This window comes from Bradyrhizobium lablabi, from assembly GCF_018129385.1.
Lineage (GTDB): Bacteria > Pseudomonadota > Alphaproteobacteria > Rhizobiales > Xanthobacteraceae > Bradyrhizobium > Bradyrhizobium lablabi_C.
The window spans coordinates 115,065-171,456 of record NZ_JAFCLN010000016.1 but is presented as its reverse complement, the minus strand read 5'-3'; the positions used below and the strand labels follow the sequence as shown (position 1 = coordinate 171,456).

General features: G+C 63.0%; 54 protein-coding genes (1 of these 54 running past the window's edge). 23 read left to right on the top strand and 31 right to left on the bottom strand.

The features are described 5' to 3' along the window. Positions 1–551: 551 nt before the first annotated feature. The 8 genes from JQ628_RS34775 to JQ628_RS25725 all read right to left on the bottom strand — a co-directional run bounded on the left by JQ628_RS34775 (position 552) and on the right by JQ628_RS25725 (position 11,952). The gene (locus tag JQ628_RS34775; protein WP_212226725.1) at positions 552–3,359 is read right to left on the bottom strand and encodes an SAV_2336 N-terminal domain-related protein; all 2,808 of its coding nucleotides are present in this window, start codon (positions 3,357–3,359) and stop codon (positions 552–554) included. Continuing rightward, positions 3,356–4,357, bottom strand: coding sequence for an AAA family ATPase (locus JQ628_RS25755; protein ID WP_212226723.1), 1,002 nt, complete (start codon positions 4,355–4,357; stop codon positions 3,356–3,358). The genes JQ628_RS34775 and JQ628_RS25755 overlap by 4 nt, the downstream gene beginning before the upstream one ends. A gap of 8 nt (positions 4,358–4,365) precedes the next feature. Beyond that, a complete protein-coding gene (locus tag JQ628_RS25750) occupies positions 4,366–6,480 on the bottom strand; it encodes an SIR2 family protein (protein WP_212226722.1) in 2,115 nt (704 codons plus the stop codon). Between the two features lie 146 nt (positions 6,481–6,626). Then, positions 6,627–7,973 (bottom strand): tetratricopeptide repeat protein, encoded by a 1,347-nt coding sequence (locus JQ628_RS25745; protein ID WP_212226721.1) that lies wholly within the window; start codon positions 7,971–7,973, stop codon positions 6,627–6,629. A gap of 137 nt (positions 7,974–8,110) precedes the next feature. Next, positions 8,111–8,500, bottom strand: a complete 390-nt coding sequence (gene cyoD / locus JQ628_RS25740) for a cytochrome o ubiquinol oxidase subunit IV (RefSeq protein ID WP_212226717.1) — start codon at positions 8,498–8,500, stop codon at positions 8,111–8,113. After that, positions 8,497–9,132, bottom strand: a complete 636-nt coding sequence (locus tag JQ628_RS25735; RefSeq protein ID WP_212226714.1) for a cytochrome (ubi)quinol oxidase subunit III — start codon at positions 9,130–9,132, stop codon at positions 8,497–8,499. Before JQ628_RS25735 ends, cyoD begins: the two co-directional genes overlap by 4 nt. Then, entirely contained in the window at positions 9,132–11,129 is a 1,998-nt protein-coding gene (cyoB, locus tag JQ628_RS25730) for a cytochrome o ubiquinol oxidase subunit I (protein ID WP_212226712.1), read from the bottom strand. Before cyoB ends, JQ628_RS25735 begins: the two co-directional genes overlap by 1 nt. After that, complete coding sequence (locus JQ628_RS25725) at positions 11,119–11,952, bottom strand: cytochrome ubiquinol oxidase subunit II (protein ID WP_212226711.1); 834 nt, start codon at positions 11,950–11,952, stop codon at positions 11,119–11,121. Before JQ628_RS25725 ends, cyoB begins: the two co-directional genes overlap by 11 nt. Before the next feature lie 401 nt (positions 11,953–12,353). On the opposite strand from JQ628_RS25725, the gene JQ628_RS25720 reads away from it, so the two are divergent. From JQ628_RS25720 to JQ628_RS25695, 6 genes are all read left to right on the top strand, one after another. Further along, positions 12,354–12,638: a hypothetical protein gene (locus JQ628_RS25720; RefSeq protein WP_249128391.1), complete on the top strand. Its 285-nt coding sequence runs from the start codon at positions 12,354–12,356 to the stop codon at positions 12,636–12,638. 398 nt (positions 12,639–13,036) lie between these two features. After that, positions 13,037–13,714: a hypothetical protein gene (locus JQ628_RS25715; RefSeq protein WP_212226709.1), complete on the top strand. Its 678-nt coding sequence runs from the start codon at positions 13,037–13,039 to the stop codon at positions 13,712–13,714. Positions 13,715–13,952: 238 nt separating this feature from the next. Beyond that, positions 13,953–14,855, top strand: a complete 903-nt coding sequence (locus JQ628_RS25710; protein WP_212226708.1) for a hypothetical protein — start codon at positions 13,953–13,955, stop codon at positions 14,853–14,855. A gap of 190 nt (positions 14,856–15,045) precedes the next feature. Further along, on the top strand, positions 15,046–16,023 hold the full coding sequence (locus tag JQ628_RS25705) for a Bug family tripartite tricarboxylate transporter substrate binding protein (RefSeq protein ID WP_212226707.1): 978 nt from the start codon (positions 15,046–15,048) through the stop codon (positions 16,021–16,023). Positions 16,024–16,261: 238 nt separating this feature from the next. Continuing rightward, entirely contained in the window at positions 16,262–17,431 is a 1,170-nt protein-coding gene (locus JQ628_RS25700) for an MFS transporter (protein ID WP_212226706.1), read from the top strand. A gap of 23 nt (positions 17,432–17,454) precedes the next feature. Further along, positions 17,455–17,865: a hypothetical protein gene (locus JQ628_RS25695; RefSeq protein WP_212226705.1), complete on the top strand. Its 411-nt coding sequence runs from the start codon at positions 17,455–17,457 to the stop codon at positions 17,863–17,865. Positions 17,866–17,917: 52 nt separating this feature from the next. Here JQ628_RS25695 and JQ628_RS25690 read toward each other — a convergent pair whose 3' ends face one another. The 6 genes from JQ628_RS25690 to JQ628_RS25665 form a co-directional block, all read right to left on the bottom strand. After that, positions 17,918–18,736, bottom strand: coding sequence for a DnaJ domain-containing protein (locus JQ628_RS25690; protein ID WP_212226703.1), 819 nt, complete (start codon positions 18,734–18,736; stop codon positions 17,918–17,920). Between the two features lie 232 nt (positions 18,737–18,968). After that, positions 18,969–19,463 carry a hypothetical protein gene (locus JQ628_RS25685; protein WP_212226701.1) on the bottom strand — a complete coding sequence of 165 codons (495 nt, stop codon included), beginning with the start codon at positions 19,461–19,463 and terminating at the stop codon, positions 18,969–18,971. Between the two features lie 181 nt (positions 19,464–19,644). Then, positions 19,645–20,049: a DUF4864 domain-containing protein gene (locus JQ628_RS25680; RefSeq protein WP_212226699.1), complete on the bottom strand. Its 405-nt coding sequence runs from the start codon at positions 20,047–20,049 to the stop codon at positions 19,645–19,647. Positions 20,050–20,150: 101 nt separating this feature from the next. Then, positions 20,151–21,683: a lysozyme inhibitor LprI family protein gene (locus JQ628_RS25675; protein WP_212226697.1), complete on the bottom strand. Its 1,533-nt coding sequence runs from the start codon at positions 21,681–21,683 to the stop codon at positions 20,151–20,153. A 79-nt stretch (positions 21,684–21,762) separates the two neighbouring features. After that, on the bottom strand, positions 21,763–22,623 hold the full coding sequence (locus JQ628_RS25670; protein WP_212226695.1) for a phytanoyl-CoA dioxygenase family protein: 861 nt from the start codon (positions 22,621–22,623) through the stop codon (positions 21,763–21,765). A gap of 77 nt (positions 22,624–22,700) precedes the next feature. Continuing rightward, positions 22,701–23,102, bottom strand: a complete 402-nt coding sequence (locus JQ628_RS25665; RefSeq protein ID WP_212226693.1) for a VOC family protein — start codon at positions 23,100–23,102, stop codon at positions 22,701–22,703. Between the two features lie 184 nt (positions 23,103–23,286). On the opposite strand from JQ628_RS25665, the gene JQ628_RS25660 reads away from it, so the two are divergent. Next, positions 23,287–24,972, top strand: a complete 1,686-nt coding sequence (locus tag JQ628_RS25660) for a flavin-containing monooxygenase (RefSeq protein WP_212226691.1) — start codon at positions 23,287–23,289, stop codon at positions 24,970–24,972. Here the strand turns inward: JQ628_RS25660 and JQ628_RS25655 are convergent, their stop codons facing one another. Genes JQ628_RS25655 through JQ628_RS25645 form a run of 3 tightly spaced genes read right to left on the bottom strand, consistent with a single transcriptional unit; the run spans position 24,973 to position 27,051 of the window. Next, on the bottom strand, positions 24,973–25,761 hold the full coding sequence (locus JQ628_RS25655) for a 2-keto-4-pentenoate hydratase (RefSeq protein WP_212226689.1): 789 nt from the start codon (positions 25,759–25,761) through the stop codon (positions 24,973–24,975). An 11-nt stretch (positions 25,762–25,772) separates the two neighbouring features. Beyond that, positions 25,773–26,552 carry a crotonase/enoyl-CoA hydratase family protein gene (locus tag JQ628_RS25650; protein WP_212226687.1) on the bottom strand — a complete coding sequence of 260 codons (780 nt, stop codon included), beginning with the start codon at positions 26,550–26,552 and terminating at the stop codon, positions 25,773–25,775. A gap of 10 nt (positions 26,553–26,562) precedes the next feature. Next, entirely contained in the window at positions 26,563–27,051 is a 489-nt protein-coding gene (locus JQ628_RS25645) for a tautomerase family protein (protein WP_212226685.1), read from the bottom strand. Positions 27,052–27,162: 111 nt separating this feature from the next. Here JQ628_RS25645 and JQ628_RS25640 point away from each other — a divergent pair, with 111 nt between their 5' ends. The 3 genes from JQ628_RS25640 to JQ628_RS25630 all read left to right on the top strand — a co-directional run bounded on the left by JQ628_RS25640 (position 27,163) and on the right by JQ628_RS25630 (position 28,489). Then, entirely contained in the window at positions 27,163–27,771 is a 609-nt protein-coding gene (locus tag JQ628_RS25640; protein WP_212226683.1) for a TetR/AcrR family transcriptional regulator, read from the top strand. 133 nt (positions 27,772–27,904) lie between these two features. Beyond that, positions 27,905–28,099 (top strand): hypothetical protein, encoded by a 195-nt coding sequence (locus JQ628_RS25635; RefSeq protein ID WP_212226682.1) that lies wholly within the window; start codon positions 27,905–27,907, stop codon positions 28,097–28,099. Positions 28,100–28,219: 120 nt separating this feature from the next. Continuing rightward, entirely contained in the window at positions 28,220–28,489 is a 270-nt protein-coding gene (locus JQ628_RS25630; RefSeq protein WP_212226680.1) for a hypothetical protein, read from the top strand. 132 nt (positions 28,490–28,621) lie between these two features. Here JQ628_RS25630 and JQ628_RS25625 read toward each other — a convergent pair whose 3' ends face one another. Further along, on the bottom strand, positions 28,622–30,211 hold the full coding sequence (locus JQ628_RS25625; RefSeq protein WP_212226678.1) for a gamma-glutamyltransferase: 1,590 nt from the start codon (positions 30,209–30,211) through the stop codon (positions 28,622–28,624). 22 nt (positions 30,212–30,233) lie between these two features. Continuing rightward, entirely contained in the window at positions 30,234–31,577 is a 1,344-nt protein-coding gene (locus tag JQ628_RS25620; RefSeq protein WP_212226676.1) for a cytochrome P450, read from the bottom strand. 165 nt (positions 31,578–31,742) lie between these two features. Here JQ628_RS25620 and JQ628_RS25615 point away from each other — a divergent pair, with 165 nt between their 5' ends. Next, complete coding sequence (locus JQ628_RS25615) at positions 31,743–32,516, top strand: enoyl-CoA hydratase-related protein (RefSeq protein ID WP_212226673.1); 774 nt, start codon at positions 31,743–31,745, stop codon at positions 32,514–32,516. Between the two features lie 157 nt (positions 32,517–32,673). Here JQ628_RS25615 and JQ628_RS25610 read toward each other — a convergent pair whose 3' ends face one another. Continuing rightward, positions 32,674–32,967, bottom strand: a complete 294-nt coding sequence (locus tag JQ628_RS25610) for an antibiotic biosynthesis monooxygenase (RefSeq protein ID WP_212226671.1) — start codon at positions 32,965–32,967, stop codon at positions 32,674–32,676. Positions 32,968–33,091: 124 nt separating this feature from the next. Continuing rightward, the gene (locus JQ628_RS25605) at positions 33,092–33,994 is read right to left on the bottom strand and encodes a LysR family transcriptional regulator (protein ID WP_212226669.1); all 903 of its coding nucleotides are present in this window, start codon (positions 33,992–33,994) and stop codon (positions 33,092–33,094) included. Between the two features lie 165 nt (positions 33,995–34,159). Between JQ628_RS25605 and JQ628_RS25600 the strand changes: the two genes are divergently transcribed. Next, positions 34,160–35,128, top strand: coding sequence for a Bug family tripartite tricarboxylate transporter substrate binding protein (locus tag JQ628_RS25600; protein WP_212226667.1), 969 nt, complete (start codon positions 34,160–34,162; stop codon positions 35,126–35,128). Positions 35,129–35,153: 25 nt separating this feature from the next. Here JQ628_RS25600 and JQ628_RS25595 read toward each other — a convergent pair whose 3' ends face one another. Next, a complete protein-coding gene (locus tag JQ628_RS25595; protein ID WP_249128389.1) occupies positions 35,154–35,594 on the bottom strand; it encodes a hypothetical protein in 441 nt (146 codons plus the stop codon). A 171-nt stretch (positions 35,595–35,765) separates the two neighbouring features. Between JQ628_RS25595 and JQ628_RS25590 the strand changes: the two genes are divergently transcribed. After that, the gene (locus tag JQ628_RS25590; protein WP_212226666.1) at positions 35,766–36,128 is read left to right on the top strand and encodes a hypothetical protein; all 363 of its coding nucleotides are present in this window, start codon (positions 35,766–35,768) and stop codon (positions 36,126–36,128) included. A gap of 56 nt (positions 36,129–36,184) precedes the next feature. On the opposite strand, the gene JQ628_RS25585 is transcribed toward JQ628_RS25590, so the two are convergent. Beyond that, positions 36,185–36,685 carry a MarR family winged helix-turn-helix transcriptional regulator gene (locus tag JQ628_RS25585; protein WP_212226662.1) on the bottom strand — a complete coding sequence of 167 codons (501 nt, stop codon included), beginning with the start codon at positions 36,683–36,685 and terminating at the stop codon, positions 36,185–36,187. 149 nt (positions 36,686–36,834) lie between these two features. Here JQ628_RS25585 and JQ628_RS25580 point away from each other — a divergent pair, with 149 nt between their 5' ends. After that, positions 36,835–37,074 carry a hypothetical protein gene (locus JQ628_RS25580; protein WP_212226660.1) on the top strand — a complete coding sequence of 80 codons (240 nt, stop codon included), beginning with the start codon at positions 36,835–36,837 and terminating at the stop codon, positions 37,072–37,074. Further along, on the top strand, positions 37,071–37,367 hold the full coding sequence (locus JQ628_RS25575; protein WP_212226658.1) for a hypothetical protein: 297 nt from the start codon (positions 37,071–37,073) through the stop codon (positions 37,365–37,367). Before JQ628_RS25580 ends, JQ628_RS25575 begins: the two co-directional genes overlap by 4 nt. Before the next feature lie 55 nt (positions 37,368–37,422). Here JQ628_RS25575 and JQ628_RS25570 read toward each other — a convergent pair whose 3' ends face one another. From JQ628_RS25570 to JQ628_RS25560, 3 genes are read right to left on the bottom strand one after another with little or no spacing between them, the layout of a single operon-like run. Further along, positions 37,423–38,397 carry a TRAP transporter substrate-binding protein gene (locus tag JQ628_RS25570; RefSeq protein ID WP_433996165.1) on the bottom strand — a complete coding sequence of 325 codons (975 nt, stop codon included), beginning with the start codon at positions 38,395–38,397 and terminating at the stop codon, positions 37,423–37,425. A gap of 56 nt (positions 38,398–38,453) precedes the next feature. Then, the gene (locus JQ628_RS25565) at positions 38,454–39,761 is read right to left on the bottom strand and encodes a TRAP transporter large permease (protein WP_212226656.1); all 1,308 of its coding nucleotides are present in this window, start codon (positions 39,759–39,761) and stop codon (positions 38,454–38,456) included. 1 nt (position 39,762) lies between these two features. After that, complete coding sequence (locus tag JQ628_RS25560) at positions 39,763–40,305, bottom strand: TRAP transporter small permease (protein WP_212226654.1); 543 nt, start codon at positions 40,303–40,305, stop codon at positions 39,763–39,765. 356 nt (positions 40,306–40,661) lie between these two features. On the opposite strand from JQ628_RS25560, the gene JQ628_RS25555 reads away from it, so the two are divergent. After that, the gene (locus tag JQ628_RS25555) at positions 40,662–41,573 is read left to right on the top strand and encodes a TIR domain-containing protein (RefSeq protein WP_212226653.1); all 912 of its coding nucleotides are present in this window, start codon (positions 40,662–40,664) and stop codon (positions 41,571–41,573) included. Between the two features lie 91 nt (positions 41,574–41,664). Next, a complete protein-coding gene (locus JQ628_RS25550; RefSeq protein WP_212226652.1) occupies positions 41,665–42,498 on the top strand; it encodes an N-acyl homoserine lactonase family protein in 834 nt (277 codons plus the stop codon). Positions 42,499–42,506: 8 nt separating this feature from the next. Here JQ628_RS25550 and JQ628_RS25545 read toward each other — a convergent pair whose 3' ends face one another. Continuing rightward, positions 42,507–43,481 (bottom strand): Bug family tripartite tricarboxylate transporter substrate binding protein, encoded by a 975-nt coding sequence (locus JQ628_RS25545; RefSeq protein ID WP_212226651.1) that lies wholly within the window; start codon positions 43,479–43,481, stop codon positions 42,507–42,509. Between the two features lie 478 nt (positions 43,482–43,959). Between JQ628_RS25545 and JQ628_RS25540 the strand changes: the two genes are divergently transcribed. Further along, the gene (locus JQ628_RS25540; protein ID WP_249128387.1) at positions 43,960–46,272 is read left to right on the top strand and encodes an MHYT domain-containing protein; all 2,313 of its coding nucleotides are present in this window, start codon (positions 43,960–43,962) and stop codon (positions 46,270–46,272) included. A 30-nt stretch (positions 46,273–46,302) separates the two neighbouring features. Here the strand turns inward: JQ628_RS25540 and JQ628_RS25535 are convergent, their stop codons facing one another. From JQ628_RS25535 to JQ628_RS25525, 3 genes are read right to left on the bottom strand one after another with little or no spacing between them, the layout of a single operon-like run. After that, positions 46,303–46,935, bottom strand: coding sequence for a hypothetical protein (locus tag JQ628_RS25535; RefSeq protein WP_212226649.1), 633 nt, complete (start codon positions 46,933–46,935; stop codon positions 46,303–46,305). Between the two features lie 3 nt (positions 46,936–46,938). Then, positions 46,939–49,110, bottom strand: coding sequence for a hydantoinase/oxoprolinase family protein (locus tag JQ628_RS25530; RefSeq protein WP_212226645.1), 2,172 nt, complete (start codon positions 49,108–49,110; stop codon positions 46,939–46,941). 16 nt (positions 49,111–49,126) lie between these two features. Further along, positions 49,127–50,425: a hypothetical protein gene (locus JQ628_RS25525; protein WP_212226644.1), complete on the bottom strand. Its 1,299-nt coding sequence runs from the start codon at positions 50,423–50,425 to the stop codon at positions 49,127–49,129. A 278-nt stretch (positions 50,426–50,703) separates the two neighbouring features. Between JQ628_RS25525 and JQ628_RS25520 the strand changes: the two genes are divergently transcribed. Together JQ628_RS25520 and JQ628_RS25515 are read left to right on the top strand one after the other, a co-directional pair. Continuing rightward, complete coding sequence (locus JQ628_RS25520; protein ID WP_212226643.1) at positions 50,704–51,747, top strand: alpha/beta fold hydrolase; 1,044 nt, start codon at positions 50,704–50,706, stop codon at positions 51,745–51,747. 114 nt (positions 51,748–51,861) lie between these two features. After that, on the top strand, positions 51,862–52,695 hold the full coding sequence (locus JQ628_RS25515) for a phytanoyl-CoA dioxygenase family protein (RefSeq protein ID WP_212226642.1): 834 nt from the start codon (positions 51,862–51,864) through the stop codon (positions 52,693–52,695). A gap of 76 nt (positions 52,696–52,771) precedes the next feature. Here the strand turns inward: JQ628_RS25515 and JQ628_RS25510 are convergent, their stop codons facing one another. Beyond that, positions 52,772–53,383: an SGNH/GDSL hydrolase family protein gene (locus JQ628_RS25510; RefSeq protein ID WP_212226641.1), complete on the bottom strand. Its 612-nt coding sequence runs from the start codon at positions 53,381–53,383 to the stop codon at positions 52,772–52,774. 422 nt (positions 53,384–53,805) lie between these two features. Here JQ628_RS25510 and JQ628_RS25505 point away from each other — a divergent pair, with 422 nt between their 5' ends. The 3 genes in view from JQ628_RS25505 to JQ628_RS25495 are tightly spaced (at most 33 nt apart) and all read left to right on the top strand, a layout consistent with a single transcriptional unit that may run on beyond the window. After that, on the top strand, positions 53,806–55,068 hold the full coding sequence (locus tag JQ628_RS25505; RefSeq protein ID WP_212226640.1) for an ABC transporter substrate-binding protein: 1,263 nt from the start codon (positions 53,806–53,808) through the stop codon (positions 55,066–55,068). Positions 55,069–55,101: 33 nt separating this feature from the next. Beyond that, entirely contained in the window at positions 55,102–55,986 is an 885-nt protein-coding gene (locus JQ628_RS25500) for a branched-chain amino acid ABC transporter permease (protein ID WP_212226638.1), read from the top strand. After that, a protein-coding gene (locus tag JQ628_RS25495) for a branched-chain amino acid ABC transporter permease (RefSeq protein ID WP_212226636.1) crosses the window boundary here: on the top strand, positions 55,983–56,392 show its 5' portion. It continues 565 nt past the right edge of the window; only the first 410 of its 975 coding nucleotides appear in the window; it begins with the start codon at positions 55,983–55,985; the stop codon falls past the right edge of the window. The genes JQ628_RS25500 and JQ628_RS25495 overlap by 4 nt, the downstream gene beginning before the upstream one ends.

Genomic DNA, 56,392 nt, shown 5'->3' with positions numbered 1-56,392 from the left:
TGCCGGGTGCGCGCTGCACCCGCGGTCCCGTGTGCGCTGCTTGCGCAACAAAAAAATGCACACGAGCATACAGGTGAGCGGAGAACACTCCGACATCCCCTGCGCAATGGCTTTACGGCTTATATCGCGCTCTCCCTGGTGAGCGGGCTTGTTGTCACCATCGCCTCGCGGAAAGTTCCGCAAGGTTTAGCGCCAGCGTCGCGGCGCCAGGACCACACGACTTCGCCGTACGCGGACAGCGCTTCGTCAAGCACGCCGCCCACGTCCACCGCATCCCATCCCAACGTTTGGTGGCGATGGCCAACGCCCCTCCTCGGGGATGAGGTGGGCACCGTTATAATTCTGATTTGCCGAAATTTACAAGCGGAATATTTTTACGCGAGGGGCTTGACATTGATTCTGGAAATCAGAATTTGATTTACGGGCGGCCGCGGGTCGCGAGAACGCGAGAGCGAAGCGAAACCTGTCGATTGTTGCCGGGAGATGATGGGTTCGCCGCGCCCAACCCATGCTGCGGCTTCGGCTGGCGTGCGATCCACAACGCAGCTTCTTCAGGCGGTCGGGGGCTCACTGCGTGGGAAGCTGGCGAGCCAGGTATCGTCCAACGACTCAACGCTCATATGGGGGGTCTGCTGCGCCGAGATCGCGAACTGCGCCAGCCGCTCGGGGACAGCTTTTTGGAGAAAGCGATAGAGCGACCGAGAGGTAACCACCTGAAGGCCGTCGTATTCTGTTAGCGCAGACGACTCGATCCCCGACAGTGCTGACAGCAGGACGCTCGTAAACACCGCTTCGCCATCCAACTCGTATGCTTTCTGGCCAACGCGGGCGGCGAAAAAGCAGTCGACTGAGCTGCGCACCCGTGTCAGCTCGGAAGCGTTCGGAAAGATGAACGAGCCCGTCACGCGTCTGAGCGTCGCTCCACCGATCTCACGGGATGTATCTGAAATAAAGACGACGTGCGGGATGCCCGACTCGCGTGCCTGCTGCACGTTCTGCGAGACGTTGATGACGGCATTAGCGTTGGACAATGCGTCGGACAAAAGCCACATGTCCTGTCCAGGTCCGTATGCGGCGCCGTGACCGGCGAAGTACACGATGAGTTGGTCAAGATCGTTGCTCTGAATACAGCTCGCAATGGCTCTGTAAATCTCGTCGACGCTCACGCGTTTTTCGTCGTCGGTGAAGAGCCACACTCGTTCATAAGGGATTCCCTGGTTCTCGGTCGACCATCGAGCAAATCGCTGCGCGGCGAACGCCGCCCCTCTTAGGGAGGGTAGGCTGTCGACGCGGTTGACCCCGATTGCGATCACGGCCCGGGCGCCGCCGCGCGGTGATGCCGCACGCTGCGACGTCGACCGCGGTGGGGCATCGATTTCCTTCCCGACGTCATCCCCGCGTCGAACGACTAGGTCATCGACCTTCGAGGCAGGCGGCCCCTTGCGCAACCAGGGCTCCAATTGATCGAGTTGCGCCATCGGACCGGCTGCCGTGACGTGCACGCGGCCGTCGCGCAGATTTTCGACGGCGCCCTCGAGTCCGAGTTCGGAAAGGTGCTGCTGGACGAAAGCGCGAAATCCGACGCCCTGCACTCGACCGCTGATCAGGTACTCCCGGCGCTCCGGCTGATCCGTTGCTTGAGGGGACGCCGCGGGCTGGCTCGACGGTGCTGCTTCGTCGGGCGCGGCGGTCGGCGAGTCGACGACTGTTGTTTGCGCCGCTGCTTCGAGCGATGTCGCGTCGGTCGAAGTGATCTCGCCCGGCTTGACCAGCCTTGCGAACGAGCCGCCGAGACGTGCCAGCGACGCGGCTGCCGCCTTGGCGAACTCGCTTTGACCGGGGTCGAGCTGAGCCACGCCCGCCGACGGATCCTCCAGCCAGGACGTGAACGTAGGCACGACGCCCGACTGCGCAACCCGGGCCGCGTGCGCGAGAGCGCGTAACACGTCGGCGGCGGCCGCGTTGTCGAGCAAAAGCGTCTGCACGTCGGGATAAAATTCAAGCGGAAGGCTGGCCCCAAGGTCCCAGCGCGCATTCTCCTTCTGCACGCGCAAGATGCCGCCGAGCAATACTTCGGCCTCGATAAACGGGCCGGCCTCCGGAAGGAGGTCGCGGCGCAACAGACGAAGCACGCCGAGCGTTCGCACCGGCGATGCTGCGAAGCAGGCGGCGAGCCGCTGGGCCTCCCTGGACGCAAGCGTCCGGAATCGTGTCGCCCGCTCGCTGGCCGAAACGGCTGGCGCCGCTACCTCTTCGCCCTGCCAGGTGAGATCAAACATCGCGCCCGGAGCCCACTCGCGGCTTGCGCCGGCGATGAGGCCGGCGATGCGCCCCATCGCCGCTGCGGTCAGCGGCGCTGCGGGAAGGCGGAAGAGCTGCGGGTCGGCCAGGGAGAGATCGTCGAGCCCGGTGGGAAGCCCATCGAGTTGAAACCGACGGTTGACTGCCGCGGGCGTGACGCTGCGGAACCGGCAACTGATCGTATCGCCCAACGCGGTGCGTGCCCAAAACCACTCAGGGGTCACCTGGGTCAGCGCCACCGGCAGCTCACTCGCCCATTTCGCCAGCAGCCGCGGCACCTCGCCGTCGTGCCAACGCGGTCCGACGCAATCGGAGATCACGACAACGATCGAGCGTGCCTGGCCGCGAACGAGGCGGGTGAGTCGCTCTGCCGTTGCCGGACTCGGTGCTCTTCCCCGCGGATTGACTGCGACGCGCGCCGCATCTGACTCCAGCCACCACGAGCGCACGCTCCGGAACGCGCCGCTGTGGCGAAGTACGCGCTCGAACTCGTCGATCGTTTCCTTCCAGATCACCATCGACAGGCCGTGATCGGCGACGAGAAGCAGGTCGAGCCAGCGCTCGCGCGCCGGCTCGAAACTCGGGATCCAGAGGTCTTCCTCTGCCGCCCGCTGCACAGTTGTCTCGATGTCGATCACCGCGGTTCCGGGCGACGGCACCCGACGCCTGAGGGGACGCAGTGCATTGATGAGCGAACGGCTTTCCGGCAACGCCGTGGCGCGCGGCAGCGCGATTGCGCGCGATGGCGCCGCCGGTCCCGGTGGTCCGGCGGACTGACCCGTACGGGCGGACTTGCCCATAAGGGCGGGCAGGCTGTCGCGACGCTGCTCGGCGTCGCTGCTCCGAACGTCCGCTCCGACCGCCGGGGCCGTCCCGGAAGTCGTCGTTGACTCCAACGGCGAGGCGCCTGTGTGTGCGGGCGGCGCGCGCTCCTGCATGCGCAGCGCAAGCCAGAGACTGTCGAGCGTGCCCTCGGCGTCGAGGTCGATGCCCGCCCGCTGTAGCGAGCGGAGCAGCAGTGGGAGCGATGGGAGTGGCGGTGTCGGCGTTTCGCTCACCGGGAGTCGAGCTCTCTCAGTACGATGTTCTCGATCGCCTGGCGGTCCTCGGCAGTCAGCGACCGGCCGCGCGTCACCAGGTAGAATGCGTTCAGAAGCTGGTCGGTCGCCAGCATCGCGTTTGCGCGCTTCTCGTCGAACTTCTTGAGAAGACCTTCAAGGACGTCCTTGTCGCCGCCGGGAAGGTGCCGCAGGGCGATCTCGCGCAGCATGTCGGGAGTCGGCTTTGGCAAATCGATCCGCAGACACCGCCGCAGAAATGCCGGCGGGAGATCGCGCTCGCCGTTGCTGGTAATGATCACGATCGGAAACTCGCGACATCTCACCACGCCGCGTGGGATCGAAACCATCTCCCCGTCAAGCGTTCTCACCTCAATCTGCGGTGTCTCACCTGCGATCCTTACCAGTTCGGCAATCTCGAACGTTCCATTCTCGAAGACGTGGAGGAGATCGTTCGGAAGGTCCACGTCACTCTTGTCGATTTCGTCGATCAGCACCACACGAGGCTTGTCCGGCGGCGCCATGAACGCTGTTCCGATGGCGCCGAGGGTGATGTAGATGCCGATGTCCTCGCGCGACGGCTCTTCGGCAGCGACCTTGCCATCGGAGGGCGCGGCCGTCCCCGCAGTCCGCATGCGGTGAAGGTTGGCCGCACGCAGCCGCGCCAGCGCGTCATAGTCGTAAAGCCCCTCCGTTCGCGTCGATCGCGAGTTGATGTTCCATTGCAGGACGTCTCCCAGTCCGAGTTCGCGCGCCACGGCAAAGGCCAGCGACGACTTGCCCGTTCCGGGGTCGCCGGTGACGAGCACCGGACGCCGCAGATACAGGGCGGCGTTGACGGCCTCGACGACTCCCGGCGGCGGCTTGAACGTCTCACCACGCCTCACGGCGATGCGGTCGAACTGTCGCCATTCCGGAGCCGCCGGCCGATCGGCGAGCTTCTTCGGGTCGGGAACTCCGGTGCCTTGGTAGATGCGCCAATCGGTTGGGTCGGTCATGGAGGTGCTCACGTCGTTTCGAGTCTGGCTTTTGCCTGTGGGTCGTTCTCGGGCGGCAGGAAATCCGTATCGTCCCAGACGAGTGTCAGGTTCATCCCGGGATGGAGTCCGCTTTCGTCGCGGTGAGCGGCAGCGCGCTCCTCGCGTACGCGGCGGGGAAGATCGGAGATCGAAACCGATTGCAGCAGCCTCAGCATCGTATCGTCGATGCCCCCGGGCCCGCGGCCGGCCTGCCACCAGACGATGAGTGGCGTCGGCGTGTCGAGGACGGCATCCAACTGCCCGATCTTCGTTGCGGTTGGAGCCTCTCGCAGCACGACACAGCGAGTGCCTCGTTTTGCGAGCGTCGCGGCGAGATTGCGATTCAGTGCCGCGGGCGTGTCGAGCAACAGCGCCGGGATCCTGCCCAGGGGCGCCGCTTCATTCTCGTCGAGCACCGCCAGCATCTCGGCCGCGCGTAGCTTGAATTCGTCCCACGCCCGTTTGAACCGGCGCCGGAGCAACGGCACGCGCTCGAGCCGCTCCAGCGGGCGCACGGTCACGATGTAGGTTGCACCGATCGGCGGGTCGCTGGCGATGTTCGCAGGTAGCCATGAATGGATCGCCTCGCAGGCGATCACGCTCGGTACGATGAAGGAGATGCTGGTGACGTCCGGATCGGTACGGCGCGCCTCGAGTTCTTCCACGAGGTCGTACACAATGTCACCCGAGGCCTTGTCCTTGAATCGCCGGCCCTCGACGCCAAAAAGCGATTCCGGAACACGCGTGCCGGTCCAGCACCAGGCATGCACGATCCAATCGTCTGTGCCCTTGGGATCGGTCCGAATGCGCACCAGCACGTGCACGCGCTCGCGGGCGCCCGGCGCCGCCCGTTCCGACAGCCACTGCACCAGCACGGCGCGCGCTGCTTCCGTCGGAGCCAACTGCGTCACGGCCTCGTCGAGCCAGTCCCGCAAGCGCGTCAGCCATGGCTCGCCGACTTCGTGCTTCAGCCGATGGACGAAGTCGAGCAAAGGGGGCACGCCGTCGCCAGAGCGACCGATCGCGCCTCCCAGTTGCACGATGGCGTCTCGCAGCAGCGCCATGCCGTCGCCGCCGGTAAGCGCGAACGTCCAGGCCTGCGGCTTCGTCATGTTGTAGATCCGCGCGATGGTCTGGGGCGCCATCGCAAGACCATCGATCTGGTCGAAGAGCGTCGACACCAGCGCTCTCATGTCAGGCGTCAGTTCCGCGCCGGCCACGACCCGCCTGGCACGCTCGGCACCCGGCCCTATCGCATCGATGGCGGCGACCATCGGGTCCCCGAAGTCGGCGAACTCCACCACCTGGACGTTGTACCGATCCATGAAATCCTGCTTCTTCGCATCGTCCGCCTCTCCGGCGCGCAGCAGGAGGTACTTGGTCGGTGCCGTCCGCTCGGTAAGCTCCATCACTTCGTCGAGTTTTTTTCGCAGCACGGGCTCCGTCAGGCTGAAACCGACGAAGAGGAACGGGTTCGTCTTCAGCAGGCCTTTGAACTGCTCGAACGCATTCTGATACACGATGCGCTTGGGATCGTTCTCGTTCGGGTAGAGCCTGAGGTACTGCTCTGACGTCAGGATGATCGTGTCGACGCGGTCGATCGACCCATGCAGGTGCCAGACGCGTCGGCGCCCGGACGGGGTGTTCAAATTGCCCAGCGGCGTCGGGTCATCGTTGTGTATTTTCTCGACTTCGCCGGGTCCCCACGGCCACTCGAGCACCTTGTCGTAGTTGGTGGTGATGATGAACGGCGCTTGCAGCCGCCAGATCGCCTGCACCGCCGACAAGTTGGCGCCGACCGGCGCTCGCGACCGCTCGAACGCCTTCCTGATCTCGTCGAGAAAGAGCCGCCGGCCCAGCCCGTCTACAGCGAGTTGTGCGGCCATCATGGTATCGGGCAGAGCCGCTCTCACCCTCGCGGCCGCCGCCGGATCCTCGCGATCGAGACGCGCCGCGAGCAGCTCGATGAGGCCCAGCCAGTCCGGAAACCGCTGCTCTCTCGGCAGCGAAATGACGGTGCCGACGCTGATCCCGGCTCCGACGAACGGAATGAGGGTTCGGTCTCTTACGGCTTGGATCAAGCTATCCGGCGGCTGGAACATGGGCGGGCAATGTTCTCAGACAAATGGCTAGACGGGATGTTCTAGCGCCTTCGTACAGTATTCCGCTGGCTACCTCTGGCTATCATCGGTGTAGACTACGCGTCGGAGCTGCGTCAATCCCTCATGCAGGTCTTCGCGGTCGGCGGCTAGCCCGCCAGCCGCAGCGCCACCACCAGCGCAAAGATCGGCACCTTGCGGGCATATTCGTGCACCTCGCGCTGCATCAGCACGACTGTGAAGCCATGCTTCGCTGCAAGGCCCGCGATGTAATCGTGGCCGTGGCGGAAGCAGCCGCCTTGCGCAAAGCCGTTCAGCGCAGCAACGGCGATGGCGCCCGGGTCATCGTCGTTGGGGAAGACCGTGAAGACGAAGTGTCCGCCTTCGCGAAGGCACCGCGCGGCCGCTCGGAAGACGGCGTCGAGGTCGCCGAAATGGATCAGGGTCGCGGCGCTGGCGATGACATCGCAACTGCGCGGGCGATCGTTCAGGAATGCGATCAGATCACCACGGTGCAGTTCGTCGTAGACGTTCTTCTGCCGGGCCTGGGCCAGCATCGGTTCCGACATGTCGACGCCCACGAGATGACGGGTTTCCGCCCGGAGCAATTCTCCGACGAGGCCGGTGCCACAGCCGGCATCGACGACGGTGCCGGCGCGCTGCGCATTCAGCAGCGCGAGTGCGCCGGCGACCAGCCGGTGGCCCTGATAGCCGGTCGCGCCGGTGGCGCCGTTGTCCCACCGGTTGGCCCGCTCATCGTAGAGCTTTGCAATCTGCCCGTCGCTTGCGCGAGCCGGCACGGCGCCGCCGACGGAGGCGAGCAGCATTGCGATTTCATCCCGATCACCGGGATGCCGCGCAAGATGGTTTTCAAAACATAGTTTTGCGCCATCCGGACAGCCGGCCCGCGCCAACAGGATGCCGAACGATTTGTGCGGAAATCCGCTCGCGGTTTCGGCGCGCGACAGGATTTGCGCGTGTTCGAAAGCCTCCACCACCTTGCCCTGATCGACCAGCGCAAGACCGAGGTTGACCCGCGCCTCGAAATGCAGCGGATCGATCTTCAACGCCTCCATATAGTGACGTTCGGCGTCGTCATATTCGCCGAGTTGCGTAAGGGTGAAGGCGAAGGTGGACTGGAGGTCGGCATTGGCCGGGTCGAGCGCGATGGCTTCGCGATAGACGTCGGCGGCTTCCTTGAAACGGTGCTGCGCCGACAAGCCGAGGGCAAGGTTGAAGGCCGTCATCGCGTCCCTGGGATTGATCCGGAACGCGTGGGCAAAATGCGTTGTCGCTTCCGAAAAGCGCCCGGCCCGCACAAGGAGACCGCCGAGATCGTTGTGCGCCTCGCAGCGGTGCGGATCGCGCGCGATCGCTTCCCGGTAGGCCGCCTCGGCCTTGTCGATTCGGCCGCCGTTCTTGTGATGGGCGGCAATGCGCGCGAGGTCTTGCGGATCCTTGCTCCTGGTGAGGGCGCGGCGCTGATGGCGATTCATGAATTGCTCCGAGAAACCCGAAGCGCATCAGGGCGGATTATGGTTAGCAATTGGTTAAATTCTCGCGACCGGAAGCCCACGGGCGGCGCACGCTCCGAGGCGCCTCGGACGAGCCAGCGGTGAGTGGCCGCAGCCCGTCACTGCATCTTCATGATCTGCTCCATCGGCGGCATGTTCTGATTCAGGTGGCCCATGATCCAGATCGAGCCGCCGACCACCAGGAACACGATCAGAAGGCCGAATGCCAGCGCCAGCACGTTATTGGTGTTGTCGGGTCCCGTCGTGATGTGCAGGAAGAACACCAGATGGACGCCCATCTGCGCGATCGCGAGCACGACGATGGCGACCGGAATGCTCGGCTGCCAGACCAGGTCGGTGCCGGCGATGAAGAACGACGTCGCCGTCAGCAGCAGCGCCAGAACGAGGCCGACGACATATCCGAGCACTCTGGCGCGCAGGCTGTGTTCTTCTTCAGCGCCCGGTGCAATATCGGCCCGCTCGTCAAAATGCCCTGATGACTCGCTCATGCTGCACCTCCGAGCAGATAGACGACGGAAAAGACGGCGACCCAGATGATGTCGAGAGCATGCCAGAACAGCGCAAAGCACGTCATGCGCCGCATGATATCGGCGCGAAAGCCCTTTGCGAACACCTGGGCCATCATGGTGAGCAGCCACAGCACCCCGGCGGAGACGTGCAGGCCGTGGCATCCGACCAGCGAAAAGAACGCGGTCAGAAACGCGCTGCGCGAAGGACCGTAGCCGCGAGAGACCAGATCGGCGAATTCGCGGAATTCCATCGCGAGGAACGCCAGGCCCAGCACGCAGGTGACCGTCATCGACAGGTAAAACCACAGCCTGTTGCGCAGGTCGGCGGCGATGCTGGCCATGCCGCAGGCAAAGCTCGACAGCAGCAGGCAGATGGTCTCGACGGCCACGTTCCGCAGGTCGAATATCTCCGCGCCCTTGGGTCCATCGGCGACCTGATGCACCAGCACCGCATAGGCCGCGAAGAAGCACGAGAACATCACGATGTCGGAGAGCAGGAAGATCCAGAAGCCGTAGGCCGTCACGATGTGCTTCGGGGCTGGCCCGGCATGCTCGACGGCACGCCCGAGATGATGCGGGTCGGCGTGCTCGACAGTCGCGGTCATCGCCATCAGACGCCTCCCGCCATGCTGACGAGATTGCGGCGCTCTTCGATGTTGGCGCGATCGATCTTCGCTACCTCTGCCGCCGGGATGACGTATTCATCATGGTCGCGCCAGGCGAACACGACGAAGGTGGTGAACGCGCCGAGTCCTCCAACGATCACCAGCCACCAGATATGCCAGATCAGCGAAAAGCCCATCACGGTGGCGAAAAAGGCGCAGATAAAGCCGGTCGGCGAATTGCGGGGCATCTCGATGTCCCGGTACTCGGGCTCCCGGCGCTCGAGCTGTTCCTTGGCGTGCTGCTTCATCGCCCAATAGGCGTCCTCGCCGCGCACATCGGGGTAAAAAGCGAAGTTGAACACCGGCGGCGGCGACGATGTCGCCCATTCCAGCGACCGGCCATCCCAGGGATCGCCGGTGCGGTCGCGCAACGCTTCGCGGTTGCGAATGCTGACGACGAGCTGCACGATCTGGCTGATGACGCCGATGCATAGCAACAGCATGCCGAAGGCGGCAACGATCATCCAGGGCCGCCAGGCCGCGACATCGTAGTGCTGCATGCGACGGGTCATGCCCAGCATGCCGACGATATAAAGCGGCATGAAGGTGACGAAGAAGCCGGTAAAGGTGAACCAGAACGCCACCTTGCCCCAGCGCTCGCTGAGGCGGAAGCCGAAGGCCTTGGGAAACCAGTATTCGAAGCCGGCGAAGGCGCCGAACAGCACCCCGCCGATGATGACGTTGTGAAAATGCGCAACGAGGAACATGCTGTTGTGCAACTGGAAATCGGCCGGCGGCACCGCGAGGAGGACGCCGGTCAGGCCGCCGATGATGAACGTCACCATGAAGCCGATCGACCACAGCATGGGCGTAGCGAAGCGGATGCGGCCGCCGTACATCGTGAACAGCCAGTTGTAGATCTTCACGCCCGTCGGTATCGCGATGATCATGCTGGCGATGCCGAAGATGGCGTTGACGTCGGGCCCGGCGCCCATGGTGAAGAAGTGGTGCAGCCACACCATGAAGGAGACGACGCAAATCGCCATCGTGGCCAGCACCATGGAGCGGTAGCCGAACAGCGGCTTGCCCGAAAAGGTCGACACCACTTCCGAGTAGATGCCGAAGGCTGGCAGCACGAGGATGTAGACCTCGGGATGACCCCACGCCCAGATCAGGTTCATGAACATCATGACATTGCCGCCGGCCTCGTTGGTGAAGAAGTGGAAGCCGAGATAGCGGTCCAGCAGCAGCATCGCGAGCGTCGCGGTAAGGATCGGGAACGCCGCGACGATCAGCAGGTTCGAAGCGAGCGTGGTCCAGCAGAACATCGGCATGCGCAGATAGCTCATGCCCTTCGTGCGCAGCTTCAGCACCGTGGTGACGAGATTGATGCCGGCGACCAGCGTCCCCACGCCCGAGATCTGTAGCGCCCAGGCGTAATAGTCGACCCCGACGCCCGGCGAATAGGTCAGCCCCGACAGCGGCGGAAAGGCGAGCCAGCCGGTGCGCGCGAACTCGCCGATCACGAGCGAGAGGTTCACCAGCAGCGCGCCGGTCGCGGTGAGCCAGAAGCCGACCGAATTCAGCGTCGGGAAGGCGACATCGCGTACGCCAAGCTGAAGCGGGACGACGAGATTCATCAATCCGATCACGAACGGCATCGCCACGAAGAAGATCATGATCGTGCCGTGCGCGGAGAAAATCTGGTTGTAGTGCTCGGGCGGCAGGTAGCCGGCCGATTGATAGGCGATCGCCTGCTGAATGCGCATCATGATGGCGTCGCTGCCGCCGCGCAGCAGCATCACCGAGGCGAGCAGGATATACATGACGCCGATCCGCTTGTGGTCGACGCTGGTGATCCACTCGCTCCAGAGATAGGGCAGGTGGCCCCTGATAACGACCCAGGCCAGCACCGCGAGGATCGCGACCAGCACCACCGCGCCGGCGACCAGCGGAATCGGCTGTCCGAACGGGATCGCCGACCAATCAAGCTTACCGAGCATCCTGCGCTCCGCTGCCCTGTCGCCCGGCATTCGAGCTGATCTGTGGTCCCGGACCCGGCGGAATATGCTGGGTCGCGATCAGGTCGAAGAGGCGCGGATCCTCCAGCCGGTAGGTCGGCCGCCCCTTCTCGACGGACTGCTCCATCAGCTTCGTGTAGGTTTCCTGATCGAGCACTGAATCGGATCGCGCCGTCGCGGCGACCCAGTCGGGGAAGGCGACGGGCGAGACCACGTTGACGTCGAACATCATGTCCGGAAAGCCGTCGCCGGAAAAATGCGCAGACAGGCCCAAAAGCTTGCCTTCATTGTCGGCGCGAAGGTTCAGCTTCGTCACCATGCCGTTCATGGTGTAGATCATGCTGCCGAGCTGCGGGATGTAGAAGACGTTCATCACGCTTGACGACGTCAGTTGAAATTTCAGCTCCGCGCCCGCCGGCACCGTCAGCGTGTTGACGGTTGCGATACGCTGGTCCGGATAGATGAACAGCCATTTCCAGTCGAGCGAGACCGCCTGGATCCGGATGGGAGCGCCGGTGCCCGGCACGGGCGCGGCGGGATCGAGCTTGTGCGAGCCGATCCAGGCGACACCGCCGAGCAGGATGACGGTGAGCGCCGGAATCGACCACACCACCATCTCGACGCGCCCGGAATAGACGAAGTTCGGCTGATAGCGGGCTTGCTGGCTTGACGCGCGAAACCACCAGGCAAAGGCCAGGATCGCGATGATCGTCGGCACGACGATCACGAGCATGATGAAGACCGAGTCGACCAGGATCGTCGCGTTCGCGGCCGCCACAGGTCCTTGTGGATCAAGCAGATTCATCAGCAAGCCACTGACGATTGAGATGCCCCGCAGGAACGCTTTGCCACAAACGTCGTTCGCCGAATATGGTTCCCGCGAAAAGCATCGGGCGGATTTGAAAGCAGCGGGCGAATTTGGAACGGGCTCTTACGCGTCCTCAAGAGCTTGCGTATCCTCAACAATATGGCTGCTCGGTGCTTGCTCCGCCGGTGAAGCGGCCGCACTTTCGTGGACCAGATCATCATCGCGGGCCAGATCATCAACGACATTTTATGTCCTCACGCGGTCAGCGCTGCCTGCCGAGAATCAGCCGATTGCCCCAGCTCACTGCATCATCACTGCATAATTTGCCGAGCGAAGGTTTCCGGCATTCACGCTTCGGTAATCGTGTTCTTGCTAGAATCTGATCGGTAGCGTGGAGTATGCGTGTGATTGATTTTGACGAACTGCGCGATCTCGCAGAACAAGCCCGTGCCTTCATTCAAAAGTCCGACGACAAGGCGCTTGCACTCCGAGCAATCGTCGCCGGACACGACGTGGTCCTGGGCATTTTCCCCGCGATGCAAGGCGTCGGATTGTATGTCATCAAGGGCGGCGACCTGTTGCGCCAGATCGCAAATTCCAACGAGACCGGCGACTACACCCATGCCGCCATCGCCGTGCAGAACCTGGAGCAGGCCGAGACCCTTCAGGCCTTGGTGGCCTAGCGTTTGCCGGGCGCCTCGCTCGTCGAGAACTTTCTCACTTCATCGCGTCATCGCGCCGCATCCGCTATGGGTGCAAAAGCAGGCGCTCGACCGAAGCTTGTCAAAAATAATCCGTGAGGCCAGTGGCGGTCTGTGGTCCAAGGTTGGCGGGATCACCGGCGCTTCTCCGGCCGCTGACGATCGAACGCATCAAACATTAACAGTCCGCTAAGGGCGAGAAGGCGACATTCGAAATGAAAGGGAGCCGCAGACTGTTGTAGACGCCGCTCACAGCCTGAAGATGTAGATATTGCATATATATTTAACTGAGGGCGAGCGTGCATTTTTTAACGATTGACCACCATTCCTGCGTGGTGCCGGTGCTTGCTTTTTTAGACCGGAATCAGAGGAGCCCCGGCATGAATGGCGATTTGTTGTCGGCTCTGCTTTCGTGGTGGCCGTTCGTCTTGTTCGTGGCCGCGTGGTTCTTGTTCGGCCGAACGCAGATCCTGTCGCTGATGAGGCCACGTGCGTCGAGTGAAGGGACGAACACTCCAGAATCACGGCATGATGTCCCAACCGGAAACGCCACGGATGATCCAGCCTGGTTCGCGGCGATGGAGTATTACGCTTTTATACTAAACCGAACTTACAAAGTATTCGTGACGGACCAAATGCTTGTCGGAGCTACAGTAAGGGGGTTGGTGATCAGTCCTCCTGTCGTGAGTTCATCGATGTTGAACCAGGAATTCTGGGTGCGGACTCAAACAGCGAAACGGTACGAGCGCATCGATCCGACATCAGCAAAGCTTCTTCAAATGCATTCGGCTAACTTCCAGGTTCATTGGAATGATATCGCTCAAACTGAATATCGGGCAGGCAAGAAGTGGGGCATGGGCAACGTGCCTCACTCCGGCCGATTGGTTCTCCAACTACGAGACGGGCGCCAACGCGAACTCATTTTGCTTGGAAGGCAGAACGGCAACACTCTGAAAGAAAAGTTCGACCATCTTGTGCAGGCGAGCACCGGAAAAGCTCCTCGCGTGAACTCACGGGGTCCGTCCGGCGTGACAGCAGACCTGCGCGACTCACGCTAGCTGCTTCGCGTTGCGGGCCAAATAAGCGTTTTGTCGCGCTGGCCAGTCCGCGCGAGGACTTCTGCTTAGGTCAAAATCGCGGCAGCCGTTATCCCCATGAACTTGTCCCCTGCGATTTGATCGCAGGCTCCAACAGTGTCAGCGTTCTCCAGAGAATGATCGTGAATCGAATTGGCGCGACGCCGTGTTTGCACCACGCCGCCGCGCCTGACCATCGTAACCGAATGGAGCGGTTCCAATGGCTGATGACACTATTGCTTCCGTTATCGCCCTGCATCAACCCAAAAGGGCCAGGACCGGCACTCAGCAGCCCCGGGTGAACCGGGCGCGCAAGCGTCGAAAGGCCAAGGTCGCCAAATCCCAATCTTCCGAGTCACTGATTCCGGTAGAGTTCTTGCCGCTGGATTCGACGCCGGCGCAATCCGTCGTTGCGCCACCCTTATCCGAGGCGAGACCAGCAGGATGGTCGGTCGCTTCGCTCGTCCTAGCGGCCGCGGCGTTCATGCTCGCCGTGGTCGGGGTCGCCACCAATGGCTGGTTTGCCCGATCGCTCGGATCAAGCGACATGGCTGGATGGCTATTCCTCGCCATTGGGGTGGCGGCCGATCTCGCCGCGCTGGTTTTGCCGATATGTGCTGCCAGGCTTTGGCATACTGGCCAACGCGCTGTGTCGATTGCGGCATGGTCTGTCTGGGCGATGACTTTTGCCTTCGCGGTCATCGCCGGGATTGGATTTGCGTCCGTCAACATTGCCGATGTTACGACTGCGCGGGCGTCCCGTTCAACGCCTGCGGTGACGGCAGCTCAATCTGCGTTGAGCGATGCGATGTCGGCGCGGGACCGGGAATGCGGACATGGGATTGGCAAGTTCTGCCGCGAGCGTGAAGCGATGGTCGCCGAACGTCGCCAGATTCTCGACGCCGCCATGGTCCCGATCCGACAAACGGCAGACCCGCAAACGGAAGCGGCTATCAAGATCGTTGCCTGGCTCAGCTATGGAATGCTGCGGCCGTCGGGCGACGACTTTGCCATGCTTCGTCTTGTCTTGCTGGCCTTACTGCCGCAAATAGGCGGCATCCTGTTGATGGTCAGTCGATCGGCGTGGCGGCCCGATGCAAGCCGATCAGTCGCGCAATCCTGACCTGTTGTCGATCGTGGCGCATCCGATTTGGGCCAGTAGCTCACGTCGCCGGCCGCGAGCGTTGGGTCCGCCCAGGGGGCAAGCGGAGATTAGCCCCTTCCACCTCCTGACAAAACGGGTGTAGCCTGTTCCGGCAGGGCGTCCAGACGGACAACAAGTCCGCGGTGTGGCGCACTGGGGAGGGCGCATCATGGATTTTCCCCGTCGCGCATTTCTGCGTCTCGCCGCGTGTGCGGCTGCGTTACCGGCTGTGCCCCGCATCGCGCAAGCGCAAGCCTATCCGTCACGGCCGGTGCGCATCATCGTCGGCTTTCCCGCCGGCGGCGCCACCGACATCCAGGCGCGCCTGATGGGCCAATGGCTGTCCGATCGCCTCGGCCAGCAATTCATCGTCGAGAACCGCTCCGGCGCCAGCGGTAACATCGGGACCGAGGCGGTCGCAAGGGCGCCGGCGGATGGCTATACGCTGCTGCAAATCGTGACGCCGCACGCGATCAATGCCGCGCTCTACTCCAATCTCAGTTTCGACTTCATCCGCGACATCGCGCCGGTGGTTTGCGCCGCGCGGCTGGCCTACGTCGTCGTGGTGCACCCGTCGGTCCCTGCCACGACGATCCCCGAGTTCATCGCCTATGCCAAGGCCAACCCCGGCAAGATCAATTACGGCTCGGCCGGGCCAGGCACCCCGCAAAACATCGCCTGCGAACTCTTCAAGATGATGGCCTCCGTCAATCTGGTGCACGTCCCCTATCGCGGCGGCGCGCCTGCGGTCACCGATCTGATCGGCGGCCAGATCCAGGTGATTTTCGCTCCGCTGTCGGAATCGATCCAGCAGATCAAGGCCGGCCAGTTGCGTGCCCTGGCGGTGACGACGACGAAGCGATTGGACGTGTTGCCGGACGTTCCCCCAATGGCGGACTTCGTGCCCGGTTATGAGGCCAGCGGCTTTGCCGGCATTGGCGTCCCCAGAAATACGCCGGCTGAAATCATCGATCTCCTGAACAAGGAGCTCAATGCCGGCCTCGCCGATGCCAAGGTCAAGACCCGGATCGTTGAACTCGGCGGCACGGTGCTTGGCGGCACGCCTGCGGAATTCGGGGCGATCATTTCGGAAGCCACCGAAAAATGGGCGAAGGTGATCAAGTTCGCCGGCATCAAGGTTGAATAGCGCCGGTCGCCACAGCGACTGCAGGTATAGCGTACTGGCAGGAGCTGTCGCCGATCGGCCGCATGAGTGATTGTACTCGGTGCAATTTGCCCGGCTGTTCCACATCTGCATGCCCAATATCGCGGCATAGTGGGTTGACCGCAGGCAATTTGCGGCGGAAGTTACTCACGCCGTGGTAATTTCTTCTCACTTTTCCGCAGAATCCCTTCCCTTCGTTCCCGACTCGCGTCAGGCTTGGATGCGGCTTGTCGTGGCGGTGCTGATTGCGTCCGTCGGCGCGGTCGGCATGTGGTCGGTCGTGGTCGTCATGCCGGTGGTGCAGCAGGAATTTGCAGCCACGCGCGGCGCGGTTTCGCTCTCGGCCACCATGATCTTTTTTGGCTTTGGCCTCGGTGGCGTCATCATGGGCAGGATCACCGACCGCGTCGGCATCGTGCCGGCGATGGCGGTCAGCATCGCCTTCCTGGCGGGCTCCTATGTGCTGGCCGCGCTATCGACCGCGCTGTGGCAGTTCATCATCATTTCTTTCCTGATGGGGCTCGGCACGTCAGCGACGTTTGCACCCCTGATGGCGGAAGCCTCGCACTGGTTCGAGCGCTATCGGGGCCTCGCGGTGACCATCGTCGCCAGCGGCAATTACGTCGCCGGCACGTTCTGGCCGCCGCTGGTCAACTGGGGCACGCAGGCTTATGGCTGGCGCGCCACCCACGTTGCGATCGCCATCGTCTGTGGCGCGTTGATGACGATCCTGCTGCTGGTGCTGCGCCAGATCATGGGCGGCAGCGAGGCGCACGATCACGCCAACGCGCCGCCGCCGCGGCTCGACCTCAATCTCTCCGCCAATACGCTGACGGTGTTGCTCAGCCTCGCCGCCATCGCCTGCTGCGTGGCGATGGCGATGCCGCAGGTCCATATCGTCTCCTATTGCGGCGATCTCGGCTATGGCCCGGCGCGCGGTGCGGAAATGCTGTCGCTGATGATGGCGTTCGGCATCGTCAGCCGCATCGGCTCGGGATTCCTCGCCGACAAGTTCGGCGGCATCGTCACGCTGATGATCGGATCGGTGGCCCAGGCCTTCGCGCTGTTCTTCTATCTGTTCTTCACCAGCCTGCCGTCGCTCTATCTGATCTCGGCGATGTTCGGCCTGTTCCAGGGCGGCATCGTGCCGAGCTACGCCATCATCGTGCGCGAGACCATGCCGGCGGGCGAAGCCGCCACCCGCGTCGGCATCGTGATCTTCGCCTCCGTCGTGGGCATGTCCTTTGGCGGGTGGATCTCCGGCGTGATCTTCGATCTCACCGGCTCCTACGCCGCGGCCTTTGCCAACGGCTTTGCGTGGAATCTGCTCAACGTCGTCATCGTGCTGATGCTGCTGCTCCGCGGCCGGCAGCGGCTGGCGATGGCGTAGGCGCCGCTTGCGAGCCCGGCGCGATGGCGTTCGCGATCAAGGCCGCGATTGACGATCCCCGGGCGAAGACTTTTTCGTTCACCGCGCAAAAGACCATGTATGGCGGCAAGCACATTGCCGAAGGCGACGAGATTTTCCTGTTTGCCAGCGAGAATGAAGGCGGGCAGGGCCTGATCGCGCGCGGCGTCGTCACTTCAGTGGCGGCTGTCGCGAAGAAGCGCGGCATCGCCCGGCAAACGCCGCGTGTGAGTCTTGTCGTCAGGCGGACCGCGCCGGCGAGGCGGCCGCTGGGCCGGAAGGAGCTCAAGCCGTTCAGCGACTGGAAGGACGGCCGGCCCGAGACCGAGCTCAATTTCAAGTTCTATCGGCAGGCCACCAACAAGGTCGTCGGCATTTCGGACAGGGTGGCCGGCTTCCTGGGCGATTTCTTTTAGCAGTGCCTACGGCATCGCCATCTCCGACTGCCGGTGTCCAGCGCGGATTCGGCTATTGCCCAGGCAGCGGTGTTGCTTGCGGCGGCTTCAACTCATCGATGCGCTTGGCCTCCGCGATGTCGGCGAATGCGTGCTTCAGATTGCCTATCCGGCGGAAGACAATGGCACGATCGATATAGGCGTCGGAGAAATCCGGATCGAGATTGATCGCCATATCGAAATCGATGAGTGCAAGGGCCAGATCTCCGATGCGATACGCAAGGTGGCCCCGGTGCCGATAGTATCTGGCGTCCTTTATCTCGACGCTGGAAATCGCCGGAATGGAGCCCGTGTTGTCCGCCGCTGCCACGGCATCTGGTGCCGTCATCTTCTCGACGGCGCCGGGAATTTCCGGCGTTTCGGAGACCGGTGTCCGATCAAGCGTGTTGCGCTCGACAGTTCGGCCGACCGTATCGGATGGCCGCGTCGCCGGCGCCGCAGCAGTCAGCGCAGATGCCTGCACTTTCGCCATAACGCCGGGCGTTTTCGAAACCCTTTCGAACAGAACGAATGCTCCGATGGACAAGAACGCGATCACGGCAGCCGAGATGGCGTCCGGGACCAGGTTGCCTATTTGGGAGGAGCGCTTGCGCCTTGAACTCAGGGCCCGCTGCTGGCCGGCTCTGATGAGCAGCGAGTCATAGGTCACTCGCTGCCGTTCGTCGCGGAGAATGGCATAGGCGCGGACGACCTGTCTGAACCGTTGCGCCGCATCGCCGTCGTTCGCATTGTTATCGGGATGACTCGACTTGGCGGCATCGCGGAATGCCGCTCTGAGCTTGTCAGCGTCATCGTCAGGAAGCGCACCGAGTAACTCGTAAAGAGTTTGCACAATGTGTCTCCGTATCTAAAAACTCCTCAGAATTTCCCCCTTCCCAGCAATTCCCTGCTCGCCACGTATGAATGACGACGATGCATTAAGGTCTCGCGACAAAAACGTGCCGTCGTATGGCGGGAAGACGGCTGAATCAGAGCGGCGATCACCGCATTGCCATCGAGGAGACACAAAGTACCGAGCAAGCAGAGGTTGATATTCTCGAACCCTTATCGCAACCGGGCGTTCGCTATCGAACGGGCCGTTGTTGCGGAGCGCGCTCGATCTCGCACGCGCTGGACGCCTGCAACTGGCTCAGGCGGTCCCGCGCCGCCTTTTCGGCATCCTGATAACACTGCCGCTCGTACTCGGTTTTCAAGCGAGCCCATTCATCCGGGTCGACCGCCTTGATATCGGCTCTCTTGAATTCGCAGTTGGGCGCCGGCTGGGCTGCAAGCAGCGCCGGGTTGGGCCGACGGACGCGCAATTCGGCCGGTTTCGGTGTTGCTGCGTGAGCACGGGCGCGCGGCGGCGAGCGCATCTGGGTTGTTTTGATCTTCCGTTGAACCGGATCGGCGTCGCGGTAATCCGCGTTGCGCGCGCATCCGCCCATCCCCGTCGCAAGGACAACAACAGATATTGTCAGCAACCTTGGGGGCAACGACAGCAGGCCGGTCCGCCGCAATTGCGATATCGCCAGTTCGCAGCGACCATCTGCATCATGCGCTGGGTGCGCGATCGCCATACTGATTATCCGATTCAAGGCGAGGCAGGCTATGGCCGCCGTTTGCAACGAAGCCGCGCAGAAGCAAGGCAATCATGAACGGAAGATTTGAATCTCAGTCTAACAACTACGATGAACGAACCGTTAATCGAGCTTCGTTTCGCTTCTGCCGCAATATAGGTGTCTGGCCCGCCATCGCCCGCTACGCCGCCTGTCCCGCCTTCAACAGGCTGCATCCAGTGATCCTGTAGCTGCCGTCCGCCTGTCGCTCCAGCGTGTAGAGCGCTTCCCAGGCTTCGCCGTTGTCGTCGACGATGTTGACGCGCTGGGCGATGTGGCCGCCTTCGGCCTTGGCCTCGCCGAATTCAAAGCTGCGGTGGCGGTAGACCGGGGGATAGCCCTGCTGGACCATCTGCATGAAGATCTCGGGCTGCTGGAAAATTTCCTGAATGGCGGGCGCGGCATAGGACCAGGCGGCCGCCGCGTCGTCGCGGGCGAAGGCCTGCTCCTGCGCGCGGATGATTTTTTGCGCATCGGCGATGTCGTCGGCGCGGGCAGGGGAGGAGAGGCCGAGCAGAAGCGCAAGAAGCAGGGCGATGACGCGCATAATAGTGGCTCCGGTGCCGGTGCCAGATAGCTACGGTCTACACCAAAAGCCGGTTTCCGCCCTGTGCAATTTATGCACTGTCGCCAGCAACTCCTTGCGACTTACCGGATCGATCCGCCGAGATTGTCGATATCGGCGGAGGGTTTTGCCGGGAACAGCCGCGCGGTCGACGAGAAGCTGGCGTTGCGCCTGCATTTCGGCTCGTCGGCGTCGTCCTCGCCGCGTTTCGTCGCGAACACATCGTCCTGGCGGTTGACGATCAAGGTGGCGTGATCGCGTTCCAGCGTATCGGGATTCTTGCGCTTCTCGTCGGAGCGGAAAACGCCGCCTGCGACCTTGCCCTTGATGTCGAAATCACAGCCGCCCTTCCAGTCGCCCTGGTCCCACTTCCACCCTGCCGCCTTCAGGCTGCCGTCGGCCGCCAACGTCACTTTCAGGATCGCGGTGTGGCTGAGCCAGATGCCGGAAAGGCCGCTGCGCTTTTCGTCAAAGCCTTCGAGCAGTGCGATGCGCTCCTTCTGAAGGCGGTCGAGCTTGTCGCGGCCGTCAATGGTGTAGTGCGTGAAATAGGCCCGCTTGTCCCACGCCGGATGCAGGAATTGCGGATACTGGTTGATTTGCGAACGCACCCAGTTTCGCTGGTCCTCGGTGAGCGCGCGGCGCGTCGTTTCGTCGAGACGCGGCAGCAGCGCCTTCCAGGCCCGGTTCAGCCGCTGGTCGTTCTCGGCCAGATCCGGATCGGCGCAAATCTCCTCGTCGCTCGCGGTGGAAGGCCGCGCGCAATCGAAGGTCGGCATGGTGAAGCTCACCTCGGCCTTGTCGATCGCGGCGGCGCCTTCCGCCTTGCCGTCGGCAAAATAGTTGGCGGTGAGCTGCGTCATGTAGGAGCAATTCGGCCGCTGCTCGCCGAAATATTCCTCGTTGCCGACGACGATGCGAAGTGTCTCGCCTTGCCGGCGCAGCTTGATGGTGGCCGGCTTCGGTGGTTCCGATTTGTCGTCGGCGGCCTTCGCCGGCGCGTCCGGGTCGGGGAGGACAAGGCCTGCGAGCCATGATGTGGACATTGGGCCGGAGGTGGATTTGACTTCGGCCGTGACCTTGCAGTCGCGGCGAGTCTCGCTGCCGGCGCCATAGACCGCGCTGGTCTCGATCGCGACGCGATAGCCGCCTTGGCCTGGCGTTACAGTCGCACTGCCGAAGGCGCTGACCCAGCGCCCAGCGATGCCGGCGCGGCCAAAACCTTGCGCGATGCCGTCCAGCGTCGTGGCGCGCTGGCGCAGCCGTTCCACAAAGGCCTGCTTCTGCTCGTCATCGCCATCGTCGAACACCGTCTCCGATGCGGAAAGCATCATCTCGTTGAACCAGGACTGGTCGCGCTTGAGCAGCGGCTTGACGTTGGCCGGGGCTTTGGCGAGCGCCGCCTGGAGCGATTTTTCGTTTCTCTTCGTCAGCGCGTCGAAATCGTTTTGCTTGCAGGCACCTGATTTGAGGAGATCGCTGTCCGGTCCGCACAGGCTGAGCTCGGTGGGACCGGCGCTCGAGGCGCGCAGATAGTCTTCCATCGCGTCGGCCGTGACGGGCGTAAAGACGGAGGCCGCGACGGCGAGCGCGGCGATGCGGTGCGGGATGGACATGGATGAATGACCCTCGGGCGGGATGCGACCCTTGGGCGTTATGTCGCAGTGTTGCGCCTTTCGGTTCAGGCCGGTGCCATCACGGCGCACGCGGGCGCAGCAATTTTGCGGGATGGCGGCCGTCGACATGGCCCATGAAGGGCGGGTGGATCGAATAGCCGATCAGTTCCCGCGCCCGCTCCGGCAGCTTTTCCGCGATCTCAGGGGGAATGGCGAGCGCCATGTTCTCGAGCTGGCGCACCCAGCCGGCGCAATATTGCGGCGTGATGATCAGGCGCGCCTGGTCCGAGCGGTTGGCGCCGCCGCGGTGCCACAGCGTGCCCTTGGTGATGGCGAGCGAGCCCGACGGCATCACCAGCTTGACTGAATCCGTGCGCTCGCCGGTGACGCGATCGGCGCCCTTGTGGGTAAAATCGGACGGCGTCAGCGCGCCCGCGATGCGCTCGTCATCCCAGACATGGCTGCCCGGGATGATCTCGGTGGCGCCGTTCTGTTCGGTGGTGTCGTCGATCGCCCAGAATGTGCTGATGCCGAGCGCGGGCCGCGGCCGCGGGATCTTTGCTCCGCCGTCGTCGGTGTGCCAGGGCTGCACGGTCTCGCCGGGATGCAGGTTGATGGCGAGCAGCGCCGACAACAGGCAGCTTTCACCGAGCTCGGCCTCGGCAAAGGCGAGCGCCAGCGGATGGGTAGCAAGTTCTGCAAAAACCGGCGACTTTGCCATCAACGCATAGACGCGATTGGTCTTTTCGCCCTCGAAATCGTTGCGGCCTTTGAGGTCGCGCGCCAGATGCGGCGCGAGCGCGGCGCGGATGGCGGCGATCGTATCCGGCGAAAGCACGCGCTTGAAGATCAGGTAGCCGCGGTGGTCGAACTCGTCGCGGTACGATTCAAAACTGCGGCCGTTGAACCATGCCGTCGTCTGCGCCGCTGCGCTCGCCATGGCCGTGCTCCCTGTCAGTCTTGTTGTCGGGTTGTCCGCATCTTACGCCTGCCGCTGCATGCGACAAGCGCGGATCGTCACACCACGCAGAACACGCAGAGTTTGTTGCCGGTGGGATCGCGCAGGTAAGCGGCGTAAAAGCCCTTGTCGGCTTCCGGCGGCCGAAAGCCGGGCGGCCCCTCGTCGCTGCCGCCATTCTTCATGCCGCCCTCGTAAGCGGCCTTGATCTCGTCCGGCGACTTGCCCTGATAGGCGATCATGATGCCGTTGCCGGCGCGCGCTTCCTTGCCGTCATAGGGCGGGCATATCGTGGTGTGGCAATCCATGATGGACTTGCCCGGGCCGATCTTGCCGTAGCCGAGCCAGCCGCCTTCGTTGACCTTGCGCTCGCTGCCGAGCGCGGAAAATACCGCGTCGTAAAATTCGCCCGATTTCTCGCCGTCGACGGCCCCGATCGTGACATAGCCGATCCTGCTCATGGTCCCTGCCTCCCATCATTGTTGAAGTCACTCTAAACCAGATCAACCGGACGTTGCCATCATGTTCAAACAAAGTTTGAGCACCCGATCGGGGCGACGCATTGCTGGCATGCTGACGCAAGTCGCGCGCCGATGTTATTGTATGGTCGAGCAAACGCCGACCAGAGCAAGACCGGAGTGAAGCATGACCGAGGGCACCAATTCACACGGCGCCAAGTCGCACTACGAAGTCATCGTGGTCGGCGCGGGCGTCGCCGGAATCTATCAGATCAAGCGCCTCGCCGATCTCGGCATCGATGCCACTGTGCTCGACTCGGCGCCCGACCTCGGCGGAACCTGGTACTGGAACCGCTATCCCGGCTGCCGCTTCGATTCAGAGAGCTACACCTATGGTTTCTCGTTCTCGAAGGAATTGCTCAACGAGTGGCACTGGAAGGAACGGTTTTCGAGCCAGCCCGAAAATCTTCGCTATCTCAACTATGTCGCCGACAAGTTCGATCTTCGAAAATACATGCAGTTCAACCGCAATGTGGAGGCGATGCAGTTCGACGAGACGCGCGATGAGTGGCGGCTGAAGATCAGTGACGGGCGCGAGCTGACCAGCCGCTTTGTCGTGCTGGCGATCGGCCTGTTGTCGGCGCCGACGCTGCCGCGGCTGGAGGGCATGGACGATTTCGGGGGCCGCTCGTTCCACACCTATTACTGGCCGCATGAGCCGGTGGAACTGACGGGCAAGAAGGTCGCGGTGATCGGCACCGGCGCTACCGCGATCCAGATCATCGGCGAGATCGCCGACAAGGTTTCCGAGCTCACCGTGTTCCAGCGGCGGCCGAACTGGAGCGCGCCGCTCAACAACAGCCGGATTTCCGAAGCGGAGATGGCCGACATCCGCGCGCGTTACGACGAGATTTTTGCGGCCTGCAAGGTCTCGCCCGGTGGTTTCGAGCATGCGCCCGACCGCCGCGGCTTTTACGAGGTGACGCGCGAGGAGCGGCTGAAGCTGTGGGACAGGCTTTATGACGAGCCCGGCTTCGGCATCTGGCTCGCCAACTTCCGCGAGATTTTCATGGATGAAGCGGCCAATGCCGAGTTCTCGGAATATATCGCGAACCGGATTCGGCGGCGGGTAAAGGACCCGCAGACCGCCGAGACGCTGATCCCGCGCGACCATGGCTTTGGCGTGCAGCGCGTGCCGCTCGAGACCAACTATCTCGAGGCGTATAATCGCGACAATGTGCATCTCGTCGACATCAGCAAGACGCCGATCGAACGGGTCACCGAAAAGGGCCTGCGCACCGCGGCGCGCGACTACGAGTTCGACATCATTGTCTATGCCACCGGTTTCGACGCCATCACCGGCGCCTATGACCGGATGGACATCACGGGCATCGACGGCGAGAAGCTGTACGACAAGTGGAAGGATGCGCCATCGACCTTCCTCGGCATGCTCACCCACGGCTTTCCGAACCTCTTGATGCCGACCGGACCGCAAAGTGCGTCCGCCACCACGAATTTTCCGCGCGGCATCGAGAACGGCGTCAACTGGTGCACGGACTTGCTGCAATACATGTGGGATCGCGGCCTGACCCGCGCCGATCCGACCCGCGAGTCGGAGGAGCGATGGACGGCGCATGTGACAAAAATGTACGAGATCATGCTGATGCGCAAAGCCAAGGGCTGGTTCACCGGCTACAATTCCAACGTCCCCGGCCACGAAGAAGGCAGGCCGCGCTACTTCGTCTACAATGGCGGCACGCCGAAATATGTCGGGATCATCAACGACGTTGCGGCGAACGGCTATGAGGGATTGGTGCTGTCCTCGCAGGCGCGGCCGGAATCTGGAGCGGCGCGGTCGCGCGTGTCGGCCTGATCACGCCTCGAACGCGATCTCGACTGTGGCGACATCGCCGAAGAGCGCGCGGACGAGCTGGCCGGCGCGGATCGGCAGCATGCCGGTCATCGAGCCCGTGCTGATGGTTTCGCCGGCGAAAAGCCCATCGCCCCAATGGCGCCGCTCGTTGGCCAACCACAGCAGCGCCTGCAAGGGATCGCCCATCACGTCGGCGCCGCTGCCCTCGCGGCGAACCACGCCGTCGACCTCGAGCGCCACCTTCACCGCAGCGAGCCCGTCGCGCCAGTTCTCTATCTTGCCGCCGAAGACATAGCGGCCCGACGCGCTGCCGTCGGCGAGGATCGCCGGCAGCGGCGGCAGCGCACCGCGGGGATAGCGGCACTCGGCAACCTCGATGCCGGCATGAACCTCGGCGATCGCATCGATCACCTCGGGCATCGTCCACGGTTCACGCCGCGGCGGCAGGTCGCGCGCGAGCGTGACGAAGAATTCGCACTCGACCAGTGGATCGAGTAGCTCGGCCCATTTGAAAGTTACGGGCGATTTGCATTCGAAACGGCGGAACGTGCGCCCGTAGATCGGGCCGTCCAGGGCTAGCTTGGCGCGCACCGCGTCGGCGGTGCCGGCGATCTTCCAGCCGAGCGGTTTCCAGTCCAGCCGTTCCGCGACCGCGCGGTTGATCGCGTAGGCTTGCTCCATCGTCTCCGGTACGAGTTCGCCGGCCACCGAGTCCAATTGCCGCGCGTCGCGGCGGGCTTCGAACAAGAGGTCAGCAAGCGCCTGCTGCTTGACGGACAGTTTTGTCACGCGCACCTCGCTTATCGTCCATGAAACACCGCGGCGCGCCGTTCGATAAAGGACTGGATGCCTTCGCGCGCATCGGCCGAGTTCAGCACCCGGTCGCGGATCACCGGGATATAGGCAATCGCCGCAGCCTCGCCACCCTCGATATATTTCAGCGCTGCTTCCTTGGTGACCTGGATGCCGAGCGGGGCGTTGCGCGCAATGATCGCGGCCAGTTCCATGGCGCGATCGACCTGCTGCCCGGCCGGTACGACCTCTTGCACTAGCCCGATCTCACGCGCGCGTGACGCATTGAACTCGTCGCACAAGAACAAGTGATACATCGCATCGCCCCAGCCGGCGCGGGACAGGAAACGGAAATGCGCGCCGCCGAGCGGCGCGATGCCGCGCTTTGATTCCATCTGGCAGAACCGGCTGTCGTCGGCGGCGACCACGATGTCGCCGGCCAGCATCAGCTCGATGCCGATGGTGAACACGATGCCCTGCACGGCGGTGACGACAGGCTTCTTGCAGCGCTTCTGAAGGGCAAACGCGTCGACATTGCCTTCCTTGAAGTTGCGCTTCTCGGCGGTGGGGCCGAAGAATTTCGGCATGTCGAGGCCGGCGGTAAAATTCTTGCCTTCGGCGCAGACGACGCCGACCCAGTAGTTCTCGTTGTTGTGTAGTTCGGTCAGCGCATCCGACAATTGCTCCATCATCTGCGGCGAGAAGGCGTTCTTCTTCGCGGGGTTGTCGATGATGATCTTGAAGATGTGATCGTGCGTCTCGGTGCGGATCTTGCCTTCGGCTGTCATGCAGGCCTCCCTAGCGGTCGTATTTGACTGACAGTGCGGTGCGGATCGCTGCCGCGCGCTCCGGCGGAAATGCCGCCGCGCCCTGATCGAGCAGGTCGTTGAACGACAGCACGCCGCCGCGTGAGCCCCAGCAGCCTTCCTCGATGATGCGGAAGTTGATCCACCAACCCGGGGAGGGCGCCTTCATGCCGAGTGCTTCGGTGAGCGCGGCAAAGATGTTGCGGATGACGGCTTCGCGGTCCTGTCTCGTCCAGCAGCAGTCCATCACCGCGACGTCGAGCACCATCACGTCGCTTGGCCTGTCGCAGAGCAGTTCGCCGCCGTGGGCGATCATGTCGAGCGGCCGTTCGAGGAAATGCACCTGATAGCCGCGGCGCGCGTCCGGCACGAGCCGGCCGACCTCCGGCTCCAGTACGGCGTCAGTCAGCGTCTTCGCCAGCACGCGCCGTTGGCCTGTGTCGAGCCGGCCCTGCGGCATCATCACGTGAATGAAGGTCATCGGCGGTCCTTCCCGGCTGTGCAGCGCGCTATGACAGATGGCATAGTCCATGGCGGGCTGGCTATGTCAACTGTCATATTCTATATTCATCGCAGATTCGCGGGAGGGGCCATGACTTCAGAGACCAGGGCAAGGATGGTGGCGGGCGCGGCCGATCTGATGAGCCGGCGCGGCGTCAATGGCACCAGCATGCGCGACGTGGTGCGTCATACCGGCACGCCGCGCGGCTCGATCGGCCATCATTTTCCGCGGGGCAAGCAGCAACTGATCGAGGACGCCATCGTGTTCGCGGGCGCGCAGGTCTCCGGCCCGCTCGGCCACCTGACGCGCTCGCGCGGCGCCATCGCAGGCTTGCGCGAGTTCATCTCGCTGTGGCGAAAGGCGCTGGAAAAATCGAAATTCCAGGCCGGCTGCCCGGTGCTCGCGGTGGCGGTGGAGCGGTTCGTCAACGATGCCGCTGATGGCGACGGCACGGATGAGGCGGCGCAGCGACGCTTGCTCGATCTTGCGGACGGCGTGTTTGCCGACTGGCAGCGCATCATGGTCGGCGCACTCAGAAGCGAGGGTGTTCCGGCCGCCCGCGCGCGCCGGCTGGCGGCGCTGGTGATCGCTTCGGTGGAAGGAACGGTCGCGATGTGCCGCGCCGCGCGAAGTGTACAGCCGCTCGAAGATGTCAGGCAGGAGCTCGAGCAGGTGCTGGCGGCGGCGATTCCGGGCTGATCGGCTCGCCGATCAAAGACCGCCGATGTCTGCACGAATGGTTAACGTAACAGTTCAATTGTCGCCGCGGCCGCCGACCCCGGCTTTAGGATTTAGTGCCTATGCTTGATCCTGTAGCTGGGAGAGCATCACCATGTTCGTCGGTCAACCGGAAGGAGCGGGGGCAGCCAATCCCTTGCTGGATACGGCCTGGAGCATTCTGGAAGCGGCCAATGACGTCAGCGACGCGGCGACCGTCGAGGCCTGCCGGCGCGTCATCGATGCAACCTTTCGCGGCGCCGAGCCTGCCGCATCCGACATGAGCATCGTGATGGGGTTCTTCGACTAGCACGCGGACTTGATCCGCGCGGACGCACGGCGAGCCTAAAACATAATTTAGTAGCCTCGCTGTTTCGTCGGACTAGCATTAGCTCTGCATTGGGGGGCGATCCGACAAACGGAGCTTCCAATGTCGAACATCACGATAAAACTGGCGATAGCATCGCTCCTGATCTTGGCCGCCCCGGCTGCCTCATTTGCACGCGGCGGAGGCGGCTCGGTTGGAGGAGGACACATGGGCTCGGCCATAGGAAGTGCAGGAGGGTTCCGGCCCAACGCTGGCCTGATCGGCGCGGCGGAAGGTACTGTGACCGACCCGAGCGGTATCGGAAACGCTTCCAGGGTGCCTCAACTGCCACCGCCGAACATCAGCGTTCCGGCGATTCCGCAGTTCAAGTGAAACTTGTCATGCCTTGGCTTCCACGCCTTTGCTTCAGTGAAGCAAGAAAGACGTGGATGGCCGGGCATAGGCGAGCGGAAGCGACGCCGTCCTTCAGACGGCTATGCCCGGCCATGACGGGCGGCAATGCCTTTAGCCTTCTGCTACCGCATCTCCCCAGGCGTGCGCAGCTTCGTTCGCGCCGAAGTTCGTCGTCCCGTCGCGCAGCGTGACGCTGGGGCAGGCGAACTTCATCGGAAAGGTCTGGATGCGCGCCTCTTCGTAATCGAACTGTTTGCGCAAGCTGTCGCGCACCGATGAAGGCAGGCGCAGATCGCCGATCACGATCGCGCCTTCGCTGGCATCGATCCGCGGCGTGTGGATCGCGGTGTCGAGGTCCATGCCGAAATCCATCACAAACGAGAGAAGCTGCGCCACCGCGGGCAGGATGCGGCGGCCGCCGGACGCGCCGACCGCAAGGCGCCGGCCGTCGGCAGCTTGCGCCACCACCGGCGTGTAATTGGTGAGGCAGCGTTTGCCGGGCGCCAGTGAATTCGGCACACCCTGTGTCGGGTCGAACCACATGATGCCGTTGTTCATGGTGAGGCCGGTCTGCGGCGTCACGAACTTCGAGCCGAAGGTCGAGAGCAGCGTCTGCGTCACCGCCGCCATGTTGCCGTCCCCGTCCACGACGGAGAAATGCGTGGTGCAGGCCGGCGCCAGATGCTCGGCGCCGAGCGCGCGGCGGCCGTCGGCATCGCCCATGTCCGAGAGCCGCTCGCGATAGGCCGATTGCAGCGCCAGCGCATATTCGGTGTAGGCGGTGGCATCCGGCCTGCCGCCGCCGGGCTTCAGCTTCTGCTGCAACAGGCGCAAGGTGTGCGCCAGTGTCGGTCCGGCGGTGAGTTCGGGCGTCGCAAACACATTGCCGCCGCGATAGGGAATTTTCAGCGGCTCGCGCAGATGTGCGCGGAAGGCGGCGAGGTCACTTGCCGAGAGCGCGCCGCCGGCGGCCTGGATATCGGAGGCGATGCTTTGGGCGAGGTCGCCCTGGTAGAAATCGCGCGGGCCTTGCGCGGCCAGATGCGCCATCGTCGCCTTCAGCCTGTCCTGTGGCATCCGCACCACCGACTTGATGCCCCATTCCGCATTGGGCGGCAGGCCGTCCTTCAGATAGGCGGCGGCGCTCGCCGGATAGCGCCGCAAGTCCGCCGCGGAGCTCGCGATCATCAGCGTGGTCCACCAGTCCACCAGCAGACCTTCGCCGGCGAGTTTGACGCTGGGCGCCAGCAACTCCTGCCACGGCATTTTGGCGTGGCGGCGATGCGCTTCTTCCATGCCGGCGACCACGCCGGGCACCGCGATCGAGCCGGGGCCTTGCAGGTTGCGATCGTCCCTTACACGCGGCCAGGGAAAGATGTCAGAGGCCGCGCCTGACGTCAGCGGATAATCCTCAACGCGCAGGCTGTCCGGCGAGCGCATGCCGTAGTCGATCACCTCGTAGCGGTTCTCACGCGCACGATAGAGCACCATCGCGCCGCCGCCGCCTGCGCCGCTCATCCAGGGCTCCAGCACGCCGAGCGCGAAGGTGGTGGCGACCACGGCATCGACGCAATCGCCGCCGGCCGCCAGCACCTCGGCGCCGATCTCGGCCGCGCGCCGCGATTGCGAGGCGACGATGCCGCCCTTCGAACTGACGGCCGGTTTGCGAATGTGCTGGTGGCTGGAAAATTGATCGGCCATTGGACCCCCTTTTGGCTTCTTGCTATTGCGCCGTCCGACGCTCCGGCGTGAATCGCACCGGCAATTTGCGAATCGCGTGCACAAAATTGTTGGGCGCGATGTCGATGCCGCCGGCATATTCGATATCGGGCAGCCGCGTCAGCAACTGGCGATAGACTTCCTCGAGCTGCAATTGCGCGACGCGCTTGCCGATGCAGACATGCGGGCCGAAGCCGAAGGCGATATTCTTCGACGCATTGGCGCGGCGGATGTCGAGACGATCAGGGTCGGGGAAGATTGCGGGATCGCGGTTGGCCGCAGAGAAATACATGATGACTTTTTCGCCGGCCGCAATTTTTTGCCCACGGACTTCCGTGTCAGAGGTCGCGGTGCGCCGCATATAGATGACCGGGCTGACCATGCGGATCAGCTCGTCCACCGCGTTCGGCAGCAGCGACAAATCAGCCATCAGTGCGCGTCGCTGATCCGGGAATTCGGTGAGCAGCTTCATCGAGCCGGAAATGGTGTTGCGCGTGGTGTCGTTGCCGGCGAACACGATCAGGAGCCACGAGCCGTCGAGATATTCGTCGCGCAAGAGCGTGCCGTCCAGCGTGGCGCGCGCGATCGCGCTCATCAGGTCGGGTTTTGGGTCGGCGCGGCGCTTCTGTAGCATGTGCTGGCCGTATTCGAACATCTCGGCGACGTTCTCGTTGAGGGCCTGAACGAATTTCAAGAGCTCCGGCGTCGGCTCCAGGTCCTTGCCCTTCTTCGCGGTGATGTAGCCGGCGATCTCCAGATAGTGCATCCATTTGATGAATTTCGGCTGGTCGGACTGCGGCACGCCGAGAATTTCGCACAGCGTGAACAACGGCAGTTGCGCGGACAGCTTTTCGACCAGGTCGCATTCGCCAAGGCCCGCCATGCCGTCGATCAGCCGCGTGGTCTCGGCCGTCACCTTCTTTCTGATGTCGGCAAGATAGCCTGGGGTGAAATAGGGCATGTGCTCCTTGCGGAGCTGCAAATGCCACGGCGCGTCCATGTTGATCATGGCATCGACGGAGGCGCGGAACAGCAGCGGATGGCGCGTCTCCGGCGGGCCGTAAGCCATCAGGATGCCGCCCTTTTGCGAGGAGAACGTCTTTGGGTCGCCATCCACCCGCATCACGTCGTCATAGCGCGTGAGCGCCCAGAAGCCGGGCCCGTTATTGCCTTCGCGCTGCCACGACACCGGCGCCTGGGCGCGCAGCCGTGCGAACAGCTCATAGGGCTGCCCTTGCGTGAATTTCTCGGATTCGGTGAGAACGTCCTGGTCGATCTCGGGATATATTTTCGGAAAGGCTGGGCCGGGCGGTGGCGGCGCGGCCAGGTTTTCGCTCAGCAGAAGCATCCGGCATTTGCTCCGATCGGCTCCTCCCCATGGAGCTCGGCTTGTGTTTGGCTGAACACTAGTATGGACGGCAGCGAAGTCAAAGCCCGTGCCGAAATCGCGCATTGGCGTTTGCGCGCCGGGAATGGCACAGTACGGAAAGCGGCGTTTCAGGGAGAGACAAAAATGGCCGGAGTAAAGCAAACAAGGGACGGCGCGGTCGGGATCCTGACGCTGAACGAGCCCGCGAGTCTGAATGCGATGACGCCGGATTTACTGGGCGCGCTCGCCGGCGCCATCGGCGACATGACCGCTGATCCCGCCATCCGCGCGCTGGTGCTGACCGGCGAGGGGCGCGGCTTCTGCTCGGGCCAGAATTTGAAAGCATCCGAAGCGCTCGGCAGCGATATCGCAGCAGGCGTGATGAAATTCTACTGGCCGGCTTTCAAGGCGATGCGCGAGTGCCGCGTGCCGATCGTGGTTGCGGTCAACGGCGTAGCGGCCGGCGGCGGGTTCAGCCTCGCAATGGCCGGCGACATCATCCTTGCGGCGCGCTCGGCGAGCTTTATCCAGGTGTTCAGCCGCATTGGCCTCGTGCCCGATCTCGGCTCGACCTGGCTGCTGCCGCGCCTGATCGGCCGCCAGCGCGCGCTCGAATTGATGCTGTTCAACGAGCCACTGTCCGCCGAGCGCGCAATGGAATGGGGGCTGGTGCGGCAGGTCGTCGACGATGCGCAGTTGCTGGAGGAGGCGGTCAAGCTGGCGCAGCGCCTGGCGCAGGGGCCGACGCGGGCGCTGGTCGCCACCCGCGCGCTGATCGAGGAGAGCGAGCACGCGAGCTACGCCGCGCAGTTCCGCAAGGAGATCGAGACGCAGGCCGAGCTACGCCAGAGCGCGGATGCGCTGGAGGGCCGCAACGCGTTCGTTGAAAAGCGCAAGGCGCAGTTTTCAGGGCGATAAGGCCCCGTAGCGTGCCACCATGGCCTTCATGTTTCGAGACGCACGAAGGCGCGCTCCTCACCATGAGGGTCCAGGACCTCATCCTGAGGAGCATCGCAGAGCGATGCGTCTCGAAGGATGATGCCGGCAAAACGCCCTGGCGGGTCCGCTCGCGTCATTACGCCAGCGTGTGCACAATCACCGGACCGGCCACCGCGGTAGCGGGACCGGTCAGCAGCGGTGCAAGGTCCTGCTCGATCCAGGCGATCGCGCGCCGGTTGGCTTCCTCGGCGCCGGCAAAACTGTTGAAGACGCTGATCGCGGTCACGGTGTCGTCGGGGGCATAGACCACGTAATAGGCCATGAAACCTTCGACGTCGCTGATGATCGGGATGGCGCCTTCCTTGATCCGGCGCGCCAGTTCCTCGGCCTTGCCGGTCTTTGCCTTGGCCTGGCGGATGGCGGCGTACATGGAGACCTCCCTTCGCAAAGAGGCTGCCCGCGATGGCGGCGACTGATCGCGTGCTCGGCGTGAGTGGACGGGCAGCACGGTTCCTGATGCGAAAGACAATACGCCGGTTCGCGTGGCTGCGCCATCATTGCGCCATCCGGCCGGGAACGAACTTCAGCGTAAAGTTCAAAAAGCTCTCGACGGCGGGCGAGAGCGATGTTCGCCGCCGCGCGAACGCGGCGATCCGCCATTTGACCGTGGGTTGTTTGAGCGGCAGGAATTTCAGTCCAAAACCCTGAACGAGCGGCGCAGCCATCGCCGGACAGATCACCGCGCCCTGCCTCACACGCAACATCGACAGCGCCGTGTTGACGCGGTTTACCGGCAGAAGCTTCCTGGGGTGATGCCGCGGCGGCACGTGGCTGAGGACATTGACGGCGATATTGGGCATGTAGTTGAGCAGCGAGCGCTCGCGCAAATCCTTCCAGCTTGCCGAGTTGCCGCGCGCCAGCGCGTCGTCGCTGCGCAGCGCCACCCAGAGCGGGTCGGCGCAGATCGTGTGGATTTCCACCGCTTCGTCGGTGACGACGCCGGCCGGCCCAAAGCCGATATCGGTGTTGCTGTTATGCAGGCCCGCCAGCACGTCCTGGATCGGCACGTCGTCGAACCGCACCTCCACGCCGGGATGGCTTTCATTGTATCCGGCGATCAGCTCCGGCAACAGCGTGCACGACAACGGCTCGGGCGCGGCCACGCGCACCAGACCGCGGCGCAGCTCCTTGAGATTGGTCAGACTCTCCAGCGCTTCGTCGAGGCTGGCGAGCACGCGCCGCGCCATCGGTTCGAAGGCTTCACCCACGGCCGAGCGTGACACGCTGCGCGTGGAGCGGTCGAGCAGGCGGACACCGACGCGGGTCTCGAGCTCCTTGATCAGGCCGGAGAGCGCGGCCTGCGACAGATGCATGATCTTCGCGGCTTCGGAAAAGCTGGCCGTGTCGAGCACGGCAACATAGGCGCGAAGCTGCCGCAGTGTCACATCCATTGCCATGCCCCGGCCTCCTGCCATGCCCGTCATTCATAAGAATAGCCGATAAATGGGTCAAAAAATACACATTGTCCGATAGGGGATGCGTACCTATCGTCGGCGCAAAACCAGGCGGAGCGGGCGCGAAAGGTTGCGTCCAATTCCGCGGGGATCGCCAGGGAGGCAAGGATGATCGTCACGCGCCGGACTCTGCTTGGTAGCGCCGCAGTGCTTTTTGCCGGCGCCGATGCATTGGCGCGGGAGGCCTGGCCGACGCGTGTCGTGCGGCTGGTGTCGCCTTATGCGGCGGGCGGCGCGAGCGATATCTCGCTACGGATTCTGGCCGAGCATTTCGGCCGCAATCTCAATCAGCAGTTCATCGTCGAGAACAAGCCGGGCGCGGGGACGCGCATCGCCAACGAGCTGGTCGCGCGATCAGCGCCTGACGGTTACACGTTTCTCTATGTGGCCGCGCCGTATGCGACCGCCGAAGCCTTGTTCGGCAAGCTCGGCTACGAGCGAAAGGATCTTCAGCCGGTGGCGATGGCGGTGGCCGCGCCGCTGTTCCTGATCATCAACGCGAACGCGCCTTACAAGAATCTCGGGGAGTTGATCGCCTATGGGAAGTCGAAGCCCGAGGGTCTGACGATCGCCTCGCCGGGGCCGGGCTCGCAGCCGCATCTCGCGGCCGAACTCCTGTTCAGGGACGCGGGCGTCAAAGGTCTTAACGTCCCATTCCGAGGCGATGCGCCAGCCTATACGGAATTGCTTGCCGGCCGCGTCGACGCCACGCTGACGGCGATCAGCTCGGCGCTGCCGCACATCCAGGCTGGACTGCTGCGCGTGCTCGGCGTTGCATCCGCCGCCCGCAGTCCGATCTATCCTGACGCGCCGACCTTGCGCGAGCAGGGCTTGTCCAAGGTGATCGCGGCCGGCTGGTACGGCTTTATGGCGCCGGCCGCTACGCCAGCGCCGATCATCGCGCGCATGCAGGCCGAGGCCGGCCGCGCGCTCGCCGATTCCGAGGTGAAGCAGAAGCTGTTGGTGCAGGGGCTGGAGGCGCGTTTCGGCACTGCCGCCGAGTTCGGCAAGTTCATCGACGATGAAACCACCAAATGGAGCGCCTTGATCCGCGAGGCCGGCCTCAAGGGCGAATAGAAGCGGCTGTTGATGATCGCGCAGGTCAAGTTGCCGGCCGCAACGCCGCCAGCGTCGCGGTGCAAAAGGCGAGCAACGTCACGCCGGCATTGACGGCATGGGAGTATTCCCATTGCCGGCGTAGCGCCCGCCAGTTCTCCGGCCGTGCCGACCAATTTTCCGTGACCGTGTTCACCGGCTGGGTCCAGATCACAAAGATGGCAAGATTGATCACAATCAGCGCAGCCGCGGCGCACGCCAGGATGAGCGCCAACCGATCGGCGCGGACCGCAAGCGCAAGCACGACATTCAGAATCAAGGCGGCCGGCAGCAACAGCCCCGCCATCCACCAGCCGAGATAGATGCGCTGGACGACAAAATAGTCCTGCTCGGACATCTGAATTTTGCCGGACAGTTCAAACAGATGCGCCGCCGGCGCGATGACGGCCAGTCCGGTCACGATGACGGCAAGAAAGCGAATGATCATCGAGGCTTCATGATTTCGGCATGATTGGAGTAACTAATGCGCTGGGGCGACGTTCCGCGCGGGCTCCGTTGCCGGTGGTGTGACCGGCCTCAGCGCGCAGTTAGGAACCTTGGCTGGGTCCAGCGATTTATCGCTGCGTCAAGAAACGTTCCCACGTCGTCGGTGACGACCATGAGCCGGCTCGGTTCGTTCGAAGTTTCGCTGTTGGCGGTGGTGCTGTCCGGGCTTCTGTTCGGAAACGCCGTGGCGCGTGACGATGGCCGCTATGCCAACTCGCCGCTCAAGCCGTGGTTCGACAGCCTCAGAAGCGGCAAAGGTCCGTGCTGTTCGGACGCCGACGGATTTGCGGTGTCGGATCCGGATTGGGACTCCTGGCAAGGACACTATCGCGTTCGCCTCGATGGCGAGTGGATCGTGGTGCCCGATGATGCTGTCATCACCGTGCCGAACCGGGCGGGCCGGACCATGGTCTGGCCGATCAAGGGCGCGTACGGGACGACGATCCGCTGCTTCCTGCCGGGCAGCATGACCTGACGTCACCACAAATGTCAGAGCTGCCGCGTCGTGCAGATCGAACCGCACGTGCGGCCTCACTCTCCCCGCGTCGCCTTGATCAGATTGTCGCGCAGCGTCACGATGCTCTTTTGCAGCCGTGTGAATTCATCCGGCTTCAGTCCGCCCGATTTCACCAGTTGCGTCTGCATGCCCTTCTCGCGCAGTTTTCGGCCGGCATCGGTCAGGCTGACGCGCACCTGGCGCTCGTCAGCGGGATCGCGCTGCCGGCGCAGATAGCCCATCGCCTCCAGTTTCTTCAGCACCGGCGTCAGCGTGTTGGATTCCAGAAACATGGTTTCGCCGATCTCGCTGACGGTCTGCTCGCCTTTTTCGCCGAGCAGTACGATCACGATCCATTGCGGATAGGTGAGGCCGAGTTGCTCGAGGCCTTCCTTGTAGGCCCGCCCGTAGGCGAGGTTGGCCGAATAGACCGCAAAGCAGAGGTAATCGGACAGCAGCCGGTCGCCTGCGGCCGGCTTTTGCCTGCCGTCTGAATTCTTTCCGGAATCGGCCCGGGAACCGTCTTTTTGCCTCATGGGATCATCCTTTCCGACACGGACATGTGAAGTCTCGCATCCATATATATCGTATCCGATTAAATCGGAAGTGTTGACATTCGGCGGTTCCATTCCTTTATGAGGCGTATCCGAATAGATCGTATCCGATATAAATAAGGAGATGTGCCGTGACCATCCGGAAAACCCTCGCCGCAGCGGCCTTGCTGTCGGCCCTCACCGCCACCCCGGTATTCGCGCAGGCCGCCATCCAGGAGCCGGGCCTGTTTGCCTTCAACCATCCCTATCTGGATGTCCTCAACGGCGGTGCGCCGACCCCTGCGTACAGGCTGAAGGATAACCCCGCGGCGCTCCAGGCCTATGCTGCGCGCGAAAGCGGCATCGGCGTCCATCACGGGAAATCCCGATGATCGGGATCAACTTTGCACCTGCCGGGAGCAGCCTGCTCTGGATCGCCGATAGTGTCGTCCGGCGTGCGGGTTCAGGCGAGGACGGCAGCCTTGTTGGACCCGCGCTGAGTGTGCTGCGCACGCAGGCGGCGGGTCCGGCGTTCGGCTCGATGATTGCGCTGGCGGCGCAGCCGGAAAACCTGGCGGCGCTGGCCAGCCTGTTGCTCGTGGCGGCCGTGACGCCGATGCTTCGTACCGCGCCCTGGAGTGGCGATGCGTCGATGGCCGCTCACGAACTCCTGGTGCCAGTGTGACTATAGCAGAGTCCGGCGATCGAATGCCGGACCCTGCAACGTTGTCGAGACAGTCTTACTTCTTGTAGGCGGCGATGACAGCTTCGCCGTCGGCGCCGGCCTTTTTCGACCAGTCGGCCGTCAACTGCTCGCCGATTTTCTCGAGGCCCGACTTCAGCGCCGGAGATGGCGGCAGCACCTTCATCTTGTTGGCCTGGAGCTGTTCGAGATACCACTTGGCCTTTTCCTCCGCGAGCTTCCAGCCGCGTTCCTCGGCGACGACCGCGGCCTTGAGGATCGCTTCCTGGGTCGGCTTGTCGAGCGCATCGAAGGCCGCCTTGTTCACGAAGGTGACATTCTTCGGAATCCAGGCCTGCGTATCGTAGAAGTGCGACATGGTTTCCCAGGACTTGCTGTCATAGCCGGTCGAGCCCGAGGTCATGAACGCATTCACCACGCCGGTCGCCAGCGCCTGCGGCAATTCGGCGGCCTGGATGGTGACGGGCTGCGCGCCGACGAGTTCAGCGATACGCGAGGTGCCGACATTGTAGGCGCGCCACTTCAGGCCCTTCATGTCCTCGACGCTGTTGATGTCCTTCTTGGCATAGATGCCCTGCGGTCCCCACGGCACCGCGAACAGCAGCATGAGGCCCTGCGAGGCCAGCTTCTTCTCGATCGCGGGCTTTGACGCCAGCCACAGCTTCTTGGCGGCCGGATAGCTGGTCGCCAGGAACGGGATCACGTCGATGCCGAACAACGGATCCTCGTTCTCGTGCAGCGAGATCAGCACCTCGCCGGCCTGCGCCTGGCCGGTTGCGACTGCCCGCTTGATTTCCGGCGCCTTGAACAGCGATGCGGCGGGATGCACGGTGATCTGCAATTTGCCGCCGGTGGCGTCGCCGACGTCCTTGGCAAAGGCGATCAGATTCACCGAATGCGGATTGTCCGCCGGATAGGCCGCCGGAAGATTCCATTTGGTCTGCGCCATTGCGGGAGCGGCAAGCGCCGCGACGCAGGCGGCCAGTGCAAACGTCTTGATAAGCCTGAACATCAAATACCTCTCTCTTGTTTGAGCCTGATCATTTCGAAAAAAAGCCGGATCATGCCCTACCCGGGGAACGCCATCTGCGGCAGCACCATCACGATAGCAGGAAAGACCGTGATGATGGCAACCGCCAGAACCAGCAAAAAGAAGAACGGCAGGGCCGCCTTGGCCACGAAATTCGAATCCTTGCCGCTCATGGTCTGCAACACGAACAGGTTGAAGCCGACCGGCGGGGAGACTTCCGCCATCTCCACCACCAGCACCAGGAAGATGCCGAACCAGACGAGATCGAAGCCGGCCTGCTTGACCATCGGAATCACGATGGCGGTGGTCAGCACGATCATGGAGATGCCGTCGAGCGCGGTGCCGAGCACGATATACATGACGGTGAGCGCGGCGATCAGCGCATAGGGACTCAGTTGAAGACTGTTCACCCAGCTCGCGAGCGCCGCCGGGATGCCGGTATAGGCCATCGACGTCCCCATGTAGGACGCGCCCGCGAGGATCAAGAGGATCATGCAGTTGACGCGCGTTGCGCCCATCACGCTCGCCCAGAACGATTCCCAGCTCAACGAGCCCTGCCACCACGCGATCGCGAGCGAGCCGAGCACGCCCCAGGCTGCGCATTCCGTCGCAGTCGCCCAGCCCATCAGCAGCGACAGGAAGACGAAGACGATGAGCAGGCAGACGGGAATGAGATTGAGCGATTCCTTGATGCGCCGGGAAAAGCTCATCGCCGGTTCCGGCGGGGGCGACTTCTTCGGGTTCGCGAGCGACCAGAGCGCGATGTAACCGGAATAGAGCGCCATCACGAGCAGGCCCGGCAGGAAGCCGGCGAGGAAAACCTGGATGATGGAGACGTTCGCCTGCACGGCGTAGACCACCATGGTGATCGACGGCGGGATCAGGATGCCGAGCGTGCCGGCGCCGGCCAGCGAGCCGAGGCTAAGATTCTCGTTATAGCCACGCTTCTTCAGTTCCGGCAGCGCGATCTTTGCAACCGTGGCGCAGGTCGCAGCCGACGAGCCCGACACCGATCCGAACACGCCGCAGGCGAGCACGTTGACGTGCATCAGCCGGCCCGGCAGCCAGTTCAGCCACGGCGCAAAGCCGCGGAACATCTCTTCCGACAGGCGCGTGCGGAAAAGAATCTCGCCCATCCAGATGAAGAGCGGCAAGGCCGCGAGCGACCACGAGGCGCTGTTGCCCCACACGGTGGTCGCCAGCACGCTGCCGGCCGGAATGGCGGTGCCGGCGAACTGCATGCCGGCCCATCCGGTCGCCATCAGCGCGACCGCGATCCAGACGCCCGCGCCCAGCAGCAGCGTGAGAAATCCGAGCAGGATCGCCGCGATCGAGAGCAGCTCCATGTCAGACCCCGCTCTGCATGGCGCGCTCGATCACTTCCTCGGCGCTCTGCGGCTTCGGCAATTCGTAGCGCGGCGGGTTGCCGCGCAGCACATGGATCAGCTCGTCGGCAAAGGCGATGAAGAGGATCACGAGGCCGCCGCTGTAGCCGAGCTGCGGAATCCACAGCGGCACGGCGATCACGCCCTGCGAGATGTCGTGAAACTTGAACGACTGCCAGGTCATGACCGAGGCGTGCCAGGCAAAGAAACCGATGAAGCCGGCACCGATGAGCAGGGCTGCGATCTCGACGTAATGGCGGGCCTTGTCGCTGAGGCGGTCGATCAGGAGGCCGACGCGGATCATCTCGCCATGCCTGAACGTGTGCGCCAGCCCAAGGAAGGCGGTGGCCGCCATGCACCAGGAGATGAAATCATCGCCTGCGGGAACGTTGATGCCGACCGGCCGTCCGGCCGACAGCACCATCATCAGCACGAAGATCGCAATGAGGAAGAGCCCGGCCAGATAGCCGGAAAAAAGGTAGAGCCGATCCAGAAACACACGCATTATGACCCTGTCCCCTTGCATGTCCATTGCCCCGGAAGCAATAGACGTACCATTTCAGGCAACCGTTCTCTGTTGGTAGATAGGCCAATCGACGTTGCCCCGCCGCGAGCGAGCGCTGAAGTCAGTCCCCGAGGAGTACAGGTTTCCGAACCTGCCTCGGACAGTCAAGGCGGGGCGGCGAGAGTGCACACCGTCCTTTGGCCATGGCGAGGCGAGTGCGCCAAGGCGGTTCTCCGCGGGCGCCGCCGACCTTCACGGCTGCAATGCTACTTTAACTTGCATCGTGACCGGCATAGGATCGCGGGCCGTTTGTTGTTGCCGAGTTCATACTTGTAGAGTTGATCGAGGATTACCTCATGCCGATCACGCGTCGCATTTACGTCAGTTTGCCTGCTGATTCTCATTTGCCGGAGAATTTGAACCGGCTGAAATGGGGCATTGTCGAGGAGATCGAAAAGCGTGGTTTCCTCCCCGAGATATTTACCAATCCGAGAGGCAGGCCGGGCTTGGCCTCCTCGAAATCCTGGCATCCGCGCGACGCGGATGAAATTGCCCGACGCTGCGTCGGTGCCGCCGTACTCGGGATCGGACGCTGGAAATTTCAGGACGCAGACGGACAAGCCGTACTGCTACCCACCGAGTTCAACCACTATGAGGGCGCGCTCACGCGAACCTTGGGGCTGCCGACGCTTGTTCTTGTGCAATGGGAGATCAGGCGGCGCGTGGTTTTCGATCTGAATTTTGCCGGCTTTGTCGGCGGGTTCGATGCCAACGCAACCGTCGACTGGCTGCATACCGAAGATTTTCAAGTGCCGTTCAAATACTGGCTGGAAAAACTGAACGACCGGCGGGACGTCTTCCTCGGCTATGCCGGACGCTCCAGTCCAACGGCGCTGGCGATCAAGACCTATCTGCAAAGCCTTGGTGCGAGCGTGCTGGATTGGCAAACCGACTTCATTCCAGGCCGTACGATCCTGAACCAGATCGAGCAGGCGGCGGCAAGGTCGGTTGGAGGCATATTTCTTTTCACGAAAGATGATGACCTTGCCGATCCAACGCCTGACGCTCAAGCCGTTCCCCGTGACAATGTCGTCTTCGAAGCCGGCTATTTCATCGGACTGAAGGGCAAGAACAACGTCCTGATCATCCGGGAAGCCGGATCGAAATTGCCCGCCGATCTGGGCGGTGACATCTACGCGGCGCTTCCCGGAGGAGGCGAAATAAAAAGCATTGAGCGGATACTGAAGGCATTTCTGGACGCGATCTGATCGCAAATTGACAAGACCGGCATTGCGCTGCTTTCTGATGGCGCATGCGGATGGCTGCCCTGGCCAGCCGCCTGCCTGAAGAGGGGATTGCATGGCCGATCAGGAATACGAACTTTTTGCGATCCGCTATGCCACCCGCGAAGCGCGGCGCAGCGATCATTTTATCGGCGGCGATCCGCACGATGGCCCGATGCCGATGGATTATTTCATGTGGCTGGCGAGGGGAGGGGGCCGCACCTTCGTGATCGATACCGGCTTCAACGCGGAAGTCGCAAGCAAGCGGAAGCGAACGTTCCTGCGCTGTCCGGTGGAGACGCTTCGCGCCTTCGGCATCGATCCTGCCGATGTCGAGGACGTCATCCTGACGCATCTGCATTACGATCACGTCGGGAATTTCGACGGCTTTCCCAAAGCGCGCTTTCATCTCCAGGAGCGCGAGCTTGCCTACGCCACGGGGCGCTACATGCGCTATCCGCGGCTATCGCATTCGTTCGAGGTCGAGGATATCTGCGGCATCGTGCGGCTCAATTACGCGCGGCGCGTGCTGTTCTACAATGGCGACGCCGAGCTTGCGCCCGGCATCACGATACACGCGGCGAGCGGCCATTCGGCCGGGCTTCAGTTCGTTCGCGTCCGGACCCGCCGCGGCTTTGTCGTGCTGGCCTCCGACGTCAGCCATTTCTACGAGAACATGGCGAGCGAGCGTCCGTTCACGACCGCGTTTCACATCGGTGAAATGCTGGAGGGATTCGAACGGCTGCTAGCGTTGGCGCCGGACGAGAGCCACATCGTTCCCGGTCACGATCCGCTGGTCATGAAGCTGTATCCGGCTCCAAGTACGGAACTCGAAGGCATTGCCGTCCGCCTCGACGTGCCGCCATCGGGAGCAGTGCCAGTCCGTGCCGATTTCCTGTCAGGGCATTAGGTAGGCGATTATTTCGCTGCCGCAGCTTTCAGGATCGGCATCAGCCGCGCGGTTTCGCTCTTGACGAACTCCCCGAGAGCCTTCGGTCCGCGGCGGCCTTGCTCGATGCTCTCGGCGCCGAGATCGGCGAGCCGCTTCTGCACGGCTTCCTCGTTGAGGCCCTTGCTCAGGGCGTCGGCAAGCTTGTCGACGATCGCCTGCGGCGTGCCCGCCGGCACGAACACCGCGTAGAACGGCGCAATGTCGAATTCCGGCAGACCCTGCTCGTGCGAGGTCGGCACATCCGGCAGCAACGGGCTGCGCTTCTTCGCGGCAACCGCCAGCGCCTTGACGTTGCCGGCCTGGATCTGGCTCAGTGTTCCCAGCACGGGATCGCATTCATAGTCGACCTGGCCTGACAGCATGGCGTTCAGCACCGGCGCGGTGCCGGTGAACGGAATCATCGTCGGCTTGATGCCGATCGCCGAGTGAAGCAGCAGGCATCCGATATAGGACACCGAGCCGAGCCCGGCGTGCCCGACATTGAGCTTTTCCGGATTGGCCTTTGCGTAGGCAATGAATTCCTTCAGATTGTTGGCGGGGAAATCCTTCCGGGCGACCAGCAATTCCGGATATTCGGCCGTCAGGCCGATTGCCTCGAAATCCTTCAGCGGATCGTAGCCGAGGTTCGGATAGAACGCGGGCGCCAACGCATTGGTGCCGAGGTGGCCGGACAGGATCGTGTATCCATCCGGCGCCGCGCGCGCGGCGCGTATCGTGCCCGTGGTGCCGCCGGCGCCTCCGACGTTCTCCACTACAAATTTCTGGCCAAGATGGCGGCTGAAGATATCGGCGACGATCCTGCCCGTGATATCGGCGGGCCCGCCGGCGGCAAAGGGAACGATGACTGTGACCGTTCTGGCGGGATAATCCTGAGCCTGTACGCCATTGATTCCCGCTATTGCCATCATGGCGGCAGCTGCTGCCGCCAAATGCCTCGCCATCTATCGCCCCCCGAATTCGCTTTTTGTCAGCATATTCTGACGTGGCCAACAGGCAAGCCGGCGAGCGTATCGATTGATTGGACGGGTCCCAACACATCTGTCCGGTTGCAAGGGCGCCATGTGCCTCGCTGACGCGGACGGGTGGAACCGCCGCCAATATCGCCGTCATCGTCTCATTTGGCCTGTTGTGGCCCTTTAACGCACGGCTTTGGTCGATGATTCACCAATGCTGCGGTGCGATTCGCACATCACCGATGCAACGTTGCATTGAAAACTCGGGGATTTCGCGCGACCGTTGATCAGATCGGTTTCCGCTGAACTCGATGCGCCGCGAACTGCCCGCCCTTGTCGTTCGAGAGCGCGTACGAGGTTGATGTGCGTCGCCGTGAGAGAGCCGCTCCCGGCCTTCTTCACGCCTTGCTCTTCCGGCAACGAAGCATGCACCGTGGCAAAAACGGTGCTATGATTCGTTTATTGTATGGTCGTCGGAATGCACCACCATTCAGGTTCCCATGACCCCGTCCTCGTCGCGCTATCAATTCTGATCGCCGCGCTTTCCTCCTATACAGCGCTGGATCTCGCGACCCGTATGCGGGCGGCTTCCGGTCCGGCCAGTCTGGGCTGGCTCGCGGCTGCGGCGGTCGCCATGGGCGGCGGCATCTGGTCGATGCATTTCGTGGCCATGCTGGCCTTTAGCCTGCCCGGCGTGGATATCACTTACGATCCGCTTCTCACGCTGCTCTCTCTTGCCATTCCCATTGTGGTGGCCGCAGCCGCCTTCGTCGTCGTAAGTCGGCAGCCCGACGCGCTGGTCGTTGCCGGCATTGCAATGGGTCTGGCGATCTCCGGCATGCACTACACCGGAATGAGCGCCATGCGGATGGCGGCTTCCATCCAGTACGAACTCGTCTGGGTCGCGCTTTCCGTCGCTATCGCGATCGGCGCGTCCATCATAGCGCTGCGGCTCGCCTTTCACATGACGAGCATCCTCGAGCGCGTATCGTCGGGAGCCGTCATGGGCGTGGCGATTTCCGGGATGCACTACGCTGCCATGCAGGGCTCCTCCTTCGTTCCGACGGATGTCGTCCTTCACCGCACGGGACACGTCGCGGTTGGACAAGCACCGCTCGCGTTCCTGATCGCCGCCACCACGATTGTGGTTCTTGTCATTGGGCTTGCCGCGGCCGTGTACGACCGCTCCTCGGCGGAACGTGCCGGTCGCGAAGCCGAGGCGCTGAAGCGAAGCGAGGAGAGATTCCGGCTGCTGGTGGAAGGCGTGGCCGATCACGCCATCTTCATGCTCGACCCGGAGGGGCGGGTAGCGAACTGGAATCTCGGCGCTCGCCGGCTGATCGGCTACGGCGACGAGATCGTCGGGACGCACTACTCCATCCTTCACACGGACGAGGACCGCGACTCCGGAGTTCCTGACGGCTTGCTCGTGGACGCAAAGCGGGAAGGCAAGTCGGCAGGCGAAGGCTTGCGCGTTCGCGGGGACGGTAGCCGCTTTTGGGCCGAGGTGACCATTCGAGCGGTGCGGAACGAGCGTGGCGAGGTCATAGGCTTCGCCAAGATCGTTCGAGACGTCACCGAACGCCGCCTCGCCCAGGAAGCGCTGGAGCGCACGCGCGACGCGCTCGCGATATCGCAGAAGATGGAGACCATCGGACAGCTTACCGGCGGCGTAGCCCACGACTTCAACAATATACTCGCTGTGATCCTGGGCAGCCTCGAAATCGCGAAGAAGCGCCTCCAGACGGAAGATGCCAGGATCCACCGACTGCTCGACAACGCGATCCAGGGAGCGCTGCGCGGTGCCTCGCTGACGCAGCGCATGCTTGCGTTCGCGCGCAAGCAGGACCTCAAGCCCGTCGTCGTGGATGTCCCGAAGCTGGTGCGCGGAATGGCCACTCTGCTGAAGTTTGATCCGGGCATTCGGGTCGAGACCCATTTTCCGATCGAACTCGCGAAGGTGAAGGTCGATGCCAACCAACTTGAGCTCGCGGTCCTCAACCTCGCCGTCAATGCGCGTGATGCGATAGCGGCGGGAGGCGGGGCAATCAGCATCGCCGCACGCGAAGAAGATGCCATCGATGGCCTCGCAGCGGGACGATACGTCGCGCTGTCGGTGAGCGACACCGGCTGCGGAATGGACGAGAAGACACTAAAGCATGCGCAGGAGCCGTTCTTCACGACCAAGGGTGTCGGCAAGGGAACCGGACTCGGACTCTCGATGGTGAAGGGGTTGGCCGAGCAGTCCGGAGGCACGCTGCTGCTGAAGAGCCGCGTCGGCGAAGGGACCACCGCCGAAATCTGGCTGCCCGCCTCGCAGGACGAATCGGTGCCGATGCCGCATGTGGCGGAGCCGTCGCGTTCGGCGCCCCGGAGCAATCGGCCCATCTCCGCACTGGTTGTCGACGATGATGTTCTTGTTCTCGAAAATGTCGCTGCGATGCTCGATGATCTCGGCCATGCCGTGATCGAGGCGCGCTCAGGCGAGGAGGCGGTACAGTTGCTGCACCGGACGCCGAAGATCGACATCGTGGTGACCGATTACGCCATGCCGGGAATGAACGGGCTGCAGCTCGCCGACGCAGTCGCCGCCGCGCGTCCAGGCACGCCTGTGGTGCTTTGCTCAGGATATGCCGAGCTTCTGGACACCACGCGACCTCATTTGCCGCGCATCTCGAAGCCGTTCGACCAGGCGACGCTCGTGGCTGCGATTGAAGAGGCGATGCGCGCAGAGGCATATGCGCGCTCGGTTTTGAAGTTACAGCCGAAGAGAGCTTAGCCCGAGAGACGCCGGGCCCAAGGGCAGTTCTTACGTTACGGCGATGGCATGCAAAACAACGAAATCCAACGCCTTCGGGTGACAGGGCAGTTCAAGCAGCGCCTGCGCAAAGGCGCCGGCGGCGATCTCGGCCAATGCCGCGATGCCGGTGCGCCAATGCCAGTTGCCGATCCGGAAAAGCGTGGGCTGGTAGCGCCGCGCGATCGGCACGTCCGGTCTGGTGGATTCGATGTGATGGTACAATTCGTGGGCGATGAAGATGTCGCGCGGCGTTGCCTCGCCGAGCAGTTGCACGGCACGGCTGCCGGTGAGCACGCGTTCGAGCGGGCTCAATCCGCGGCGATAGAGCACGATGCGCGGCGGCCGTGGCCGGTACTCGGCGAACCGCCAGATCGATCCGACCATGGGATCGTCGTCCGTCGTCTCGACCGGCAGGCCAAGCTCGCGAGCGATCTGTTCCGGCCCCGAGGCGGGAAAGCGGGCGCGTAAATTGCCGGCGGCGGCAATTCCGTCGGCGAGCGCGTCGGAAACAGCCGCGAGCTGTGTCGCGCGGTCCAGTCGCCCTGCATGCGGATCGGCTTGCAGCATGAGAAGCCCGAGCGCTTCGGGTGAGGCGCGCTCGAACTCCGTGAACCGCTCCGCATCTGCTGCCGCGAGAGCCATCCGTCAAAGCCCCCGCGAAGGCGGAATGCCGATGAGCGCGATCGAGGCGTCGGCGGTGAGCCCGTCCAGCTCGCTGCGGGTCACGGTCATCGCCTGGTCGATCGAATTGACCCCCGACAGGTCGATGAGCTGGCCGCCGACGATGACGAAAATATCCGGTGTGATGGTGCTGTCGCCATTATAGATCGTGGTGTCTTCCCACAGCCGCCGCAGGCCGTCGAGCGCAGTTTGCGCGGAAACCGGGCGGACGACGCTGTGACTGCGCTGCACGCGAATGACGCCGTCGAGGTCCACCGCGCGAACCGGGTTGCGGCGCTTCTTGAAGATTCCCCAGCTCCGCTCCTCGACTTCGCCCTGGAACACCCGCATGCGCGGCGTGGCCGCAGCAAGCGCGACGCGCTCGAGGCTGACGCCCATAGCCTTTGCCGCGATTTCCCGCGCTTCGGTCTCGCCGACCTCGTCGCGGCGCTGGCGGGCGCGCATCTCCGAGGCGCCCATCGCGGTCGCGCGGATCCGATGGGTGCTTTGATCGACCTCGATCGTCACTTCGACATTATCAGGCGCAGCGCCGAGCTTGACCACGGCTTCGAACGCTTCGCGGCGAATCCGCTTGAGATCGTCGGGCTGTGCGTTGGGAATGACGCGCTCGACGACGTCGCGCACCAGGGCAAGCGCGACACCGATCGAGGAAATGACTTCGGCGTCTTTTGAAATCTCGTGGTGAAGGTCGGTGCGGCTCGACGCATGCGGGATCAGCGCGGCGGCGCCGCCGCCTTCGCCGACCAGCACGGCCTGGTCGCGATCGAGCTTGTATTCGGCGATCAGATCGTCGACGACGGGAATCACCTTGTCGGTGGCGACATCGAGGATCGCACGCGCAGTGTCCTCAATCGATTTTCCGATGAACTCGGCGAGCACGGCCATCGCGCGCCTCGCCGACTCGACGTTGCCACTGGCGTGCAGTCCCGGCTTGGCGTAGCCGAGAATGTTGGCGGCGCAGGTGTTGGTGATGGCATAGCGCGTGCCATTGGCCGAACGCACCGCGACGTAATCGGCGGGATCGTCGGTCTTCGGCTGGAAGAATTCGATCTTGGGCTCGATGATGTCCTCTGGTTTGGCGAAGGCGGCGTAGGGAAGGCCGGCGATGTGGGCGCTGCGCGGCCCGACGTCGACCAGCTTGCCGCCGCGGGCCCGGACCATGCTGCCGCCGGCGATGCCGATCACGCGCACGTCGAGCGAAGAGACATAGGTCTCATGGCCGCCAACGCGGGCATATTTGACGGTCGGCCGTCCGTTGCGGATCACGCCGATATTGGTGCTGGTGCCGCCGACCTCGAAATAGATGCCGTCGGATACACGCAGATACATCAGCGCGCCGGCCACGCTCGCGGCCGGGCCGGAGAGCATTGTCATGACGGGGCGGCGGCGCATCTCCTTGATGTCCATCACGCCGCCGTCGCCGCGCATGATCATCAGCGGCGCCTGGATGCCGGCCTCGCGCACGCTCGCTTCCGTCATGGTGGCGGTGTCGATCATCTTCGGCAAAATGCTGGCGTTAATCACGGCAGTGCGCGTCCGCGTGGTCAGGCCATAGAGCTTGGTGATCTCGTTGCCGCAGGTTGCGGCCAGGCCAGCCTCGACCACCAGACGGCGCACGGCTTCTTCGGCCTCATTGTCGTCGACGCCGAAGGCCGAACTTGCGACGATGACTCTTGCGCCTTCCGCCCTGAGTTCGGCAACGGCCTTGCCGATGGTCTCGTCCGTCAGCGTTTCCTTCATCAGGAAACGGTTGGCCGGCGTGAGATGGCGTCCCGGCGCCAGCTCGATCGGCTTCATGGCGCTCTGGCCCTTGGCCAGCAGCGATTCCATGCGCGTCGACATTCCGATCACGCCGACGCTGGCGACGTCGCCCTCCAGCAGCGCGTTGGTGGCCTGCGTCGTCGAATGGGCGAGGAAGATGACCTCTTTCGGATCGACGTTCGATTGCTCCAGCACATTGCGGAATACGTCGACCACGCCTTTGGCGACGCCGCGCGGATCGGAGTGGGTGGTCAGCACGGAGAACCGCCCGACCACCTCATGTGTCGCATTGTCGATCAGCACCGCCTTGGTGAAGGTGCCTCCGACGTCGATACCAATGCGATAGGCGCGGCCCGCTACCGAGGATTCAGTCATCACTCACATTCCCAGTCTATTGCAGCGAGCCCAGCATCAGGTAGCAGATCAGCGAATTGACCGCGACCATCGCGCAGCCGAAGGGCAGGGCCGTCTTGAGGAACTGACCGTGGCTGACCTTGGTGTGCCCGATCGTCCACAACGTCCATGAGTTGGTCGGGTCCATGCTCCCTTGCAGCACGGTCGGCGCCAGCCAGATCGAATAGAGATAGGGGATCGGTATCTCCTTGTTGGCGAGGATGATCGCAAGCAGGGCCGCGCCGGTGCCGATGACGACCATCGGCCCGCGATAGATGCTGGCAATGCCACCGAGCAATCCGAAGAATACCGCTGCCTGCAATGGCGTATGCGGCAGGATCGGCGCGAAGATCGGTTTCAACGCTCCAGCAACCTCAGGCGTCTGCCCCGCCACGATGATCATACCGCAGATGGTCCAGAGCGCGGCGATGGTCGCGATGTCGGGGAAGGCATCGGAGAAGGTCTTGTTGAAGAGGTTGAGATGTCCTTGCAGTGTGCGATCCGGCCAGGTCAGCGCGAGCGCCAGCAGGATCGAGACGATGAAGGTTGGAATGATCTCCCATTTGAGCACCAGGATCATGATCACGGGGAAGATCGGCACGATATAGGTGTAGTAGGGGGTTCGCTTGCGGACTGGCGCTGCGCCTTCGCCGGCGACGTCGACCGAGGCCAGCCGGCGGGTCGCGCCGTTACGCAGATAGAAGAACGCCAACGCCCATGCCGCCAGGATGTACACGCACATTCCGACCACCCAGTAGGTCAGATAGGGCGCTTCGTATTTCAGGCCGGGAAACAGTTTCTGGAACGTGCCGAACTGCACGAGGTTGATGAAGGTGCCGGCGCCTATTCCCATGGTGAACACGGGAGCCGCGACATACGGCGGAATGCCCTGGCTCATCATGATCGGCAGCGCGATGACGCCGATCGCGATCGCGGCGCCGACGCCATACATCGACGTGAACAACAGCGCCGTGACCAGCGTGATGGTCATGGCAGTGACGAGCGGCCGGTCGCCCGCGAGCTCGACCGCCGAGCGGATCACGCTTTCCGCGATCCCGGTCTGGATCAGCACCTGGGCGAACCATGCGCCGAACACGATGATGATCACCGCGCTCGCATACTGAACGCCGCCGGCCTGGATGACCTTCTTCTGGATATCGTCGATGCCGATGCCTGCGATCGCCGCCCAAAGCACGGCCAGTATCAGCAGCATGATGATCGGGCTCTGCCCGCGAATGATCAATATAACGATGGCGAGAAATGCAACGAGCAGCGCAATGCCTGTCCAAAGGTCCATTGTGTTCCCTTCCCCTGTTGCCGGCCTGTCTATTGCGGCCTTCTGCGCCAACAAGTCTGGCACAAGAGATTGAGGCTGGCGAGAACAAGATGTTTGCGCGTGAAGGCGTCGATGAGTTCGCGCATCCGCAACTATTGCGTCGCAATATCCTCGGCAGGTTGCGCGCCGGTCACTGGGAAACCGCGCGCAAAAATGAAGCCGCAAAATGAAACTTGGACTTCCTGCATTCGCATCCTGTAGCTTGCGTTGAAGTGTTTTCGCGCCAGTCAGGAGGAAGCGTGCCACTGCACAAGCCACGTTGGCGGCATCCGGAACTACAGCCCGGCTGGATCGATCGACCGCATCAAACGCTTGCCTTGGGCGATCTGCCGCTCGAAAGCGGCGAAGCTATACGCGATTTCGAGATCAGCTATGTCACGCATGGGACCCGCTCTCGCGCCGGCGATAATGTCGTCCTTGTCCTGACCGCGATCGGCTCGACCCATCACCGGCTGGATTTTCTGATCGGGCCCGGGCGGCCGCTCGATCCCGAGCGCTACTTCGTCATCTGCGCCGACGCGATCGGCAACGGGCTGAGCACTTCCCCGAGCAACAGCCAGGCGCAGCCCGATCTCTCATTCCCGCGCTTTTCCATCCGCGACATGGTCGCAAGCCAGCGTAAATTGCTGGACGCGCTGGAGGTGAAGCAGCTTGCATCGGTTGTCGGAGCATCGATGGGCGGCATGCAGGCGCTGCAATGGGGCGTGAGCCATCCCGATCGCATGCGAAGCATCGTGGCGCTTGTGCCGATGGCGCGAACTCGCTCATGGTCGGTTGCGATGAACGATGTTGCTCGCCGGATATTGCGGGCCGATCCGGGCTTTCCGTCCGGTCCCTACGGCGCCGGCTTCGATGCCTGGGCCGCGCTGACGCGCGTCATTACCAACCGCGAACCGGGGGCCTTGGAAGGCGTCGCGCCGGCTGCGATCCCAAGCCTGGTGGATCAGGCGATTGAGAGCGCGCGCAGCATGGCATCCGATCCGCTCGACTGGGTCTATCAGAGCTGGGCCTACGATGCGCATGATGTCGGCACGACGAGCGGATTTGACGGCGATACGTCGGCCGCGCTCCGATCGATCAAGGCACCCACGCTGCTGCTTGTTCCGGAACTGGATCTCTACAATCCGGTGGAAGATGCTGTTGAGGCCGCGCAGCTCATTGCGGATGCCACGCTGGTTCGCCTCGCGGGTCGCTCGGGACACGCGGTCGCGGCGGACGCATCGCCGCAGCTTGAGGAAATCCGCGATGCGATCGCTGAATTCCTGGCCGGCCGCGTGCGCTGAACGCAGGCCGCGCGATGCTGCCGTGCATGCGGCGCTTCTTGACAGGACCGGACGGCAGGGTCACTTTTGGTTAAGCTCTGCCGACAAAACAAGAAAAGAGACCGGAGGAAATTCATGACAAAATTGCTGAGCGAGGATGAAGTCGCCGGCTATCGCGAGCGCGGCTATCATTTTCCAGTCAACGCGCTGAGCGAGAGCGAAGTTGCCGAGTTTCGCGGCAAGCTCGAGGATTACGAGGCAAAGATCGGTGGACCAATCAAGGGCGAGATGCGCCACCGCAGCCACGTGCTGTTTCCCTGGATCAACGAGATGATCCGTCATCCGAAAATCCTCGATGCAATCGAGGACCTCTTGGGTCCGGACATCCTCTGCTGGAACACCAGTTTCTTTATCAAGGAGCCGCACGATCCCGGCTTCGTCTCCTGGCATCAGGACGCCACTTATTGGGGGCTCGACTCCTCCGATGTGGCGACCGCCTGGATCGCGATGTCGCCGGCCAACAAGGTGTCCGGCTGCATGAAATTCGTGGCGGGCACCCACAAGCAGCAGGTCCAGCACGAGGATACGTTCGACCAGAACAACCTTCTGACCCGCGGACAGGAGATCGCCGTCGATGTCGACGAGTCGAAGGCGGTTTTTGTCGAGCTCAAGCCCGGTCAGGCCTCGCTGCATCACGTGCTGCTGTTCCATGGATCGGAGCCCAATCGTTCCGATGACCGGCGCATCGGCCTGGCTGTCCGCTATATCCCGACCCGGCTGAAGCAGGCGGTCGGCCAAAGGGACTGGGCCACGCTGGTGCGCGGCAAGGACACGTATCATCACTTCGAGCCGGAGCATGTGCCGAAGCGCGATCTCGAGCCCGAGGCGCTGGCCTTCCACAAGGCCGTCACGGAGGAGCAGGTGCGTGTGCTCTATCGCGGCACCGACAAGACGGCCTACCGCGCGTAACCGCGACGCAAATTGAATTGCCTGGACCGCGCTCCTCGTCCGGGGGGCGCGGTCCAGTTTATTCAGCACCCGCATCCTAGCGGCCGATCCGGTCCGCGATTTCTGCCGCCAGGGCAGGCGTGTAAATCCGATAGCCGGCATCGTTCAAGTGGACGCCATCGAGGCGCGTCGATCCGGCGGGCAGTGGCACCGCAAAAAAGTGGATGCCCTCGCGATCGGCCGCGGCTTTGATGGCTGCGTTCTTTGCGTCCGCATCGATCTGCTGCGTCACGCCAACGACCATCATGTGCGGAGACAGCGCCTTGAGCCGGTGCAGCAAGGCCGGATATGACACGCGCAGGCTCTCTGCGGTGCCGTTGGTCCCGAGTGCAATCACCACGAAAGACGGCTTGCCCGCGACCAGCCCTGGCGCGATCCGCTCAAAGTCCTCGACCGTCGCGCCGCTGATGCCCGCGTTGATGACGGCGCGGCCGCCGATTTCCCGTGGGAGTTTCGCGCCTTCGGTGATGCTGTCTCCGATCACAAGGATCGGCGCCTTCGCTTCCGCCAGTTCGGAGCGGATGACGAATTCCCGAAAGAGCGCGTGGTGGCGCCGCTGGCGGCCGCGCTCACGCTGAAGTTCGAAAAACGAGGCCGCAAGCCCGAGGACCGCAATAGCGGCGACGATCCATGGAATGGCGCGCTTCATGTGGTGCATGGGCATGGCCTGAGTCCATTGATGGGCCCGGCACGACTCGAACCTGCCACCAGACCGCTATGAGCGGGAGAATATTGCCCAGCTTTGTCGATTCGATCCGTCTCGTGGAGGTTGCCAGATGCGGGGGTGCGACGATGCGTGCAACAAAAATTAGACAGTATGCCTTTACATGTCTAATTTTTGTACGATAACATTACAATACTCAAATTGATGGACAGGAATGGCGTTCAGGTTGAAGGCGGGTTAGTTGCCGGCGTGCTGAGCAAAACGCGGCCGGTTGACCTTCATTGCTCGGGGGATTCGTGGACGTGCCATTCCGGCGCGGCTGCTGAATGCATGTTGGTCTGACGACCAGCCTTCTGAATTGTTCTTGTCGGTCGACTTGGGATCGAGGCTTCACAAGGGGGTAAAGCATGTCTCAGTCCAAGCATCGTCTTCCGCGCCGAAAGGTTCTCGGCTTCCTTGCAGCAGCGCCCGTCGTTCTCGCAGTGCGGCCTTCGTTCGCGCAGGAGCCGATCAAGATCGGCGGCATCTTTCCGCTCACCGGCGGCAATTCCGTCTTCGGCAACCAGAATTTTCAGGGCGTCGAGACGGCGATCGATCTCATCAACGATCGCGGCGGTGTGAAGGGCCGCAAGATTCAACTGTTCAAGGGCGACGGAAACAGCCCGCAAGCGGCGATCAGCGAGACCAACCGCCTTGCCTCGCGCGAGGGCGTGAAGATTTTCGTCGGCAGTTCGACGAGCGCCGTCGGCATGGTGGCGAGCCAGGAGGCGGAGCGCAACGGAGCCTTCTACTGGGAAGGGATGGCGGTTGCCAACAACTATACGGAGCGCGATTTCAAGAGCGTGTTTCGCATGGGTTTGAGCGCCGCGGGTCTCGGGCAGCCCGCGCCTCTCTATGTGGCGGAAGTCCTTGCGCCGATGCTGAAAATCGAGCCGAAAAACCTCAAGGTGGCGGTCGTCGCGGAAGATTCCGCATTCGGCGTCGACGTATCCAAGGCCGCTATCGATCAGGCCGACAAGCTCGGCATCAAGATCGGATTGCGCGAGCTCTATTCCGCCAAGACCACCGATCTGTCGGCATTGGTGTTGAAGTTGCGCGCGCTGGATCCGGACGTGATCATCGCTACGCAATTCATCAACGACGCCATTCTTCTCCAGCGTCAGATGAAGGAGATGAACTACAGTCCGAAGGCGTTCGTCGGCACCAGCGCCGGCCATTCCACGCTGTCGCTGGCCGAGGCAATCGGCAAGGATGTCAACGGGATTTTCTCATCGTCGTTTCCGCTCGAGGCAAACGTAAATTCCCTGGCACCGGAAGCGCGTGCGGATCGCGAAGAATTCGTGAAGCGCTATGAGGCGAAGTACAAGGTGATGCCGGCGGTTCAGGAGTCGCTCGGATTTGTCGTGGGTCTCGCACTTGCGCGCGACATCCTGGGCAAGGCTGCATCGGATGGCGCCGCCGACCTTCGTGAGGCAGCGTTGAAGGCCGACGTGCCGGCCGGCTCGTACATCAACGGCTGGGGATTGAAGTTCGACGAGAAGGGCCAGAACCAGCGCGCGTTCGGCAGCGTCGTGCAATGGCAGAACCAGAAGATGATTTCGGTCTATCCGGCGGCCAACAAGGTTCAGGATCCCGTCATGGTGCCGCTGCCCGCCTGGAACGCGCGGTAACGCGCGACCAAGGCAGCGACCCCAGGTACGCGCATGGACATTTACGTTCAGCTCGCTCTGTCCGGCCTGTTTATCGGCGGAGTGTACGCGTTGATCAGCGTCGGCTTGACGCTGGTCTTCGGCGTCCTGCGCGTCGTGAACTTTGCCCATGGCGAGTACCTGACGATCGCGATGTACCTGACCTACTTCATGTTCCAGCGCGTCGGCATCGATCCCTTTGTCGCCAGTATCGCGGTCGTACCCCTGCTGTTCGTCCTCGGGCTCCTGACCGAGCGCCTGTTGATCCGTCCGACGCTCGAGGCGCCTCATGTCGTCCAGGTGTTTGTGACCTTCGCCCTGTCGCTGTTCCTGCAGAACCTGCTGCTGACGCTGTTCACGTCCGACTTTCGAACCGTCCGGACGTCTTACGCGACCGCCGCGTTCCAGATCGGGCCGCTCTACGTGTCCTGGCTGCGTGTCGCGGTCTTTGTGGTGGCGCTGGCGCTGGCCGGCGGCCTCGCCGCTTTCCTGAAGTACACCTACATGGGGAGTGCGATACGCGCCACGGCGCAAGACCGCCGTTCGGCGCGCCTGGTCGGCATCAATGTCGACTGGATCTACGCGGTCACATTCGCGCTCGGTTGTGCGTTGGTCGGCGCGGCGGGCGTTCTTCTCTCCCCGTTGTATCCGGTAAATCCCTATACCGGCGCCGACATGATCCTCATTTCATTCGTCATCGTTGTGCTCGGCGGGATGGGAAGCATAGCAGGCGCTGTCATCGCCGGCCTTCTGATCGGCGTCGTGGAGTCTTTCACGGGATATTTTGCAGGAGGAGAACTGAAGCAGCTCGTTTACTTCGTGCTCTTCATGGTCGTGCTTGCCTTGCGTCCCAACGGCTTGCTCGGCCGCAAGGGCGCCGAAGTCATGGATGTCACGTGACGAATTCTCCGCTCTCCGCGCTCCTGCCGCCCATTGCCGGCTTCGCCGCGCTGGCCGCCTTGCCGCTGGTCTTTTCCGACGCATTCCTTGTGGCGGCCCTGACCCTGGCGTTTCTGAGCGCCGCCGCATCGCTCGCCTGGAATTTGAGCGGGGGATATGCGGGCCAGCTCTCGCTGGGCCATGCGGCCTTCTACGGCATTGGCGCCTATGTCTCGACGATTCTCTTCCTGAAGGCGGGGATCAGCCCGCTCATTGGAATGTGGCTCGGCGCAATTGTCAGCGCGATCTGCGCGGTGTTCCTGGGTGCCGTCACCATGCGGCTGAAGGGCTCGTTCTTCGTGATGTCGACGCTTGCCTTCGGCGCCGTCGTGCACATAAGCGCCATCAATTTGCGCGATTTCACCGG

Bases quoted from the DNA above. Each gene is read 5' to 3' on its own strand.
- JQ628_RS25755 (WP_212226723.1), bottom strand. From the start codon at position 4,357: ATGACCGACCCAACCGATTGGCGCATCTACCAAGGCACCGGAGTTCCC.
- JQ628_RS25750 (WP_212226722.1), bottom strand. From the start codon at position 6,480: ATGTTCCAGCCGCCGGATAGCTTGATCCAAGCCGTAAGAGACCGAACC.
- JQ628_RS25745 (WP_212226721.1), bottom strand. From the start codon at position 7,973: ATGAATCGCCATCAGCGCCGCGCCCTCACCAGGAGCAAGGATCCGCAA.
- cyoD (WP_212226717.1), bottom strand. From the start codon at position 8,500: ATGAGCGAGTCATCAGGGCATTTTGACGAGCGGGCCGATATTGCACCG.
- JQ628_RS25735 (WP_212226714.1), bottom strand. From the start codon at position 9,132: ATGGCGATGACCGCGACTGTCGAGCACGCCGACCCGCATCATCTCGGG.
- cyoB (WP_212226712.1), bottom strand. From the start codon at position 11,129: ATGCTCGGTAAGCTTGATTGGTCGGCGATCCCGTTCGGACAGCCGATT.
- JQ628_RS25725 (WP_212226711.1), bottom strand. From the start codon at position 11,952: ATGAATCTGCTTGATCCACAAGGACCTGTGGCGGCCGCGAACGCGACG.
- JQ628_RS25720 (WP_249128391.1), top strand. From the start codon at position 12,354: ATGCGTGTGATTGATTTTGACGAACTGCGCGATCTCGCAGAACAAGCC.
- JQ628_RS25715 (WP_212226709.1), top strand. From the start codon at position 13,037: ATGAATGGCGATTTGTTGTCGGCTCTGCTTTCGTGGTGGCCGTTCGTC.
- JQ628_RS25710 (WP_212226708.1), top strand. From the start codon at position 13,953: ATGGCTGATGACACTATTGCTTCCGTTATCGCCCTGCATCAACCCAAA.
- JQ628_RS25705 (WP_212226707.1), top strand. From the start codon at position 15,046: ATGGATTTTCCCCGTCGCGCATTTCTGCGTCTCGCCGCGTGTGCGGCT.
- JQ628_RS25700 (WP_212226706.1), top strand. From the start codon at position 16,262: ATGCGGCTTGTCGTGGCGGTGCTGATTGCGTCCGTCGGCGCGGTCGGC.
- JQ628_RS25695 (WP_212226705.1), top strand. From the start codon at position 17,455: ATGGCGTTCGCGATCAAGGCCGCGATTGACGATCCCCGGGCGAAGACT.
- JQ628_RS25685 (WP_212226701.1), bottom strand. From the start codon at position 19,463: ATGGCGATCGCGCACCCAGCGCATGATGCAGATGGTCGCTGCGAACTG.
- JQ628_RS25680 (WP_212226699.1), bottom strand. From the start codon at position 20,049: ATGCGCGTCATCGCCCTGCTTCTTGCGCTTCTGCTCGGCCTCTCCTCC.
- JQ628_RS25675 (WP_212226697.1), bottom strand. From the start codon at position 21,683: ATGTCCATCCCGCACCGCATCGCCGCGCTCGCCGTCGCGGCCTCCGTC.
- JQ628_RS25670 (WP_212226695.1), bottom strand. From the start codon at position 22,623: ATGGCGAGCGCAGCGGCGCAGACGACGGCATGGTTCAACGGCCGCAGT.
- JQ628_RS25665 (WP_212226693.1), bottom strand. From the start codon at position 23,102: ATGAGCAGGATCGGCTATGTCACGATCGGGGCCGTCGACGGCGAGAAA.
- JQ628_RS25660 (WP_212226691.1), top strand. From the start codon at position 23,287: ATGACCGAGGGCACCAATTCACACGGCGCCAAGTCGCACTACGAAGTC.
- JQ628_RS25650 (WP_212226687.1), bottom strand. From the start codon at position 26,552: ATGACAGCCGAAGGCAAGATCCGCACCGAGACGCACGATCACATCTTC.
- JQ628_RS25645 (WP_212226685.1), bottom strand. From the start codon at position 27,051: ATGACCTTCATTCACGTGATGATGCCGCAGGGCCGGCTCGACACAGGC.
- JQ628_RS25640 (WP_212226683.1), top strand. From the start codon at position 27,163: ATGACTTCAGAGACCAGGGCAAGGATGGTGGCGGGCGCGGCCGATCTG.
- JQ628_RS25635 (WP_212226682.1), top strand. From the start codon at position 27,905: ATGTTCGTCGGTCAACCGGAAGGAGCGGGGGCAGCCAATCCCTTGCTG.
- JQ628_RS25630 (WP_212226680.1), top strand. From the start codon at position 28,220: ATGTCGAACATCACGATAAAACTGGCGATAGCATCGCTCCTGATCTTG.
- JQ628_RS25625 (WP_212226678.1), bottom strand. From the start codon at position 30,211: ATGGCCGATCAATTTTCCAGCCACCAGCACATTCGCAAACCGGCCGTC.
- JQ628_RS25620 (WP_212226676.1), bottom strand. From the start codon at position 31,577: ATGCTTCTGCTGAGCGAAAACCTGGCCGCGCCGCCACCGCCCGGCCCA.
- JQ628_RS25615 (WP_212226673.1), top strand. From the start codon at position 31,743: ATGGCCGGAGTAAAGCAAACAAGGGACGGCGCGGTCGGGATCCTGACG.
- JQ628_RS25610 (WP_212226671.1), bottom strand. From the start codon at position 32,967: ATGTACGCCGCCATCCGCCAGGCCAAGGCAAAGACCGGCAAGGCCGAG.
- JQ628_RS25605 (WP_212226669.1), bottom strand. From the start codon at position 33,994: ATGGCAATGGATGTGACACTGCGGCAGCTTCGCGCCTATGTTGCCGTG.
- JQ628_RS25600 (WP_212226667.1), top strand. From the start codon at position 34,160: ATGATCGTCACGCGCCGGACTCTGCTTGGTAGCGCCGCAGTGCTTTTT.
- JQ628_RS25595 (WP_249128389.1), bottom strand. From the start codon at position 35,594: ATGATCATTCGCTTTCTTGCCGTCATCGTGACCGGACTGGCCGTCATC.
- JQ628_RS25590 (WP_212226666.1), top strand. From the start codon at position 35,766: ATGAGCCGGCTCGGTTCGTTCGAAGTTTCGCTGTTGGCGGTGGTGCTG.
- JQ628_RS25585 (WP_212226662.1), bottom strand. From the start codon at position 36,685: ATGAGGCAAAAAGACGGTTCCCGGGCCGATTCCGGAAAGAATTCAGAC.
- JQ628_RS25575 (WP_212226658.1), top strand. From the start codon at position 37,071: ATGATCGGGATCAACTTTGCACCTGCCGGGAGCAGCCTGCTCTGGATC.
- JQ628_RS25570 (WP_433996165.1), bottom strand. From the start codon at position 38,397: ATGTTCAGGCTTATCAAGACGTTTGCACTGGCCGCCTGCGTCGCGGCG.
- JQ628_RS25565 (WP_212226656.1), bottom strand. From the start codon at position 39,761: ATGGAGCTGCTCTCGATCGCGGCGATCCTGCTCGGATTTCTCACGCTG.
- JQ628_RS25560 (WP_212226654.1), bottom strand. From the start codon at position 40,305: ATGCGTGTGTTTCTGGATCGGCTCTACCTTTTTTCCGGCTATCTGGCC.
- JQ628_RS25555 (WP_212226653.1), top strand. From the start codon at position 40,662: ATGCCGATCACGCGTCGCATTTACGTCAGTTTGCCTGCTGATTCTCAT.
- JQ628_RS25550 (WP_212226652.1), top strand. From the start codon at position 41,665: ATGGCCGATCAGGAATACGAACTTTTTGCGATCCGCTATGCCACCCGC.
- JQ628_RS25545 (WP_212226651.1), bottom strand. From the start codon at position 43,481: ATGGCGAGGCATTTGGCGGCAGCAGCTGCCGCCATGATGGCAATAGCG.
- JQ628_RS25540 (WP_249128387.1), top strand. From the start codon at position 43,960: ATGGTCGTCGGAATGCACCACCATTCAGGTTCCCATGACCCCGTCCTC.
- JQ628_RS25535 (WP_212226649.1), bottom strand. From the start codon at position 46,935: ATGGCTCTCGCGGCAGCAGATGCGGAGCGGTTCACGGAGTTCGAGCGC.
- JQ628_RS25530 (WP_212226645.1), bottom strand. From the start codon at position 49,110: ATGACTGAATCCTCGGTAGCGGGCCGCGCCTATCGCATTGGTATCGAC.
- JQ628_RS25525 (WP_212226644.1), bottom strand. From the start codon at position 50,425: ATGGACCTTTGGACAGGCATTGCGCTGCTCGTTGCATTTCTCGCCATC.
- JQ628_RS25515 (WP_212226642.1), top strand. From the start codon at position 51,862: ATGACAAAATTGCTGAGCGAGGATGAAGTCGCCGGCTATCGCGAGCGC.
- JQ628_RS25510 (WP_212226641.1), bottom strand. From the start codon at position 53,383: ATGAAGCGCGCCATTCCATGGATCGTCGCCGCTATTGCGGTCCTCGGG.
- JQ628_RS25505 (WP_212226640.1), top strand. From the start codon at position 53,806: ATGTCTCAGTCCAAGCATCGTCTTCCGCGCCGAAAGGTTCTCGGCTTC.
- JQ628_RS25500 (WP_212226638.1), top strand. From the start codon at position 55,102: ATGGACATTTACGTTCAGCTCGCTCTGTCCGGCCTGTTTATCGGCGGA.